This is a genomic window from Niallia sp. Sow4_A1 (assembly GCF_052116745.1).
Classification (GTDB): Bacteria; Bacillota; Bacilli; order Bacillales; family Cytobacillaceae; genus Niallia; species Niallia hominis.
On record NZ_JBQKKM010000008.1, the window covers coordinates 57,672 to 115,342 of the forward strand.

Annotated in this window: 54 protein-coding genes (2 of these 54 cut by a window edge); 6 read left to right on the forward strand and 48 right to left on the reverse strand. The window is 35.6% G+C overall.

Translation table 11 applies throughout. The annotated features are described in order from the left end of the window. From ACTQ5K_RS06545 to ACTQ5K_RS06615, 15 genes are all read right to left on the reverse strand, one after another. Nucleotides 1-72 carry the start of a response regulator transcription factor gene (locus ACTQ5K_RS06545; protein ID WP_048716883.1) on the reverse strand. 615 nt of this gene lie to the left of the window's left edge, so 72 of the gene's 687 nt are visible here — the first part of the coding sequence; its start codon is at nt 70-72; the stop codon falls past the left edge of the window. 199 nt (nt 73-271) lie between these two features. Next, complete coding sequence (locus ACTQ5K_RS06550; RefSeq protein WP_109767901.1) at nt 272-1,168, reverse strand: ROK family protein; 897 nt, start codon at nt 1,166-1,168, stop codon at nt 272-274. Between the two features lie 41 nt (nt 1,169-1,209). Continuing rightward, the gene (locus ACTQ5K_RS06555; RefSeq protein ID WP_109767900.1) at nt 1,210-2,199 is read right to left on the reverse strand and encodes a Gfo/Idh/MocA family protein; all 990 of its coding nucleotides are present in this window, start codon (nt 2,197-2,199) and stop codon (nt 1,210-1,212) included. 187 nt (nt 2,200-2,386) lie between these two features. Then, nucleotides 2,387-3,343 (reverse strand): siderophore ABC transporter substrate-binding protein, encoded by a 957-nt coding sequence (locus ACTQ5K_RS06560; RefSeq protein WP_031536252.1) that lies wholly within the window; start codon nt 3,341-3,343, stop codon nt 2,387-2,389. 282 nt (nt 3,344-3,625) lie between these two features. Further along, nucleotides 3,626-4,384 (reverse strand): iron ABC transporter ATP-binding protein, encoded by a 759-nt coding sequence (locus ACTQ5K_RS06565; RefSeq protein ID WP_109767899.1) that lies wholly within the window; start codon nt 4,382-4,384, stop codon nt 3,626-3,628. Further along, nucleotides 4,378-5,334 (reverse strand): iron chelate uptake ABC transporter family permease subunit, encoded by a 957-nt coding sequence (locus tag ACTQ5K_RS06570; protein WP_031536250.1) that lies wholly within the window; start codon nt 5,332-5,334, stop codon nt 4,378-4,380. The genes ACTQ5K_RS06565 and ACTQ5K_RS06570 overlap by 7 nt, the downstream gene beginning before the upstream one ends. Next, nucleotides 5,321-6,277: an ABC transporter permease gene (locus ACTQ5K_RS06575; RefSeq protein ID WP_109767905.1), complete on the reverse strand. Its 957-nt coding sequence runs from the start codon at nt 6,275-6,277 to the stop codon at nt 5,321-5,323. The genes ACTQ5K_RS06570 and ACTQ5K_RS06575 overlap by 14 nt, the downstream gene beginning before the upstream one ends. Before the next feature lie 295 nt (nt 6,278-6,572). After that, nucleotides 6,573-6,878 (reverse strand): cytochrome aa3 quinol oxidase subunit IV, encoded by a 306-nt coding sequence (gene qoxD, locus ACTQ5K_RS06580; RefSeq protein WP_031536248.1) that lies wholly within the window; start codon nt 6,876-6,878, stop codon nt 6,573-6,575. A gap of 6 nt (nt 6,879-6,884) precedes the next feature. Next, the gene (qoxC, locus tag ACTQ5K_RS06585; RefSeq protein WP_035416157.1) at nt 6,885-7,487 is read right to left on the reverse strand and encodes a cytochrome aa3 quinol oxidase subunit III; all 603 of its coding nucleotides are present in this window, start codon (nt 7,485-7,487) and stop codon (nt 6,885-6,887) included. After that, complete coding sequence (gene qoxB / locus ACTQ5K_RS06590) at nt 7,487-9,439, reverse strand: cytochrome aa3 quinol oxidase subunit I (protein WP_109767898.1); 1,953 nt, start codon at nt 9,437-9,439, stop codon at nt 7,487-7,489. The genes qoxC and qoxB overlap by 1 nt, the downstream gene beginning before the upstream one ends. Continuing rightward, nucleotides 9,429-10,358, reverse strand: a complete 930-nt coding sequence (gene qoxA, locus ACTQ5K_RS06595) for a cytochrome aa3 quinol oxidase subunit II (RefSeq protein ID WP_031536245.1) — start codon at nt 10,356-10,358, stop codon at nt 9,429-9,431. Before qoxA ends, qoxB begins: the two co-directional genes overlap by 11 nt. 600 nt (nt 10,359-10,958) lie before the next feature. Then, nucleotides 10,959-13,058, reverse strand: a complete 2,100-nt coding sequence (locus ACTQ5K_RS06600; RefSeq protein ID WP_031536244.1) for a PBP1A family penicillin-binding protein — start codon at nt 13,056-13,058, stop codon at nt 10,959-10,961. A 433-nt stretch (nt 13,059-13,491) separates the two neighbouring features. Then, the gene (locus ACTQ5K_RS06605; protein WP_031536243.1) at nt 13,492-13,878 is read right to left on the reverse strand and encodes a hypothetical protein; all 387 of its coding nucleotides are present in this window, start codon (nt 13,876-13,878) and stop codon (nt 13,492-13,494) included. 93 nt (nt 13,879-13,971) lie between these two features. Then, entirely contained in the window at nt 13,972-15,276 is a 1,305-nt protein-coding gene (locus ACTQ5K_RS06610; protein ID WP_048716901.1) for a hemolysin family protein, read from the reverse strand. Nucleotides 15,277-15,416: 140 nt separating this feature from the next. Beyond that, nucleotides 15,417-15,809: a MerR family transcriptional regulator gene (locus ACTQ5K_RS06615; protein ID WP_231512521.1), complete on the reverse strand. Its 393-nt coding sequence runs from the start codon at nt 15,807-15,809 to the stop codon at nt 15,417-15,419. Nucleotides 15,810-16,036: 227 nt separating this feature from the next. Here ACTQ5K_RS06615 and ACTQ5K_RS06620 point away from each other — a divergent pair, with 227 nt between their 5' ends. Beyond that, entirely contained in the window at nt 16,037-17,068 is a 1,032-nt protein-coding gene (locus ACTQ5K_RS06620; protein ID WP_031536240.1) for an AI-2E family transporter, read from the forward strand. A gap of 98 nt (nt 17,069-17,166) precedes the next feature. On the opposite strand, the gene ilvD is transcribed toward ACTQ5K_RS06620, so the two are convergent. Both ilvD and ACTQ5K_RS06630 read right to left on the reverse strand, forming a co-directional pair. After that, nucleotides 17,167-18,843 carry a dihydroxy-acid dehydratase gene (gene ilvD, locus ACTQ5K_RS06625; protein WP_031536239.1) on the reverse strand — a complete coding sequence of 559 codons (1,677 nt, stop codon included), beginning with the start codon at nt 18,841-18,843 and terminating at the stop codon, nt 17,167-17,169. A 502-nt stretch (nt 18,844-19,345) separates the two neighbouring features. After that, nucleotides 19,346-20,278 (reverse strand): aldo/keto reductase, encoded by a 933-nt coding sequence (locus tag ACTQ5K_RS06630; RefSeq protein WP_396953869.1) that lies wholly within the window; start codon nt 20,276-20,278, stop codon nt 19,346-19,348. A 159-nt stretch (nt 20,279-20,437) separates the two neighbouring features. On the opposite strand from ACTQ5K_RS06630, the gene ACTQ5K_RS06635 reads away from it, so the two are divergent. Next, nucleotides 20,438-21,049 (forward strand): VanZ family protein, encoded by a 612-nt coding sequence (locus tag ACTQ5K_RS06635; RefSeq protein ID WP_051640926.1) that lies wholly within the window; start codon nt 20,438-20,440, stop codon nt 21,047-21,049. Nucleotides 21,050-21,477: 428 nt separating this feature from the next. On the opposite strand, the gene murB is transcribed toward ACTQ5K_RS06635, so the two are convergent. The 15 genes from murB to ACTQ5K_RS06710 all read right to left on the reverse strand — a co-directional run bounded on the left by murB (nt 21,478) and on the right by ACTQ5K_RS06710 (nt 38,052). Continuing rightward, nucleotides 21,478-22,389, reverse strand: coding sequence for a UDP-N-acetylmuramate dehydrogenase (murB, locus tag ACTQ5K_RS06640; protein ID WP_031536235.1), 912 nt, complete (start codon nt 22,387-22,389; stop codon nt 21,478-21,480). Nucleotides 22,390-22,632: 243 nt separating this feature from the next. Next, nucleotides 22,633-23,451: an ABC transporter ATP-binding protein gene (locus tag ACTQ5K_RS06645; RefSeq protein WP_109767897.1), complete on the reverse strand. Its 819-nt coding sequence runs from the start codon at nt 23,449-23,451 to the stop codon at nt 22,633-22,635. A gap of 283 nt (nt 23,452-23,734) precedes the next feature. Then, nucleotides 23,735-24,517, reverse strand: coding sequence for a serine hydrolase (locus tag ACTQ5K_RS06650; RefSeq protein WP_235248441.1), 783 nt, complete (start codon nt 24,515-24,517; stop codon nt 23,735-23,737). A gap of 11 nt (nt 24,518-24,528) precedes the next feature. Further along, nucleotides 24,529-25,488: an ABC transporter ATP-binding protein gene (locus tag ACTQ5K_RS06655; protein WP_031534985.1), complete on the reverse strand. Its 960-nt coding sequence runs from the start codon at nt 25,486-25,488 to the stop codon at nt 24,529-24,531. Between the two features lie 12 nt (nt 25,489-25,500). Beyond that, entirely contained in the window at nt 25,501-26,418 is a 918-nt protein-coding gene (locus ACTQ5K_RS06660; protein WP_109767895.1) for a C40 family peptidase, read from the reverse strand. Continuing rightward, nucleotides 26,415-27,515, reverse strand: coding sequence for a mandelate racemase/muconate lactonizing enzyme family protein (locus tag ACTQ5K_RS06665; protein ID WP_109767894.1), 1,101 nt, complete (start codon nt 27,513-27,515; stop codon nt 26,415-26,417). The genes ACTQ5K_RS06660 and ACTQ5K_RS06665 overlap by 4 nt, the downstream gene beginning before the upstream one ends. Before the next feature lie 87 nt (nt 27,516-27,602). After that, nucleotides 27,603-28,532, reverse strand: coding sequence for an LD-carboxypeptidase (locus ACTQ5K_RS06670; RefSeq protein WP_396953870.1), 930 nt, complete (start codon nt 28,530-28,532; stop codon nt 27,603-27,605). 74 nt (nt 28,533-28,606) lie between these two features. Beyond that, a complete protein-coding gene (locus tag ACTQ5K_RS06675; RefSeq protein ID WP_251627861.1) occupies nt 28,607-30,220 on the reverse strand; it encodes a peptide ABC transporter substrate-binding protein in 1,614 nt (537 codons plus the stop codon). A gap of 109 nt (nt 30,221-30,329) precedes the next feature. Then, complete coding sequence (locus tag ACTQ5K_RS06680; RefSeq protein ID WP_109767892.1) at nt 30,330-31,322, reverse strand: ABC transporter ATP-binding protein; 993 nt, start codon at nt 31,320-31,322, stop codon at nt 30,330-30,332. Then, a complete protein-coding gene (locus tag ACTQ5K_RS06685; RefSeq protein WP_031534996.1) occupies nt 31,322-32,284 on the reverse strand; it encodes an ABC transporter permease in 963 nt (320 codons plus the stop codon). The genes ACTQ5K_RS06680 and ACTQ5K_RS06685 overlap by 1 nt, the downstream gene beginning before the upstream one ends. Nucleotides 32,285-32,286: 2 nt before the next feature. Then, nucleotides 32,287-33,216, reverse strand: a complete 930-nt coding sequence (locus ACTQ5K_RS06690) for an ABC transporter permease (protein WP_031534998.1) — start codon at nt 33,214-33,216, stop codon at nt 32,287-32,289. A gap of 13 nt (nt 33,217-33,229) precedes the next feature. Then, nucleotides 33,230-34,042, reverse strand: coding sequence for a M55 family metallopeptidase (locus tag ACTQ5K_RS06695; protein ID WP_031535000.1), 813 nt, complete (start codon nt 34,040-34,042; stop codon nt 33,230-33,232). Between the two features lie 138 nt (nt 34,043-34,180). Further along, the gene (locus ACTQ5K_RS06700) at nt 34,181-34,504 is read right to left on the reverse strand and encodes a DUF3870 domain-containing protein (protein WP_031535002.1); all 324 of its coding nucleotides are present in this window, start codon (nt 34,502-34,504) and stop codon (nt 34,181-34,183) included. 350 nt (nt 34,505-34,854) lie between these two features. After that, nucleotides 34,855-36,513 carry a histidine kinase N-terminal 7TM domain-containing diguanylate cyclase gene (locus ACTQ5K_RS06705; protein WP_251627863.1) on the reverse strand — a complete coding sequence of 553 codons (1,659 nt, stop codon included), beginning with the start codon at nt 36,511-36,513 and terminating at the stop codon, nt 34,855-34,857. Nucleotides 36,514-36,663: 150 nt separating this feature from the next. After that, complete coding sequence (locus ACTQ5K_RS06710) at nt 36,664-38,052, reverse strand: protoporphyrinogen oxidase (protein WP_251627864.1); 1,389 nt, start codon at nt 38,050-38,052, stop codon at nt 36,664-36,666. Nucleotides 38,053-38,356: 304 nt separating this feature from the next. Here ACTQ5K_RS06710 and ACTQ5K_RS06715 point away from each other — a divergent pair, with 304 nt between their 5' ends. Next, complete coding sequence (locus ACTQ5K_RS06715) at nt 38,357-38,779, forward strand: Rrf2 family transcriptional regulator (protein WP_235248452.1); 423 nt, start codon at nt 38,357-38,359, stop codon at nt 38,777-38,779. A 356-nt stretch (nt 38,780-39,135) separates the two neighbouring features. Here the strand turns inward: ACTQ5K_RS06715 and tuaH are convergent, their stop codons facing one another. From tuaH to ACTQ5K_RS06780, 13 genes are all read right to left on the reverse strand, one after another. Then, on the reverse strand, nt 39,136-40,329 hold the full coding sequence (gene tuaH / locus ACTQ5K_RS06720; RefSeq protein ID WP_235248454.1) for a teichuronic acid biosynthesis protein TuaH: 1,194 nt from the start codon (nt 40,327-40,329) through the stop codon (nt 39,136-39,138). Nucleotides 40,330-40,348: 19 nt separating this feature from the next. Further along, nucleotides 40,349-41,098: a teichuronic acid biosynthesis protein TuaG gene (tuaG, locus tag ACTQ5K_RS06725; protein ID WP_441993791.1), complete on the reverse strand. Its 750-nt coding sequence runs from the start codon at nt 41,096-41,098 to the stop codon at nt 40,349-40,351. Nucleotides 41,099-41,105: 7 nt separating this feature from the next. Next, nucleotides 41,106-41,780, reverse strand: a complete 675-nt coding sequence (locus tag ACTQ5K_RS06730; RefSeq protein WP_441993792.1) for a hypothetical protein — start codon at nt 41,778-41,780, stop codon at nt 41,106-41,108. Between the two features lie 29 nt (nt 41,781-41,809). Beyond that, entirely contained in the window at nt 41,810-43,249 is a 1,440-nt protein-coding gene (locus tag ACTQ5K_RS06735) for an O-antigen ligase family protein (protein ID WP_441993793.1), read from the reverse strand. 30 nt (nt 43,250-43,279) lie between these two features. Continuing rightward, nucleotides 43,280-44,209: an NAD-dependent epimerase/dehydratase family protein gene (locus ACTQ5K_RS06740; protein ID WP_441993794.1), complete on the reverse strand. Its 930-nt coding sequence runs from the start codon at nt 44,207-44,209 to the stop codon at nt 43,280-43,282. Further along, nucleotides 44,206-45,435 carry a teichuronic acid biosynthesis protein TuaC gene (gene tuaC / locus ACTQ5K_RS06745; protein ID WP_109767889.1) on the reverse strand — a complete coding sequence of 410 codons (1,230 nt, stop codon included), beginning with the start codon at nt 45,433-45,435 and terminating at the stop codon, nt 44,206-44,208. The genes ACTQ5K_RS06740 and tuaC overlap by 4 nt, the downstream gene beginning before the upstream one ends. Nucleotides 45,436-45,470: 35 nt before the next feature. Beyond that, entirely contained in the window at nt 45,471-46,913 is a 1,443-nt protein-coding gene (gene tuaB / locus ACTQ5K_RS06750; RefSeq protein ID WP_441993795.1) for a teichuronic acid biosynthesis protein TuaB, read from the reverse strand. After that, nucleotides 46,914-47,573: a sugar transferase gene (locus ACTQ5K_RS06755; protein ID WP_031535024.1), complete on the reverse strand. Its 660-nt coding sequence runs from the start codon at nt 47,571-47,573 to the stop codon at nt 46,914-46,916. Between the two features lie 617 nt (nt 47,574-48,190). Then, a complete protein-coding gene (locus ACTQ5K_RS06760; protein WP_109767888.1) occupies nt 48,191-48,982 on the reverse strand; it encodes an energy-coupling factor transporter transmembrane component T family protein in 792 nt (263 codons plus the stop codon). Beyond that, the gene (locus ACTQ5K_RS06765) at nt 48,979-49,836 is read right to left on the reverse strand and encodes an energy-coupling factor transporter ATPase (protein WP_031535028.1); all 858 of its coding nucleotides are present in this window, start codon (nt 49,834-49,836) and stop codon (nt 48,979-48,981) included. The genes ACTQ5K_RS06760 and ACTQ5K_RS06765 overlap by 4 nt, the downstream gene beginning before the upstream one ends. Further along, complete coding sequence (locus ACTQ5K_RS06770; RefSeq protein WP_035415984.1) at nt 49,821-50,624, reverse strand: energy-coupling factor transporter ATPase; 804 nt, start codon at nt 50,622-50,624, stop codon at nt 49,821-49,823. The genes ACTQ5K_RS06765 and ACTQ5K_RS06770 overlap by 16 nt, the downstream gene beginning before the upstream one ends. Before the next feature lie 59 nt (nt 50,625-50,683). Then, nucleotides 50,684-51,625, reverse strand: coding sequence for a 1,4-dihydroxy-2-naphthoate polyprenyltransferase (menA, locus tag ACTQ5K_RS06775; protein ID WP_109767887.1), 942 nt, complete (start codon nt 51,623-51,625; stop codon nt 50,684-50,686). 23 nt (nt 51,626-51,648) lie between these two features. After that, nucleotides 51,649-52,695 carry an FAD:protein FMN transferase gene (locus tag ACTQ5K_RS06780; protein ID WP_031535034.1) on the reverse strand — a complete coding sequence of 349 codons (1,047 nt, stop codon included), beginning with the start codon at nt 52,693-52,695 and terminating at the stop codon, nt 51,649-51,651. A gap of 413 nt (nt 52,696-53,108) precedes the next feature. Here ACTQ5K_RS06780 and ACTQ5K_RS06785 point away from each other — a divergent pair, with 413 nt between their 5' ends. The 3 genes from ACTQ5K_RS06785 (at nt 53,109) to ACTQ5K_RS06795 (ending at nt 56,838) form a co-directional block, all read left to right on the forward strand. Next, a complete protein-coding gene (locus ACTQ5K_RS06785; RefSeq protein WP_031535036.1) occupies nt 53,109-54,980 on the forward strand; it encodes an FAD-dependent oxidoreductase in 1,872 nt (623 codons plus the stop codon). A gap of 322 nt (nt 54,981-55,302) precedes the next feature. After that, complete coding sequence (locus tag ACTQ5K_RS06790; RefSeq protein ID WP_031535038.1) at nt 55,303-55,854, forward strand: Gx transporter family protein; 552 nt, start codon at nt 55,303-55,305, stop codon at nt 55,852-55,854. Nucleotides 55,855-55,857: 3 nt separating this feature from the next. Then, nucleotides 55,858-56,838, forward strand: a complete 981-nt coding sequence (locus ACTQ5K_RS06795) for a polyprenyl synthetase family protein (protein WP_031535040.1) — start codon at nt 55,858-55,860, stop codon at nt 56,836-56,838. A gap of 78 nt (nt 56,839-56,916) precedes the next feature. On the opposite strand, the gene ACTQ5K_RS06800 is transcribed toward ACTQ5K_RS06795, so the two are convergent. The 3 genes in view from ACTQ5K_RS06800 to ACTQ5K_RS06810 are tightly spaced (each overlapping or abutting the next) and all read right to left on the reverse strand, a layout consistent with a single transcriptional unit that may run on beyond the window. Next, nucleotides 56,917-57,147, reverse strand: coding sequence for a hypothetical protein (locus ACTQ5K_RS06800; protein WP_031535042.1), 231 nt, complete (start codon nt 57,145-57,147; stop codon nt 56,917-56,919). After that, nucleotides 57,144-57,308, reverse strand: a complete 165-nt coding sequence (locus tag ACTQ5K_RS06805; RefSeq protein ID WP_081836540.1) for a YvrJ family protein — start codon at nt 57,306-57,308, stop codon at nt 57,144-57,146. Before ACTQ5K_RS06805 ends, ACTQ5K_RS06800 begins: the two co-directional genes overlap by 4 nt. Further along, nucleotides 57,265-57,671, reverse strand: partial view of a sigma factor-like helix-turn-helix DNA-binding protein gene (locus tag ACTQ5K_RS06810; protein WP_031535044.1) — the 3' portion only. Its footprint extends 241 nt past the window's final position; 407 of the gene's 648 nt are visible here — the last part of the coding sequence; the start codon falls outside the window, past its right edge; the stop codon is at nt 57,265-57,267. Before ACTQ5K_RS06810 ends, ACTQ5K_RS06805 begins: the two co-directional genes overlap by 44 nt.

Consider the following 57,671-nt stretch of genomic DNA (forward strand, 5'->3'; position numbering starts at 1 on the left):
GCCCTCCTTCATAAAAAACATTTCCAGCATGGAACAAACACTTTTATTATCTTCTATTACTAAAATATCCATAAGTACTCTCCTATTTTATCTGCTTTTTACTAATTAAAGCCGCTTTTACTAATAGAAGCAATAGCTTACCTTCCTATTTAATGGATTGTTAAAGGTTAGGAAATAGTTCGTTCATATTTTAAAAAAGACATTTGTACATAGACACAAAAAAGACCATCTAAAAGATTCCTCCTTTAAATGGTCTACTAAATTAACTTATTTAGTTAACTTCTGCCTTACTTTCTTCCAATACTTTTTCTGCGAGAAGTAGCCCTCCTGTGATGCCGGCATTATCTCCTAATCCTGGTCTAACAATATATTCATTCATCTTGTCTTGGACTTCTGGATAGGAAACATACCCATTTAAAAGTTCGCTCAAATGGCGATATACATGTGTTAACACATGCTCCTGATTCATAACACCTCCGCCAAGGATGATTTTTTTAGGGGATAGAATAAGGATATATTGCATGAGTGCCTGTGCAATATAATAGCCCTCCATTTCCCATACACTTTCCTTGTCACTTAAATGAATAGCCTTCTCGCCCCATCTTTCTTCAATTGCTGGTCCTGCAGCTAACCCTTCTAAACAATCTGCATGGTATGGGCATCTCCCTTTGTACATATCTTCTGGATGTCTTCTGACTAAAATATGTCCCATTTCTGGATGTGTCAAACCTTGCAATAATTCGCCATTAACATACGCACCAGCACCAATGCCTGTACCAATGGTAATATATAAACAATTATCTACTCCTTTAGCAGCACCTAACTTTGCCTCTCCTAGCGCAGCAACATTTACATCTGTATTAAAACCAGTTGGAACAGAAAATTCATCCTCTATTGCTTTTAATAATGAATAGTCCTTCCAAGCTAGTTTAGGCGTAGTTGTGATATTTCCATAAGTAGGACTATTTTTATCCACATCAATTGGACCAAATGACCCGATTCCAATTGCTTCAATAGGAAACCTTTTAAAAAAGGCAATTACCTCTGGCATTGTTTCTTCAGGGGTCGTCGTTGGAATGGAAATTCGTTCTTTAATTTCCCCTTTTGCATCTCCTACTGCACAGACAAATTTTGTTCCGCCTGCTTCAATCGCACCATATAATGTCATGAATCTTCTCTCCTTATGAATGACTAGATTTATTTGCTTATTTACTGTTTATCTGCTGGAAAAACAACTCCTGTTTGCTTTCTTACCTCGTCCATAATTTCCATGACCGTTAAAGAAACATCATAAGTGTTCACAGAAGATTCTATTTTCCCCGCTTTAATCAATTCAATAAATTCCTTCGCCTCATAATACATCGAAGCTGGCTTTTGTGAAACCGTCAGATCCTCTTTTTCCCCTTTACGCGGGATAAATTCTACCTTTGTAGGTGTGCTGAATTGTTGAATTAATATGTTTCCTTCTTCCCCTTGAATTTCGGATGGAATATAGGAATTGGTGATTTTTGAATACATCAATAGTACATCCATATCAGAATAGCTTAAAATGATGCTTCCTTCTCCATCTACCCCTGAATCTAGTAAGAAACTATTTGCTTTAATTTCCTCTGGCCTTCCAAACAGAGCTACCATTGGATAAAGACAATAAACACCAATGTCCATTAGTGATCCATTTGATAATTCTGGCTTAAATGCATTTAATACCGTTCCTTCTTTATAAGCATCATATCGTGAAGAATACTGACAATAGCTTACAAATGCACGACGGATTTTTCCGACTTTATGTAAATTCTTTTGAATAACTTGAAAGTTAGGAAGGAAAGTTGTTTTTAATGCTTCCATTAATAAGACATTATTTTCCTTGGCAACCTCCATCATCTGTCTCACTTCACGTGCATTAGAAGCCATCGCTTTCTCTGTTAAAACATGCTTTTTATTTTTCAAAAAAACGATAGCCTGTTCTGCATGATAGGCATTAGGACTAGCAATATATACAGCATCGATTGTATCGCTTTTTGCCATTTCTTCTAAATCTGTGTATGTATAATCTGCCCGATACTTATCAGCAAACGTTTTTGCTTTATCTTCCGTTCTAGAATATACCGCTGTTAATTGAAAGTCTGCTATTTCACTAGCCGCCTCAATAAAAGATTCTGTAATCCAATTCGTGCCGATGATTCCAAATCTAATCGTCATAAAATGTAGATCCTCCTATTCGATGAAATCTTCCCATCTTTCTTTTATTTTGGATGGAAGTCGCTAAAAAAGCAACTATCAGCTAGCATTTTTATCTTTTGAAAATGGTTCTATATCCTTGCAAAATTGTTTTATCCTTACACAAAAAAGAATCCAGCAAGTAGCATACTTACTGGATTCTCCTTCTTTATTCTGAAATCGCTTCTGAAATTTCTTTTACCATTTCACTTGTTGATAGCAGTCCTCCGCCTGATAGGTACCAGTAATTTGGATCTAGATAGATAATATGATCATTTTTAGCTGCATCAATGCCATTTACTAACTTATTATCAAGCGTCTTCTCACCTGAAGATTCTCCACCAACAACTGCTCCTCTATCAATGACAAATAAGTAAGCTGGATTTTTTTCTGCTAGATATTCAAATGTAACCTTTTGTCCATGTGTAGATGCCTCAATATTTTCATCTGCTGGAGCTAAGCCTAATACATCATGAATAATCCCGAACCGAGAGTTTTTCCCATAAGCACTTAAGCTTCCGTCATTTACTAATACGATTAATGATTTACCATCTATCGTTTTTGCTTTTTCATTAATGGCAGCAATATCCTCCTCAATTTTTGCTAGTTCATCTGCCACTTCTTGTTTCTTATCAAAAATATCGCCAATAAGATTCATATTATGCTTAAATGAATTCATATAGTCTGTTGTATCAACACCGACATATACAGTTGGAGCAATTTTTTTCAATTCTTCATAAGCAGCTGACTGTCTTCCAGAGATAAAAATAACATCTGGTGATAATTCACTAATTGCTTCAAAATCTGGTTCCTTTAAACTTCCTACATTTGCATACTTTGAATCTTCATATTTAGAAAGATATGGGGGAATGTTTGCTTGTGGAACACCCGCTACTTCTATTCCTAATTTTTCTAATGTATCTAAAACTCCAAAATCAAAAGCTACAACTTTCTTAGGATTGACCGGAACTGTGTCTTCCCCTAATTCATGGGTTACTTTAATTTCTGCCGGCTCTTCGCTATTCTTACTTGAATCTGCTTCTGCATTTGATTTTTCTGTATTGCCACATGCAGCTAATACTGCAAGAACGAATGTTAATAATAATAGGGAAAGCTTTTTCTTCATTCGATAAACACCTCTATAAATTTAATATATAAATTAAATTGAATACATTGCATTTAAAGACAGAATAACCTATGATAAGGTATTATTAGCATCTTTCCTTCCTCATTTTCCTAGAATGATTAGGGATTTTGCTAATTCTAATGGTAGTGTTATTATGGTTTCTTCTGGCGAAGGGACTTAGTTAAGTCAGCCATAATTACACTGCCCCCTTTCTATTTTTCTTCCACCATTAGCTTCTTTTCTACAATGAACCAATCATTTATCAATAGTCAAAATCTTTTTCTATGCAAAATAAACGCATATTCGTTGATTATTAATTTCTTCAATTTGCATATCCATTTCATAAATGTTTTTTAATACTTTTCGATTGATTATCTTTTTAGCTGGTCCATCATTGACGATTTTGCCATTCTTTAATGCAACGATATTATCTGAATAAACAGATGCAAAATTAATATCATGGATAACAATTACTACCGTTTTTCCCAGCTCTTCTACTAATCTTCTTAGCACTTTCATAATTTGCACAGAGTGCTTCATATCTAAATTATTTAGCGGTTCATCCAAAAGGATATATTCTGTATCTTGGGCAACTACCATTGCGATATAAGCTCTTTGCTTTTGTCCACCGCTTAGCTGATCTAAGTATTTATGCTGCATATCCTCTAATTCCATATACTTAATGGCTTCATCTACCATTTTTTCATCTAAATCTGTCAGTTTTCCTTGTGAATAAGGAAATCTCCCAAAGCTTACAAGCTCTCTTATTGTTAAGCGAAGATTGATATTGTTTGCTTGTTTTAATATAGAAATTTTCTTTGCAAGGTCATTGCTTTTTGCTTTATCAATATGCTGGCCATCTATTATGACATCTCCACTGTCTGCTTTAATTAAGCGACTAATAATAGAAAGCAATGTACTTTTCCCAGCGCCATTCGGTCCAATAAAAGAAGTGATTTTTCCTTTTTCTACAGAAAGAGATACATTATCAAGCACTTTTTTCCCACTATATTGTTTCGTAATGTTCTTTACCTCTACCATGCTCTTCTCTCCTTTAGTAATAAATAGATAAAATACACTCCACCTACAAAGTTAATGATCACACTGATAGTTGTTGAAAATGTAAATACTCGTTCTACAATCAGTAACCCACCAACTAAAGAAATAATGCTCAATAGAATAGATCCAGTAATCAAGGTACTGTGCTTATATGTTTTCAAAAACTCACGAGCTAAGTTGACAACCAGTAACCCGAGAAAGGTAATTGGACCAACTAATGCCGTCGCAACAGATACAAGGATAGATACTACAATTAACATATTGCGCACTACCTTCTCATAGTCAATCCCTAAGTTAATAGCCTGGTCTCTTCCTAAAGACATGACGTCAAAGAAGCGACTATATCTTGTAACATAGATAGACACTACTGCGACGATAATAAGACTGATCGTTAAAATATTGGTATTTATATTATTAAAACTTGCAAACATTTTATCTTGAATAATCAGAAACTCATTTGGATCAATTAATACTTGCATAAAGGATGAAACACTAGAGAAAAAGCTCCCCATTACAATTCCAATTAACAGTAATAATAAAATGTTTTGGTCTTCTCTATTAAAGAAAAGCTTATAAAGGATACTTGAAAAAAGAACCATTAATACAACAGACACTAAGAAGTTTATGTTGCTATTCATCATCGTCATCGTGCTTGAGCCAAAAAGGAAAACAACAGCGGTTTGAATAAATAGATAAAGGGAATCTAATCCTAAAATACTTGGCGTTAATATTCGGTTATTTGTAATGGTTTGGAATATCATTGAAGTAAAGGCAATGCAGCCACCAGTTAAAAGAATGGCAACAATTTTTATAGCTCGGCGGGGAATGACGTATTCCCAATTATTGCTACTGACTTTGATTAACATAAATATAGCAATTAGTAGAATCGCTAGAACGGCCAGTACAATAAGTTTTATCTTAGGCTGCTTCATAAGTCTTTCTCCTTAAAAGTAAATACAGGAAGATACCACTTCCGATGACTCCAACCATCACACCAATCGAAATTTCATATGGATAAATAATCACTCTTCCCAGAATATCACAGAATAATACAAATACTGCGCCAAGTAATGCTGTATGCGTTAAGCTGTTTTTTAAATTATCTCCTCGGTATAAAGAAACAATATTTGGAATAATTAGGCCAAGAAATGGAATCATTCCTACTGTCAGTAATACAACAGAAGATACTAGTGCAACGATGATTAATCCTATATTCACCACTCTTTTGTGATTTAGTCCAAGATTAATGGAAAAGTCTTCACCCATTCCAGCAATCGTAAATTTATTTGCATATAGATAGGCAATAATTACTACCGGAATACTTATGTAAAGAAGCTCGTATCTCCCGGCCATGATTAAGGAAAAATCTCCTTGCAACCATGAAGACATATTTTGTATTAAATCATATTTCATCGCAAAAAAAGTGGTAATGGAACTTACAATATTTCCAAGCATTAGACCAATTAATGGAATAAAGATAGCATCTTTGAATTTAATCATATTCAGTATTCGCATAAACAAAAATGTGCCACAAAGTGCAAATACGAATGCTATTATCATTTTTACAATCGGGCTCTCTCCTGTAAAAAGCATTAGAGCGACCAATATCCCCAACCTTGCCCAATCCATCGTACCAGCTGTCGTAGGAGAAACAAATTTATTTCTCGATATTTGCTGCATAATGAGGCCACAAATGCTTAGGCTAACGCCGGCAATGATAATGCTGATTAGGCGTGGAAATCTGCTAATCAAAAGAATTTCTTTTTGATCTGCTGTTAAATGAAAAATATTTTTTGGGTGAATATCAATGACTCCAACAAATAGGGAGATGATAGATAAGACTATTAACAATATAAATAAATACTTTATTTTCATCATGCTATTGAGTAATACTACTCTCTTTCCTCACTCCCCTACTTAGTCGTAAATGATTTTCATTATCATTTAGATTCTTTCTTTATTTTATCATCTTTTTCCAGCTCGTCAATGCTTTTTCAAAGACCTGATAGATTTATCACAAAATTTAAAAAAGAATGATGCTGATTACCTAGTTACTTTGTCATGGTTTAGCATCACCATAAAAATACTTAATTAAGCATGCTGTCGTTCCGTTCCGCTCGAATGCAAAAAAAGAGACCTCCAATGGAGACCTCTTTCACATAACGCTTTATTAGTAATGCACATGTCCTGATGTCATTACCCAAATAGTTCCTCCTGCTACTACGATTGCGCAGAAGAAAGCATAAACGATATTTATAGTTTGTACTTGTCCTTCTCCTTCTGTAAGATGCATAAACATAAACAGTTGAAGAATGGCTTGAATGACAGCCAATGCACCGATAATCCACATAACAGTTATCATTGGAAGATCTGTATATAACTTAGCTCCTACAGCTGCGAAGGTAAGTAATAAAGAAACAATAAAACCTGCAATATGACCAATTGGAAATTTTTCATTTTCATGATTTTTTGCCATCTTTAATTACCCTCCCATTCTAGCAAGATAAACGAATGTGAAGATGAAAATCCACACAACGTCTAAGAAGTGCCAGTATAAACTTATAATAAATGTCTTACGAGCTGTTGTTGGTGTTAAACCATGCTTCATTAATTGAATAATAATTAATATTGCCCAGCCAATACCTATGGATACGTGCAATCCATGCGTTCCAAGCAATACAAAGAACGAAGAAAGGAATGCACTTGTCTGCATTGTTGCACCTTCATGTACATAATGAATAAACTCATTTACTTCCACAAAAACGAACCCTGCACCTAATGCCAAAGTGATAATTAACCAAGTTAATAATCCTTTTAAATTTTGGCGACGCATATACCATATGGCAATCCCACAAGTGAAACTACTTGTTAATAGTAAAAGTGTTTCAATCATGACATCTTTTAATTTAAATAATTCAGCTGGAGTAGGCCCGCCTGCAAAGTTATCCTTTAAAGATCCATAGGCTGCAAACAAGGTAGCGAATAATACAACCTCCGCACCAAGGAAGATCCAGAAGCCTAGAATATTTAAACGGCTTTGCTCTGTCTGATATTCTAGTGGTAAAGACTTATCGACTTTTGCCATTATTTCTCACCTCTCCATGCACGTTCCGTTTTCTTAATAACATCCAGTTTAATATGGTAACCTTCGTCATAATCAAAAGAACGAATTATTAAGCCAACAAAAATACCTAAACTACAGATTGCAGCTGGAATAAACAATTCAAATACTAGTAAGAAACCAACTACACCAAATATTGCACACATATAGAATGGCAACCAAGAGTTGCTCGGCATGTGTATTTCTTCTAACTCTTCTTCTTTTAAAACTAAGCCTTCTTTATTTTTCTTCATATACCAGAATGCATCTAATGCTTTTACTTCTGGAGTGATAGCGAAGTTATATGGCTGAACTGGAGAAGCTGTATGCCATTCTAATGTTCTTGCATCCCATGGATCTGTTGAAATCTTTCTATCTGCATAACGAGTGCTATAGTAAATGTTATAAACAAGTACTGCAAATCCCGCAGCAAGAATAAGAGATCCGATTGCGGAAAGCATGAACAATGGTGCAAATCCAGATTCTGCAGAGAAAGTATAAGAACGTCTTACTGCTCCTTGTAAACCTAAGAAGAACATTGGCATAAATGTTACGTTAAAACCAATATTAAATAACCAGAAATGCCATTTTCCTAAACGCTCATTTAAAGCATAACCGAACATTTTTGGCCACCAGTAATAGAAACCAGCAAATACTGCATACACTACACCTGGTATTAATACATAGTGGAAGTGAGCTACTAAGAATAATGTATTATGATATTGATAGTCTGCTGCAGCCATTGCAAGCATAACTCCAGTTACCCCACCAATTGTAAAGGTTGGAATAAATGCAAGCGACCATAGCATAGCTGTTGTAAATTGAATTCGCCCTTTTCTCATTGTAAATAACCAGTTGAAAATCTTAACCCCAGTCGGAACTGCAATTAACATTGTCGTAATCGAGAATACAGAGTTTACAACAGGTCCAGACCCCATCGTGTAGAAATGGTGAACCCATACAACCATACTTAAGATAGCAATACCTACAATAGATATAATCATTGAATTATAACCATATAGACGTTTTCTTGAGAAAGTCGCAATTACTTCTGAGAACATACCGAAAGCAGGCAAGATTACGATATAAACCTCAGGATGTCCCCATAACCAGAATAAGTTATTCCATAACATCGCATTTCCTCCACCGGAAATCGTGAAGAAATGTGTTCCGAATAAACGGTCAAATGTCATTAATGCTAGTGCAACAGTTAAGATTGGGAATGCAAATACAATAATAACGTTTGTAATTAATGAAGTCCAAGTGAACATTGGCATTTTCATTAATGTCATCCCTTTTGCACGCATTTTTAGGATCGTAACAACAAAGTTGATACCTGTCATTAACGTACCTATACCTGCAATCTGCAAGGCAATGGCATAGAAGTTATTTCCAACCCCTGGCGTAAATTCTTTCCCAGCAAGAGGGAAATAGGATGTCCATCCTGCATCAGGTGATCCACCAATTACGAAAGAAATATTGAATAACATTGCACCACTAAATGTTAGCCAGAAGCTTAATGCATTTAATTGTGGGAATGCAACATCACGTGCACCAATTTGTAAAGGAATTACTACGTTCATTAGTCCAATCAACGCAGGCATCGCCATAAAAAGAATCATGATAACACCGTGTGTTGTAAATACTTCATTGTAATGCTGTGCATCTAAAAAATCCATTTCAGGTGCTGAGGTTTGATATTTCATCATCAAACCATCTACTCCACCACGGAAGAACATTAATACGGCTACGATAATATACATAATACCGATTTTTTTGTGATCAACCGTTGTTATCCATTCATCCCATAGATATTGCCATTTCTTAAAATAGGTGACACCAACTACAATGGCAAGCATTGTTAGCGTAATACCTATTTGAGCAGATAATATGAGGGGATCACCAGTAATAACGATATGTTCCCACTTAATGTGCATCCTCTTCACCCCCGTTTGACTCTTCGTTCTTTTCAAAAGTTTTACCTGGATATCCATGAACTCGATATAGCTCAGGATTTAAATAATAGTTTGAGTCTCCACCTTTCCCGTGATCAATCCACTCTAAATGAGTATTAGAGAAAGTCATACGGCCTAAATGTGTCGGCTTAATAATTTCTTTATATTTTTCCTCAGTTAATTCAGGGGCAGTTTCTTTTACTTCATCTACCCATTCATCATAGTCCGCTAAAGTTTTTGCTTCAACTTCAAATTTCATCTCCGCATAGCCTTTACCGTTAAAGCTTGTATTTTGCCCTTCATAACTACCTGGGTTATCAGCCACAACATAAAGATCTGTTTCAGCCCCATACATTGTGTACTTCTGGCCAGCTAATGCAGGAATCCAGAATGATTGCATTGTTCCAGCAGAAGTTAATTTAAACTCCACTGGTACACCAGCAGGGATATTTACATAGTTGACTGTTTCAATTCCTTCTTCTGGATAGCTAAAAATCCACTTCCAGTCAGCAGAAGTTACATTAATTACAATAGGATCTTGATCTTTATAATCCTCTGGAATATCCTCTAATGCATAAATTGTTTTTACAGTCGGAATCGTTAATGCAATAATAATTAGAAATGGGATTACAGTCCAAACAATCTCAAGCTTTGTACTTCCATGTTCTTCTGGTTCATAATCCGCATTGTCTTTCGTTGCGCGATATTTCCAAACTATGTAGCCAAATAGTCCAAAAACTACTAGACAAACAAAAGCCATTAATACAATAGACCAGTTAATCAAGTCTGTAATACTTCTAGCAACAGGACCTTGTGGATCAAATACAACCATCGATTCACAACCGCTTAAAATGAATAGTGGTACAATTGCTAAAAGTGAAACTAAAATTCCCTTTTTCATTTGTACAGCTCCTTCCGTTTAAGTTCAAATGTTAAACTATTCACAGAATGTTCGATATTTAGACATAGAACATTCATATTACATAGGTAAAATAATGATTATTACTACCTGTATGATGATATCATATCTCGAACCTATTATTTGTGACAAAAAACGTAAGTATAATTTTACCAATTTTCACATTTTCTATTCTTATGTTTTCCGTGTATTCAAGATTTTATCAACCTTTTTATTATATCAGATGCTATTATTAAAATCCATGTCCACACTCTTGTCACAAATACTTTTTCAACCTATAGCATTTCTATGTTCCCCTCTCTCACAAGACATTTAAACGCTTACAAATATTATAGAATATTCTGGTTGGTTTTTCCAATATTTATTCCTCTTCATTCCCTTTTATTCATTTAGTTTATTCTGTTATATTTATCACAGACTATACTTCATTAAACTAGATTATCTTTCCTATTTTATAGATTATCCATATTTAGTTATGCTTTTCAAAAAAACCCTTTAGATAGATAAAAAAAGGCAGAAATATATACCGCCACCAGTAGCAACTGCTCTAGTATCCGTATAAATTTCTGCCTTGTTCAAATACTAATTTTCTAGTATTTCTTGTAATTTCCCTTTTACCTTGTCATTTATTTTTTTCACATCTTTTTTAATTTCATCTACAACTTGGCTCCATTTTGAAGAATTCTCTTTTATGGTTGTTTCTAATTCCTCTGCTTTTTCTTTAATTACTTTTTTTGTTTCTTCTACTTTTTCATTTACATTTCCATTATCCTTATTTGCTAGTTTATCACTAACAGATAATACTTTAAAATTTTCCGGTTCTACGTATTGTACAGCCTGATCCATAATTGTCTTAAAAATTGGTACTACATCCCCCGAGCTTTTGCTTGGAAGATAATGTTGATCATCTGTTTTATCATAACCGAGCCACATGGCACCAACTAGATTTGGGGTATAACCCACAAACCATTGATCCTTTGTACCAGAAATATTACCATTATCTAATTGAGTAGATCCTGTTTTTCCCGCAATTTGGAATCCAGTCACTTTTGCACCTTGACCTGTTCCTGATTTTATAACATCCAGTAGCATCGAAGTCATATCATCTGTGACTGATTTAGATGTTACTCTTGTTGATTCAGGTTCATATTCCGCAATAACGTTACCTGTTGGTCCAATAATTTTTGTAATCAAATGATTCTCCATTCGAACACCATCATTTGGGAACGTAGAATAAGCACTGGCCATTTGTAAAGGGGAAACACCTGTAGTCATTCCACCTAAAGCAATCCCTAAATACTCATCATCCTTTTCATACGGAATTCCAAATCGATCAAGCGATTTAAGTCCCGTTTCTAATCCAATTTGGTCTAATAGCCAGACAGCTGGAACATTTAAGGATTCTTCTAAAGCCTCATACATTGGGACTTCTCCCTTAAATGTTTTTGTAAAGTTTTGTGGTTCATATTTCCCTTTCTTAAAAGGTTTATCCTCTAGCATCGAATCTATTTTATACCCTTTTTCTAAAGCTGGTGTATAAACCGCAAGTGGCTTCATTGTAGATCCTGGTTGTACTTTAATTTGAGTAGCTCGATTAAATCCTCTGAAAACTTGCTCTCCTCTTCCTCCGACTAACCCTCTTACTCCACCTGTTTCTGGGTCAAGCAGCACTGCTCCACCTTGCACTAATGTCCCATCAGCGCTTTTTGGGAAAAGAGAATCGCGAGCAAAGGTCTTTTCTAATGTTGATTGAAGATTTTGGTCCATCTCTGTATAAATTTTATAGCCTCTTTTCAAGATTTCTTCCTGGGTAAGACCATATTTATTGATTGCTTCATCGATAACCGCATCTACAAAGTAAGGATATTCTCTTTCAATAAAAGAGCCTCCCCCATTTTCTAAAACAATTTTTTCTTTTACTGCCTTTTGATATTCTTTCTCTGTTATTTCGTTTAAATCTAGCATTTTCTTTAGAACCACATTACGGCGGGAAACTGCCCCATCATAATTATTATAGGGATCTAATGCAGAGGGAGCCTGTAATATCCCTGCAAGTAAAGCAGCTTCACTTATTGATACTTCTTTAATATCTTTATTAAAGTACTTTAAAGAAGCTTGGCTAATCCCCCATGCTCCACTACCAAAATAAACATGGTTTAAATACATTTGTAGTATTTCTTCTTTTTTATAATGCTTCTCTATTTCTACTGCTAAAAATAATTCCTCTGCTTTCCGTTTATACGTCTGTTCGGAAGTTAACAAGGCATTTTTTGTTAATTGTTGCGTAATGGTACTGCCTCCACCTGTAATTCTTCCTGCAAAAATATTTTTAAAAAAGGCCCGAGTAATTCCTTTTATATCAAACCCATTATGTTCATAAAAACGTTCATCTTCAATAGAAACAACAGCTGCCGGAACATATTCAGGTACATCCTCCAATTCTATTCCTTCCGTTCTTTCTGTTCTTATTTGGGTTGCTTCGTCCCCATCTTTATCGTAAATAATCGTTGCCTGGCTTAAACCAGCCTTCAAGGTACTAACATTTGCCTGTGTCGCTAAATACGTAAAATATAATATTGCCAACAAAACAAACAGTAACCCACCCAAAAGTATAATTTGGGTAAGATGTCTCTTCTTCCAAAAGCGTCGAAACCCTTCCCAATACGGTTTTAGTCTTTCCATTCTATAACCTATCCTTTACTTTTACTAAATAGAATAAATACTATATATTTTCTTTTCTCTCTTTCCTATCAAACATTAGACGTTAATTTCCATTCTTTTGTTGCAAGTTATCTATCAAAACTATATTCTCTTTTTTTGTAAATTACAAGAAGGTATTCCCCTCTCTATTATTACCAAATTTATCAAGGAGCGAGCTCTGTTGTTTATTCTATCGCAGTTTCGGGAAAAGACCTATTATAGAAGAAAAAGGATGTGAGAGATAATGAAAAAAATGTTCAGACGATTGATTACGTGGGGACCTATCATTTATCCCTTCGCCAAAAAAATGTGGGACAAGCGGAAACAGTCCAAGGTAAACTCTAGTACTGCTACACGCTAAAAGAAAAAATCCAATGCAGCCAGGGCTATTCGCCTTAGGCTACATTGGATTTTTTTATGCATTAATATTGTTATAAGCAAGCACTACTTCTTTCACTAAAGCATGGTCTTCATTTAAACCTGATACTTTACTGAAAGCTGTTTGAACTCCATTTTCATCTATTAAGTTCTTTAACTCAATAGACTCTTGATCTTCCGGTGTATAAAAGCGAAGTGCTGATGCCATCACTTCAACTAAGTAAGAAGGAATTTCGTTAAACTCCCTATAATATGCTAAAGCAGGAGCGACTAATCGATCATTGCCACCTAATTTTCTTAATGGTGATCGACCAACTCGTTTTACGTCGTCAACGATATAAACATTTGCAAAACGGCCTAAATATACTTTTGGCAGACATAATGCTGACACAATTAAATTAATAAAATCCAATAAAATCAGCATTCCGCGTTAACTCTCTTAAAAGATTCTATTTAACCAACAATTTATACACCAAAAAAAGAAGGGTTTCCCCTTCTATAAAATCCGTTTTTTTAATCAAACTTCCACTGCACTAGTATCTTTCATCACTTCAATAAAATGGATGTGATGTTCTTCAATATTTTTTATTTTAAAGATATATCCTTCTTCTTCCAAAATATCCCCTTCAACCGCTTCAAAATTTTTAGTCAAAAACCATCCGCCAATCGTATCCACTTCCTCCTCAGATAAATGAGTTCCTAAAAGATCGTTTACTTCGCTGATTAATACTTTGCCATTAAGTATATAATGATCGTCTTTAATTCTGCGAATATCAGAAATTTCATCCTCATCAAACTCATCTCTGATGTCTCCTACAATTTCCTCTAGTATATCTTCTGCAGTAACAATACCTGAAGTACCACCATATTCATCAAGCAGAATCGCCATATGTGTACGTTCTTTCTGCATTTTAATTAATAATTCTCTTATAGGAACGGTTTCAATGACACGAATAATCGGTTTCATATAGTCCTCTAATCGAATCTCTTGTTTGTTTTGAACAGTTGCCGTTAGAAATTCTCGAATATTAATTAATCCGATTACATTATCCTTATCTCCATTTACTAATGGATAACGAGTGTAATTCTCCTCTTCCAATATATTCATTATTTCATCAAAGGTATTATCTACACTAATCGTAACCATTTCGGTTCTCGGCACCATGATTTCTTTGGCAATTCGTTCATCAAATTCAAAAATATTATTTACATATGCTAGTTCATTTTTATTGATTTCACCGCTTTTATAGCTTTCTGACATTAAAATTCTTAACTCTTCTTCTGAGTGTGCAAGTTCATGTTCTGATGCTGGTTTTAATCCAAAGATACTTGTCAAAAGTCGTGCAGACCCATTCAACAACCAAATAAAAGGATATAATATTCGATAGAACCAAATAATTGGATTTGCAAAGGTTAATGTTATAAGTTCTGCCTTTTGAATAGCAACCGTCTTTGGAGCAAGTTCTCCAACAACAACATGCAAGAAGGTTACAAGTAAAAAGGATATAACAAAGGCAATCACGTGAGATAATGCATTCCCAATGGATAACTTAATAAATAGTGGCTCAAGAATTTCCGCGAAAGTGGATTCTCCAATCCAACCTAGTCCTAAAGCTGTAACAGTTATCCCTAATTGGCAAGCTGAAAGATATTCATCTAAATGTGTCGTTACCTTTTTTGCCGCTAATGCACCTTTTTTTCCTTCAGCAACTAACTGATCGATTCTTGAACTCCTGACCTTTACTATTGCAAACTCGGTTGCAACGAAAAAAGCAGTTAAAGCAATTAATATCACAAATAAAATCAAATTAAAAATTTCCAATAAGTAGCCCGTAAAGGGGCTTACACCTCCTGATAATAAAAGCGCATCCGCATTTCTCCAATAAAAGGAGAGACGCTGTTGCTTATAATAATTCCCATTCCTTTTAGTTAAATTTTTTATGCAAACCTTAAAAAAACAGTTTAATTTAGCAAAAGCAACAATGCTTGTATTAAAGATATACTTTCATGAGATATAGTATTTCTTACTTCTTTCTTTTTATGATGGTCCTGAATATCTACTGATAGAAGCATTTGATGAATCTTTTCATTCAAATCCCTCATATTTTCTTTCAGTTCCTCTACATCCAAAGTATTCATTTTGTGATTATTTAATTTCCCCTTAATTTCCTCTAGCGTTAGCTTTCTCTTTTTAAATTCTTCAATAACTTTAATTTGTTCTATTTGTTCTTCTCTATAATAACGATAATTTGTTTGAGAACGTTCTGCTTGAAGAAGGCCAAGGTTTGTATAATAATCTATGGTTCTTTTCGTTACACCAGTAACTTTTGCCAAATCACCAATTCTTAATTTCACATCCCCATCGCTTCTCCTCCTAACCATAACGTTTTAGTTTTACTTTTTTATTATATAAGGGGAATGAGAAAAGATTCAAGCAAAAAACTTCCTATATATAATAGCTTTTCCTTACGCTGACTAAATTTTCACAAAATGTAGGCTTTTTATATTATTAAAATACAATTTAGGTTAAAATATAAGAAGATAAATAGAAAAGAAAAATATATTTAAGAAGGGGAAATGGAGTGGAAACAATTATCAATTTTCTTATGAATAAAGGGGTAAAAAGGTTTTTTATTTTTGCATTAATCATTCTGGGCATCTATGCGCTTAGAAGCATGATTAATTTAATGCTATTTACTTTTATCCTTTCTTTTTTAATGGATCGCATGGAAAAAATTATCTCCAAGCGAATTCACGTTAAACGAAACGTTATAGTTAGCCTCCTCTATCTGGTAACCATCGGAATTCTTTCCTATAGCTTTATTAAATATTTGCCAATGCTTGTAGAAGAAATAACGGCATTAGTTAGACAAGTAATGGATTTTTATTCCCGTCCACATGATAATGAGGTCTTAAATTATATTGTTTCCATCATTCAAGAAAGACAAATCAACAGCTATTTGGAACAAGGACTTGGCATTGTTGTCAAATATTTCTCAAGTATCAGTTCCATAAGCATACAATTCATACTCGCTATGATTCTAAGCTTCTTCTTCCTTTTAGAGAAGCCGCGATTAATAAAATATAAAGAAAACTTTCGTAAAAGTAAAATTGCACCTTTTTATAATGAAATTGAATTCTTTGGCAAAAAATTTGTGTTAACATTTGGAAAAGTATTAGAAGCTCAAGTTATCATAGCTTTAGTAAATTGTATCTTAACGACTATCGGATTATGGATCCTTGGTTTTCCTCAATTACTAGGCTTATCTCTGATGATATTTGTCTTTGGGCTTATCCCAGTTGCAGGGGTTATTATTTCCCTCATACCGTTGCTGACAATTGGGTACACAATTGGTGGATACACCTATATTATTATATTGATTATCTTTATTTGTGTTATCCATGCTATTGAAGCTTATATTCTTAATCCGAAGCTAATGTCATCGAAAACAAATTTACCTGTATTTTTTACTTTTATTGTGCTTATCTTCTCTGAACATTTCTTTGGAGTATGGGGCTTAATCATTGGAATACCTGTGTTTGTTTTCCTTTTAGATATCTTACAGGTACAAAGTATGGATCCCAATAGAGAAAAAGACATGATAAAGGAATAAACCCGTCTACCTTTTTATACACATAAATAGAAAAGCAGGTTGAATACACTTTGTACCGTGTATCTAACCTGCTTTTTCATTAAATAAACATTACCGAATTAATACTTCAATACTGCTCCTGTATTCGCAGATGTCACAAGCTTAGAATATCGTGCTAAATAGCCACTTTTTACTTTTGATTCAAACCCTTTCCATTCTGCTTTCCTTTGTTGCCATTCTTCCTCAGGTACTACAACATCCATTGTACGATTTTCAATGTCAATCACAATATGATCGCCATCTTTAACAAATGCCAACGGTCCTCCTTCTGCCGCCTCTGGTGAAGCATGGCCGATAGATATACCGCGAGAAGCACCTGAAAAACGCCCATCTGTTACAAGCGCAACTTTGGGACCAAGACCCATTCCAACAATTTGTGAAGTAGGTGCTAGCATTTCCGGCATACCCGGTCCTCCTTTTGGTCCTTCATAGCGAATGATAACAACATGCCCTTCCTTCACTTTGCCTTTCACTAATCCCTCTAATACATCATCCTGTGAGTCAAACACAATAGCTGGCCCTTCATGACGTTGAATTCCGTTTTGAACACCACCTGTTTTAATGATAGCACCTTGAGGAGCAAGATTACCAAACAAGACTGCTAATCCTCCTGTTGAGGTATGAGGATCATCGATTGGACGAATCACTTGATAATCCTTCACTTTACATCCAGCAATATTCTCTCCAAGTGTTTTCCCAGTAACAGTTAATGTATCCAGATGAAGAGCCCCTTCCTTTTTGGATAGTTCATAAAGAGCCGCTGAAACTCCTCCAGCTTCATGTAAATCTTCAATATGTACATCAGAAGAAGGAGCAAGCTTCGATAAATGAGGTACTCTTGATGCAACTTGATTGATTCTTTCAAGTGGATATTCTACGCCCGCTTCATGTGCTAAAGCCAATGTATGAAGAACAGTATTCGTTGATCCTCCTAATGCCATGTCCAATGCAAAGGCATTATCAATTGCCTTTTCTGTCACAATATCTCTTGGTTTAATATCCTCATCTATTAAATGCATCAGCTGTTTAGCAGATTTCTTTACAAATTCTTTTCTCTCAGGTGCGACAGCAAGAATTGTCCCATTTCCAGGCAAAGCAAGACCTAATGCTTCAGCAAGACAGTTCATTGAATTTGCTGTGAACATTCCGGAACAAGAACCACAGGTCGGACAACCAAATTGCTCTAATTCTCTTAGACCACCTTCATCAATTTTGCCTGACTGGAAAGCCCCTACTCCCTCAAACACAGATGATAAAGAAATCTTCCTCCCATCACTAGTAACACCAGCCTTCATTGGTCCACCACTTACAAAGATAGTAGGAATATTTAATCGTAGGGAGGCCATCATCATTCCTGGTGTAATTTTGTCACAGTTTGGGATACAAACCATTCCATCAAACCAATGTGCAGCAACTACCGTTTCAATGGAATCTGCAATAATTTCACGGCTTGGCAAAGAATAGCGCATTCCAATATGCCCCATCGCAATTCCATCATCCACACCAATTGTATTCATTTCAAATGGAACGCCGCCTGCTTCTCTTATTGCATCCTTTACAATCTTTCCAAATTCCTGTAAATGAACATGTCCTGGAACAATATCAATATATGAATTGACTACAGCAATAAATGGTTTATCAAAATCCTCCTCTTTTACCCCAGCAGCTCGCAGTAAGCTTCGATGTGGCGCACGATCGAATCCCTTCTTTATCATATTACTTCTCAATTGTGTCACTTCTACCCCTCCAATTATCCGATTAAAGCGAAAAATCTGTATATTTAAACTTTTACTTATTGTAACACTATAAAAGCAAAATTGGTATAATTTCTTCTTGAGATTATAAATAGAAATCGATATCGACAATCCTTTTTACCAAAAAACAAAAACATTGTTAAATTAGGTTTTTTCTAACGGACAATGTTAGAAGTTCTCACATAATAACCTTATGTATTCTAATTCTCCTGTCCTTCTTAATCCATTCTCAGCCAACTTAATATTATATAAAAATAATTTTTCTGTTAGTAATTTCATTAAATACGGCTGTAAATAAAGCTCTATAGATAAACAAAAGCAATGAAGTTCCTATTATCCCTTCATTGCTTTTTATTGATTTCATTATTCTCTATTTAATAAAGTGAATCATCACTTTAGTGTGTTTCCTTGCTCCCACTGAGAATTAGTAGAACCATTTCGGATATTAATGGACAGTTAATCTCCGTCTATCCTATCCGTTCTCCTAAGCAAATATTTCACTAATTTGTTTCACTTCTTCTTCTGTTAACGCCACTTCTAAGGTTCTCAGATTATTCTTAAGCTGACTAGTTGATTTCGCTCCTGGAATAATCACATCAACTGCAGGCTGTTCTAATAGCCATGCTAATGCAAAATGTGTTGCATCAAAGCCTTTTTCTTCAGCCATTTGCTTTAATTTGTCGACTTTTTCAACATTTTGAATAAATGCCTCTCCTTGAAATAGAGGATTATTTTGTCTGCCATCACTAATTGTGGAATCCTTTGAATACTTTCCAGTCAATAGACCAGAAGCTAAAGGAAAATATGGAACAAAGCTAATGTTATGTTCAACACAATACGGTAAGTACATTTCCTCTGCTTGTCTTTTAAATAATGAATATTCTGCTTGGAATACTTCTAAATAGCCATCCTGATTAAATGCCTTTAGTTGTTCAGCATCCAAATTAGAAGCTCCAACTGCAAGGATCTTCCCTTCATCCTTTAACTCTTGTAACGTCCCTGCAACTTCAGCCATTGGAGTGACATCATCTGGAAAATGAACATAGAATAAATCAATATAATCTGTTTGCAGTCGCTTTAGACTGTCTTCTACAGATTTCCGTAAAAACTCTCTACTATTATCAAGTTGTATTTTGCCATCCACTAATTTATGAGCAGCCTTGCTTGCAATGACGATATCTTGGCGGTTACCTCTTTCCTTTAGCACCTCTCCAATTAATTCCTCTGATCTTCCTAATCCGTATACATAAGCAGTATCAAGAAAATCAATTCCAGCATCTAATGCATTTCTTACTACATTTTTTCCTGTTTTATCATTTAAATTCGGAAATAAATTATGACCACCGACAGAGTTCGCACCATATCCCAGCTTCGTAACATGCATAGCCGTTTGACCTATTTGAACTTTACTACTCAAAAAGATTCATCTCCTTCATTAGTATATAGACAACTATCTATTCACTCCTAGTATGCGTATTTCTGTAATAAGAGTAAAGTAATTCGCTTTATATTCTATTTTTGAACAAGTATCATATACTTTTTAGAAGAACAAATAAAGAAAGGACTTCGATTATCTGTGCATGTATTAAAAAACGGAATCTTTTTTCTCCTTATTCTCCTTCTATTCCTTACACTTTGGTCGATGAGGGGAGTTTCACTGCTATTAAATTTTCCTTTTCTACTTATTCTTATCGTTCCCTTATGGATATATTTTCGAATCCAACAAAACAATCAGCGAAAAGCGGTACTACTTTCAAAAGAATTTCCAATTAATCTATTTTTCGTATATATGCTGACAGTTATCTATGTAACATTGGAGCCTTTTCACTTTACTCCACCTAGTCTAAATGACGGAAAAATGAATCTAATTCCTTATGTTCAAATTCTATATCAATACAAATATAAACCGCCTTTTTTTTGGATGCTATATACGCTCGGAAACATCCTTTTATTTATCCCATTTGGTCTTCTACTTCCTTTTTTGTATAAAAAGCGATTTAGAGCATTCGTTATACTAGGACTTGCTATTCTCTGCTCCCTTTCTATTGAGACTATTCAATTTTTCTTTACTGTAGATAGAGCTGCAGATATAGATGATTTCATTCTAAATATCTTTGGAGCAATGGTTGGCTATTTTCTCTTTTTATTTATGGGGCTATTCGCGCGACGATTATTACATAAGTGCTAAACATTAATCTTTTTAAGATGCTAGCTTTATATAGAAAGAGGCTGGACAAAACTAAATAACCAATCTTTAAAGACGAACAATATCTAATTTAGCTCTTAAATAAAGCTACTTTCTCATGATGGTTATCTATGTTTTTAAATATAGTTAAGTGTAAAAACTAAGTAGTTCCATTGCGCTACAGACGCACGATGCGCCGGGGGAGGAAGCTGAGCCTTCTCGCATGCGCTGCGGGGCCTTAAGCGTCTCTATTTCCCGCAGGAGTCAAGCGTCCTCCGCTCCATTCCACTTCGTTTTTAAACTTTTTTTCAAATTGAAAAACACGAACTTTTATGTATACTAACTATACAAAAGTTCGTGTTTATTATTAGTTGAAATACTTTTGTCCCAGCCTCATCCTATAACAATAACCTTTTTTACGGGTAGATTTTCTATTCTTCCCCGATGATTCTTACTTCTGTTTCAAGGTCTACGTTAAAATTTTCTTTTACCGTCTTTTGCACATGCTTTATTAAAGATAGATAGTCATTTGCTGTTGCATCTTCTACGTTTACAATAAAACCAGCATGTTTTGTAGATACTTGCGCACCGCCAATTTTCGTTCCTTGAAGTCCGCTGTCTTGAATAAGCTTTCCCGCAAAGTGGTTAGGCGGTCTTTTAAACACACTTCCACATGAAGGATATTCTAATGGTTGTTTTGACTCTCTTAAGAAAGTAAGTTCATCCATTTTTGCTTTGATATCTGCATATGTTCCTTTTCCAAGGGAAAAAGTTCCCTCTAATGCTACCCAGCCATTTTTTCCAATACTACTTGTACGGTAGCCAAGCTCTAATTCTGCTTTTGTTACTGTGCGAATATCCCCAGTTCTAGTTAAAACTTTTGCGGCTTCCAATACGTCAGAAACTTCCCCCCCATAAGCACCAGCGTTCATATACAACGCTCCTCCTACAGAACCTGGAATGCCACAAGCAAACTCGAGTCCTGTTAAAGAATGCTCTAGGGCAAATCTAGATGTCTCAATAATTGGAGCACCACTTTGAGCAATCACTTTATTACCATCAAGGGAAATAGCATCAAGCTTTGTTAAATTAAATACAACTCCACGAATTCCGCCATCTCTAATTAGCACATTTGAACCATTTCCTAAAATAGTGATTGGCATATTTTCGCTTAATGCCAATTTATACCCAGACTGTAATTGCTCGTACGTAAGAGGAAAAAGCAAGAAATCAGCCTTCCCACCAATTTTCGTATACGTATATTTATTTAACGCCTCATCAATCATTACACTTTCATTAGGCAATATTTCTAGAAATTTTTTAATTAATATGTTTTTATCCATTAATCTCAACCTTCTGTACGTATTTCTGACTACACTATTCTAATAGTATACCAAAATTATAAAATGGTACGACGCTATTAAGCAAATTTATGTGAAATCATACTCAATCCCATTATATGAAACTCCCCTTCTCTTCATGCTAATAAAAGGGGGAAGACCAGTTTGCTTATTCATGCTGGATGGTAAAACAGCATTTAACAGGTTGAAAAATACAAAAAAAGCTAAGCAATCTCTTTTTATTGATTACTTAGCCGCCATTACTAATTCTTTTTCCTTTTGATGCAATAAATCATAGGAAAGGCATGCTGGTTTATTGGTTCTCGGATCTTTTACTACGACAGCATCTATTTGAAAAACTTCTCTTAATACCTCTTCTGTCATTACTTCTTCTGCCGTTCCTTCTTTCATTAATTGACCATTTCTCATTGCAACCATATGATCCGAAAATCTTGCTGCGTGATTAAGGTCATGAATAACCATCACAATCGTTCGATTTTCTTCTTCATTTAATTTCTTTAATAATTTCAAAACTTCCAATTGATGAGCCATATCCAAATAGGTTGTTGGTTCATCTAGGAGAAGAAGATTTGTTTCCTGTGCAATCGCCATGGCAATCCATGCTCTTTGTCGCTGTCCACCTGATAACGTATCGACTTCCTGGTTTTTCAATTCCGTTAACCCAGTGACATCCAACGCCCAATTTATTACTTCTTTGTCTTTCTCCCCTAAGCGTCCAAAGCCTCTTTGATGAGGTGATCGCCCATAGGATACTAAATCAAATATCGTTAATCCATTAGGAGCTTCTGGAGATTGAGGAAGAACTGCCATTCTTTGCGCAATTTTTTTTGTTGGTATTTTGTGAATCATTTCTCCATCAAGATAAACATATCCTGCTTTTGCCTTATGGATCCGCGCAAGTGTTTTTAATATCGTTGATTTTCCGCAACCATTTGGTCCAATAATAGTAGTGATTTTTCCCTCTTGGACACGTAAATTTAAATCATGGACGATAATTTTGTCTTCGTATCCAATTTTAAGTTTGTCTGTTGATAGTATATCCACTTATTCTCCCCTCCTTTATTTCTCTCATAAATTTATCTATTATATTTTTTCTGTAGAATTAAACAGCTGTTAAAATAATCCTCTATTTACACTTTTCTTATTTTCTCATTTATTCATTTCTTTATTCCCTACATATAAATGAAATACTAAATGATAATGATTTTCATTATTTATTATAATTTGAACAAAGCTTTCATTCAAGACTATTTAAACAAATTTAACAAGATTTATTTCTTGTAGCTTTAGATGATTTCATTCATACAAAAAAGCCTGCTTAACAAGTTCAGACTTTTTTGTCGGATATACATTCAAAAATACTGGCCCCAATTAATTGGATGATCTCTTTTCCTTTTTGATTAGTTGGTAATTGATCTGTTAAAACCGCAACATAGATAATTTCATCCTCGTACTCGATAATAGCACAATCGTGTTCGACCTTATCTAACTCTCCTGTTTTATTGGCAATCCTAATAGAGCGATTCTCTCCAAGATAATAGGGCAGTTTATCAAGAAGTTGCTGATTGCTTAGGATTCTCTTAGCACTTTGATTCTTATCGTTCTGAATAGCCTTTAAACACCGAATAATGTCTAGAGGGGAAGTATAGTTATCCAATTTTCTTTCTCTTGCTTGTTGATCCATCATTTTTCGTTGAAGAACTGTATTGGACATTCCAAGCTGTTGGCATCTGCTATTAATACTTTCCAGTCCAAGTCGTTCAATCAAATAGTTGGTTGCCATATTATCTGAAACAATAATCATCGAAGTAAGTAAATCACCGATTGATAAATAGCTTTGTGGGGAGATGTATTGAACGATACCCGCTCCTCCTGCTTTCCGAATATTATCAACTCTTATTAACTCGTCCAACTCTAAGGTTCCACTTAGGCTTTGCATAAATCCTTCTATCATAATTGGTAATTTAATTAGACTAGCACTTGGAAAGACATCCCTTTCGTTTAGAAAAAAAAATTGTCCCTTCCACTCAATAGCTATCCCTAAATGACCTTGTCCCCTATGCTCCTGTGCAATTTTGTTTATACTTTTGCTTAATCTCTCTATATCCATTCTGCTATCTCCTAATAAAGATGACATGCTACAAAATGACCATTTTCTCGTTGCTGCCAAGTTGGCTTATCATTGGCACAAATATCCATTGCATGAGGACAGCGCGTTCGAAAAACACAACCACTTGGTGGGTTTACCGGACTTGGTATCTCCCCTTTTAAGATGATTCGTTCCCTTTTGTCTTCTATATCAGGATCTGGAATCGGAATAGCAGAAAGGAGCGCCTGTGTATATGGATGAAGTGGATTCGAATACAACTCTTTACTATCTGTTAATTCTACTAAATTCCCTAAATACATGACGCCAATTCGATCACTAATTTGCTTTACCATCGATAAATCATGGGCTATAAATAGATAGGTTAATTGTTTTTCTCTTTGTAATCGTTTTAATAGATTTACTACTTGAGCTTGAACAGAAACATCTAATGCAGAAATCGGCTCGTCAGCAATAATAAATTCAGGCTCTAACGCCAAAGCTCTTGCTATGCCAATTCTTTGTCTTTGCCCCCCACTAAATTCATGTGGAAATCGATTACCATGTTCTCTATTTAGACCAACACTTTCCAATAACTCATCTATCCTTGCATTTTTTTCTTCCTTTGTATGATACACTCCATGAATTTCCAAAGGTTCTGCCAAAATCTCTCGCACAGTAGAACGAGGATTTAACGAAGCATAAGGGTCCTGAAAAATCATTTGCATTTTGCGACGAAACGAAAAAGTATCCTTTTCAGAAATGTTCTCCATATTGGTATCATTATACAGAATCTGTCCATTTGAAGCTTTATACAGTCCAATAATCGTCCTACCCAATGTCGATTTTCCACAGCCTGATTCACCAACAATGCCAAATGTTTCTCCTTTTTTAATTTGAAAGGAGACATTTGATACAGCTTGTAATGTCGTATTTTTTTCTAATTCAAAATATTTTGATAGATTATCTACCTTCAATAGAACTTGCTGTGCCATATCATTCTCTCCTTATTCCCAATATCTTCTTGCTATACATAATTCTTTTTCATAGTTTGTATTTTTTAAAGGAATAATTTCGATTGTTTTTCCTGTCTTAGGAGAATGAAGCAATTTATTTTCTCCATAATAGATACCTACATGGTGAATCTTTCCTTTCCCTTCCTCGTAAGCAAAAAATAATAAATCTCCTGGCTCTATTTCATCTAAAGGAACATTTTTCCCTGCCTCTGCCTGCTCACTTGCATCTCTTGGTATCACATAACCATTTGCTAAACACATGGAGTAACTGAAACCTGAGCAATCATAACCATAAGAACTCATGCCACCCCATAAATAATCAAGACCCAAAAATCGTTCTCCTTGCTTTACTATATCCTTCCCCGTTCCTTTACGGACATCTTGAGAGGAGGAATAACTGGATACATCCTCCGCTTTAATCCACCCTTCTCCAGTAGGTGTAGTCACTTGTACCCATTCCCCTTCTTGATTTTTTAGTGGAAGCCTCGTTTGGAAGGCTAATTGCAATACAGCATCTTTATTGACATCACATAAATCTGTTGTAGATGCTTCAATAACTGCAATCGGTCCACTTTGTAAAGAGTAAATCCCTTTTTCTACTAATTGTTTTTTCGGTATCCACCCCGGATAACCTAGCTGATTTTTTTTAGTCGCTTGATTGGGCAATGCAACAAACATCCAGTCCTCTTTTTCTGCCAAGACATATACCTCTTGGCCATACAATACTTGTGATTGTACTAAGTTCCCGGTACAAAGCTCCAGTCCTTTTTCATAATCAAGGCTATCTATCCAGTTCTTCATATCACATGGATTATCAATTGCCATACAATCAATTTCCCTTGCCGAGTCTTCACTTGTCCAAAGGGTAGCAACAGGAACATCCACTATTTTCACATCATATTTACTCATCCCACATTCTCCTTTTCTTGTCCAAGAATATGATTTATTCCTAAGCCAAATTGATCAGATAGAGTGATGCTTCTTCCGTTATATTGAATACCTCCACCCACTATATCCTCAGCCAACATCAGTGGTGCATCAAAATCATAACGAGTTATATTCTTTTTACTTGCTGCAAAATGTGCAGCTGCCGTAATTCCTAATTTCGTTTCAATCATACTTCCGACCATACATTCTACTCCAGAGACTTCAGCCAGATGGTTAATAATCTGAGCTCGGTAGATCCCTCCCGATTTCATTAATTTAATATTAATCAAATCAGCACTACGTGTTTTTAGCACCTCAAAGGCTTGATTCGGAGTAAATACAGCTTCATCAGCCATAATTAAAGTATCTACTGAATCGGTTACTTTCTTCAGTCCTTGTATATCCGCTGCTTTAACCGGCTGCTCAACTAATTCGATGTTTAGTCCTAAATCCTCCATTTTTCGTATTGCTGTTACTGCTTCTTTCGGGCTCCAGCCTTGATTAGCATCCAATCTTAATTTAATTTCCTTCCCTACTCTTCGTCTAATTTCTATCATTCTATTAATATCCGTTTGAATTTCATCTTTTCCAACTTTAATCTTTAATACAGTAAACCCTTGCTTAACATAGCTTGCTGCGTCTTCTCCCATTTCAATCGGATCATTAACACTTACTGTATAATCTGTTTCCAATGTATTATTATATCCACCTAATAATTGATAAAGCGGCAGTTTACAATATTGAGAAAAACAATCATAAAGCGCCATATCAATTGCTGCTTTTGCACTTACATTTCCTACAAGTATTTGATGGATTCCTTGAAGTAATAATTCGAGTTGCAAAACACTTTTACTCAATAAATATGGTTTGAACACTTCATGAATAGACGCTTCAATGCTTTTCAGGCTGTCTCCAGTTATCACTAAAGTCGGTGGTGCTTCTCCCCAACCAACAATTCCGTTTTCACATGTAATTTTTACATATACAGAATCTGCAATAGTTACGGTTCGTAATGCAGTCTTAAAAGGCTTGATTAACGGAACTGCGACACGGAATGTTTCAATTCTTGTTATCTTCACTATGTACCATCCTTATTAAAAAAATTCTAGTTTTATGGTGTTAATTAATTATTGACTCGTTCTAAAACTTTCAATCTCCTTCTATCGTTATTCCACCCCACTATCAATCATTAATACTTTCTCATTCGTGTTTATTTCCGCATTCACACCTAGCGGGATTGACACTTGAGGAGAGCAATGTCCTATTTTAAATCCCTTCATCGCTGGTTTCCCAGCTTTTTGAATGTAGTGATCCATCACTTCTTCTAATGCAAGTGATTTATCTCTTTTAGAATGACATTGATGGAAGTCACCGATAACGATTCCGGCAGCATCGGTTAGCTTCCCAGCTTGCAGTAATTGATTAAGCATCCGATCTACAGAGCGCGGTTCTTCATTTATATCTTCTATCAATAAGATATTCGATTTTGTATTTATTTCAAAAGGAGTACCAATTGAACTTGTGATAAGGGAAAGATTTCCTCCTGTTATCCTTCCAGATGCCTTCCCTTCCACTAAAACCTCTAGCGGTGAGTATTCTTCGGTATATAGCATTTCCTTTGGTTCAAATAATTGTTGGAATAGGTCTTTCGATAAAGGATGACAGTCTTCCTTCCCAATATCAGAAGAAAGCATTGGACCATGAAAAGTAACCAATCCAGTGCTATTAGAGATAGCTGTATGCAAAAAAGTTATATCACTATAACCCCAAAATATTTTTGGATTTTGAGAAATTATTGAATAGTTAATCTTACTTGCCAACCTTGCTGTTCCATATCCTCCACATGCACAGAAAATTCCTTTTACTTCTTTATCTAAAAATGCATTTTCTAAATCTATTAATCTAAATTCATCTTCTCCTGCTAAATAACCGTAATGGTCGTAAACATGTTGTCCAACTTTAACTTTTAAACCTAATTCCTCTTCCAGATAGCTAATACCTTCCCTTAAAAAGTTGGGCGATGGCGGACTTGCTGGGGCGATTACTGCAACAGTATCTCCTTTTTTTAAACGTTCCGGCTTTATCACTTTTTTAATCCCTTTCTCGTTTCGTTTTTTGAATGCTTTAAGGAAAAAAGGGATGCCTTCCGTTCATCCCTTCTCCCCTCCATTTATTTTTTATCTGCCCATTTTAACTCAAGATATCCAACTGGATGACGAACAATTCCCGTCACACTATCATTTTGTAAATACACATAGTTATAGAAATGAATTGGGAAAATTGGTGCCTCATCAAGCAATAACTTTTCTGCTTTATACATTAATTCATAACGTGTTGCTTCATCAGATTCACTCTTAGCATCTTTAATTAATTGATCATATTCAGCATTTGACCAACCCGTTCTATTCATTGCTAAACCTGTTTGGAAGTTTTCCAAAAAGTTAATTGGATCACCATAGTCTGCTAGGAAGGAACTTCTGGATAATTGCAGCTTCAATGCTGTTTGTTCTTGAGTAAAGACACTTGATTCCATATTTGCAAGCTTTACATCTACCCCAAGATTATCCTTAAACATTGCTTGTAGAGCTTCCGCTATTGCCTTATGTGTATCATTTGTGCTATAGGTGAGCGTCACTTCTGGTAATGTTTTATAGCCTTCTTCCTTCATTCCTTGTTCAAGTAATTTCTTTGCTTCTTCTACATCTGTTTTTATTAAATCTCCACTCGTTTCACGAAAATCATTTCCGTTATTGTCCAAGTATCCATAAGAAACAAAACCATATGCAGGTTTCTCCTGATTTTTTGTTACATAATCGACAATTTGCTGTTGATCAACTGCTAAAGCAAAGGCTTTACGGATATTTTTATTTGTGAAAGGTTCTTTTGTTACATTAAATCGATAGAAGTATGTTCCTGCCTGGTCTTCTACTTTTACTTTTCCTTCATTAAATAATTGCTCACTTAATTCTGCTGGAACATCAGAAGTATCCAATTCTCCATTTTGGAACATTTGATATTCAGTATTAGAATCATCTACCATTGCCCAATGTATTTTATTAAGTTTAACCGTATCAGCATCCCAATACGTTTCGTTTTTCTCCATTTCAAAATAGCTGTCATGCTCCCATCTTGTTAATTTAAACGGACCATTTCCTACAAATGAATCTGCCTCTGAAAACCATTCTGGATTCTCCGTTGCTACCTTTTCATTAATCGGGAAAAAGGCAGGATTGGTGATGACATTTAAGAAATAGGCCTGTGGGCTTGTTAACATAACCTCAAACGTCTTTTCATCAATCGCTTTAACTTTTACATCATCCGCTGAGCCCTCTCCGTTTGCATATGCTTCTCCTCCCTCAATGAAATAACCAAGAAAGGCAGCTGGCGATTTCGTATCTGGATTTAACAATCGCTTCCATGCAAATTCAAAATCCCCAGCAGTAACCGGATCTCCATTAGACCAATTTGCATTCTCCCTTAAGTGGAAAGTATATACTTTCCCATCTTCTGATACATCCCAATTTTCAGCAATGGCAGCTTGAGGCTCATGGTTGTTATCCAATCGGGTTAAGCCCTCCATTAAATTATTTAAAGCTGTCCAGGAAACACTATCAAAACCAATCGGCGGATCGAAAGAACTAGGCTCTTGTCCATTATTTAAATATAATATCTTTTCTTTCGTCTCCCCAGATGACTCTTCCTTCCCTGCATCACTATTTGCTGTACATGCAGCAAGAGAAAAAATTACAACCATAGCCAAAAAACTTATCCATATCTTTTTCATCGTATTCCCCCCACATCGTTTTCATCTAGCAATCTATAAAATGACTTTTCCTTAAAGTCAAAAAATAGCATAAACTTACACTGCTAAAAAACAGTTTCTTTTTACATCATTAGATTGTGTGCAATATGCGTTTTGCTCGCTCATCCTGGAGCCAGCAGTTGATTTGATGGTGATTGTTCAAATTACTTTCTAATGGATACACCCGCTTGCAAACTTCCATAGCATAGGGGCATCTAGCAGTAAAAGAACATCCTTCTGGCGGTGAAAATAAGTCTGGTGGTGTTCCGTCTATCGGTACTAGTTCTCCTTCTTGGTCCAATCTAGGTACAGAGTTTAATAGACCTCTTGTATAAGGATGCTGGGGAGAATAGAAAATGTCTCGTCTATTACCCATCTCCACTATTTTTCCAGCATACATAACTGCCACACGGTCAGCTACTTGTGCAACTACGCCTAAATCATGTGTAATTAAAATGATCGATACATCTCTTTTTTGCTGAATCTCTCTAAATAGGTCCAAAATCTGCGCTTGAATGGTTACATCTAAAGCAGTTGTCGGCTCATCTGCAATCAAAATCTCTGGCTCGCAAATCAATGCCATCGCGATAACAATTCTCTGTCTCATCCCTCCACTAAATTGATGGGGATATTGTTTTAATCGCATTTCTGGATTAGGGATTCCAACTAATTCAAGCATTTCAATAGCTTTACTCTTTGCTTCCACTTTTGAGATTTGCTTATGCTGCTTAATCCCTTCCATAATCTGATCACCAATTGTTAACGTAGGATTTAAGGCAGTCATTGGATCTTGAAAGATCATGGAGATAGAAGAACCTCGAATTCCTCTCATTTCTTCCTCTCTCAACTTTGTTAAATCTTTCCCTTTATATAAAATAGAACCATCCTTGATTTTTCCCGGCGGACTGGGGATTAATCGCATAATCGTTTGGGAAGTTACACTTTTTCCACAACCAGATTCGCCGACAATTGCTAATGTTTCCCCTTTTTTTAATGAAAAATTCACTCCTCTGACAGCTTGTACCTCTCCTCCATATGAAGCGAAAGAAACATGTAAATTATTAACTTCTAACAGACTCCCCATTATTTCCCACCCCTTAACTTTGGATCTAATGCATCCTGGAGTCCATCACCCAACACATTAAAAGCAAACATCGTAAGTGAAATAAATAATGTTGGGAAAAATAGTCTCCACCAATGACCTGTTAAAATAGCAGATAGTCCTTCATCTGCCATTACCCCCCAACTTGTTAAAGGAGCTTGAATACCAAGCCCTAAAAAGCTTAAGAATGCTTCCGCAAATATCGCGGAAGGAACGGTTAAAGTCATCTGAACAATAATTGGCCCCATAGTATTGGGAAGTAAGTTTTTTCTAATTATTCTGTAAGTTTTTGCTCCAAACGTTTTCGATGCTAAGATAAACTCATAGTTTTTTATTTGCAGAACTTGCCCTCTTACGATACGCGCCATCCCAACCCATCCTGTAATAGATAGTGCGATAATAATGGAACCTAATCCTGGCCCCATCACTACAGACATTAAAATAACAATTAATAGATAAGGTAGTCCATATAATACTTCTACTATTCTCATCAAGATATGATCTACCCTGCCACCCTTGTACCCCGATAGACCTCCATAAGCTACCCCTATCAAAAAATCAATGACAGCAGCAGCAATCCCAACAAATATCGATATTCTTGCTCCATACCAAGTTCTAGAAAACACATCTCTGCCTAAACTATCTGTCCCAAACCAATATTCAGAAGATGGTGGCTGATTTTGATTAATTAGTTTTTGCTCTGAGATCGAATGGGGAGAAAGAATCGGTCCTATAATAGCCATGATAATTAGTAGAATTAAGAAAATTAATGCTCCCAACGCTAATTTATTCTTCCCAAGATTTCGCCATGCTTCCTGCCAATAGGATAGACTTGGTCGAACAACCGCTTCTGCTTCTCCTTTCTTTTTCTCTATTGGCACAAACCATTCGTCAAGAGCAATATCTTCCTTCTCTTCGTACAATGTTTCCTGAGGTAAACCCATTGCTATCCCTCCTTCTTCTGAAGTTTTATTCGAGGATCCAATATGCCATATGCTAAATCAACGAGGAATAGCATGATAATCAAAATGGTACTGTAAAAAATAGTAGTTCCCATAATGACAGGGTAATCACGGTTATTGATACTATCTACAAAGTATTTTCCCATACCAGGTATCGCAAATATTTTTTCAATCACGAATGTTCCTGTTAAAATACTAGCTGCTAAAGCACCTAATAATGTCACAACTGGCAAAAGAGCATTGCGCAGTGCGTGTTTTACAATGATTTTGAATGGAGATAGCCCCTTCGCCTTTGCCGTTTTTATATAATCCTGTGTTAACACCTCTAGCATGCTTGTTCTTGTTAATCGCGCAATAATGGCAGTTGGACTTGTCGCAAGTGCAATCGTCGGTAAAATCATATGCTTCCAGCTTGACCAAGTTGCTGTCGGGAGTATCTTCCAATTTACAGCAAACTGTTGAATAAGCATGGTTGCTAAAACAAAGTTAGGAATGGATATGCCTATTACTGCTATTGTCATCGCTATATAGTCAATGACCCCGTTATGTTTAAGGGAAGCAATTACCCCAAGTGTTATCCCCGAAATGACAGCAACTACTAAGGCAACCATACCGAGCTCAAAGGAAACAGGAAATCCTCTTCCAATCATTTCATTCACTGTTTGAGATGATTTTTTTATCGAAATGCCAAAATCAAAGGTAGCGATTTGTTTTAAATACATTCCATATTGGACAATTAGAGGTTTATCTAGATGATATTGCTCCTCTAAGTTTTTCTGAATAGCCTCATTTGTCGTTCTTTCATCATTAAATGGAGAACCTGGTGTGAAATGCATTAAGAAGAAAGTAATCGTAATAATAACCCATAGAGTTACGAGCATCGAGACAAACCGCTTTATATAATAAGATTTCATCACTCCTCACCACCTAACAAAATGTTGTTCTCATCGCAAGTTCAGTCATAACTAGCATGGCTTGATAAGCTTCTAAAATGCTTTTTGCTTGAAACCGAACTATTGTAGTACCTGGTTCTATTTCGGTTCCTGGCATTAGATGGGCCCATTCTGCTTGTCCATAATTAGCAAACTCAATTCGGAGTAAAGGACTTGTTGGTGGTACTAGCGGCTTTATTAAATGTTTTCTTTCTAGTGCTTCCTTTGTCTTTTCCTTCAATAATTCTCCTGCCTGAGCCGGTGTTAAGCTCAAAGCTGCTGATCTTGAAATACTATTTTTCACAATTGCTGTTGTTACATTGGGAATAAGCTTCTCTGCTTCTTTTGCAGCTTGATCATCCCCTGCAACAAGAAGAATGGGGACTCCATAATACCCTGCGACATAGGCATTAAACCCTAATTCGCCAACTACCACATCATCTATGTACATATTACGAACTCCAAAGATCATGCTATGTGTCATAACACCAGGAACGGAAGCTCGTGCATGATAGCCAACAAAGATTGCCCCATCATATGTAGCATCAAGGCCCTGTACCATTGAGTACGGCTTGACATCTCCTGTTATTATCTTTGTTTTCGGATGAAATCTTTCTACCAATAAATTATTCATTTTACTATGACTATCATTCACAACTACTTCTTCTACGCCCTGGTCAAACAAGCTTGTTACAACATAGTTCGCCTCATCCGTCATTAGAATCCGGCTTCTTTCGTAATTTAACTTAGTTGAATCAACCTGTGTGTGATCAATTAATCCTGTTATTCCTTCCATATCAACAGACATATAAATTTTCCCCAATAGAAAAACCTCCCCTATTTTCTTATTAGCCCTCTTTATTCGTACAAAATAAAAAATCCAGCCAATAGAGAAATAAAGTCTCTATCAACTGGATTTCCTCTGCGTATAACAGAAAAAGCAGTTTTATACCAATTCTTTTAATAGTTGTTTATATTTAATATGGGCATTCTTAAAAGCAACCATAACTGCCTTTTGAGAAGATCCAAAATAACGACTTTCTACTTCCTTTAAGACAGTGTCTGTATCTAACATCGATTTTCCAACAACGATAGACTTAATAAAGGAAGAGGTAATATTAATAGTTGAAGAACATTCAGCATCCACAATTGTATGCGAAACTCTATCCACAACCAATGCGATAAAAAAACCATTGTATTGCTGCATAATTGCATTATTAGAGGATGTTTTACTTTCTCCAATAATATAAACGGTATTAGCATGATACATGTGATACTCCTCCTACAAACATCTGGATATTGCATGAGATATCTATGAGAAAATCATAAACATTCGAAGCAATGCATATGTCTTAAGAAAAGCGCGGTTGCCTTGATTGGCAAAAGACTACTAACATACTTTTCTTCCTATCATTTCACAAAATAGTTAGAATCTTTTCTGACTATAAAAGATAGATTTAGATTATATAAAAAATTGTAATACACCACCCTTTTTTACGCAATATATTTTTAAGTATTTTCTAAATATTTTAACAAATAACGTAAGAAAAGATGACATAAGTAGTAATTTTATATTAAACACACGTCCTACAAGTAGAAATATGTGCCCTAAACCTTCTATTATCCGTATTTTCCTGCAATTATCTCAGAAGATAATTTAATATATTCTCCATCCATTGCGACACAAACAGTATTTCTCCCTTCTTTTTTGGAAGCATATAGTGCTTCATCTGCTTCCTTAATCAAAAGGGGAAGTGCTGTACAATTTTCCTTTAACGCAACACCAAAGCTTGCAGTAATATTAATCACTATATCATCATAATGGAAGGGAGTTTCTGCAATTAATCTTCTCAACTTACTAGAAATGGTACTGGCTGCTTCTGCTTCTTTCCCAAATAAAAAGAGAATAAACTCTTCTCCACCGTATCTGCCGAATACGCCACTTTCTGGTATAACATTTCTACTTAAAGATGCAACATGCTTCAGCCCTTCATCTCCTCCAAAATGACCATATGTATCATTTATTTTCTTAAAATGGTCAATATCAAACAAAACAACAGCCATCTTTTCATGTGAGGCAAACATCTTTTCAGCTATAGATAGAACATACGCCCGATTATATATTTGCGTTAATCCATCCGTGTATGCCAGTTTCGTTAAATTCATCTGTTCCATTTTTTGCTCGGTAATATTAGTAAAAATAATAGTAGTGCCAACAATCGTCGACTCCCCTCTTTTTATTGGGGATATCTTTGCTTGATAATATTCTTTTATAGAATTATTACTCATCTCTACTTCCAGTATTATTGATTCTGTATGGACATTTTTCAATAAGGGAAGGATTTGATTATCCACTCCTAATACAGCTGCTATATGCTCCCCTATTTTTACATGTGAAAATATAGGAAAGGCTGCCTTATTAAAATCTTTAATGTGATAGGTTTGATCTAATACAAGAACAGCATCTCCCATGCTTTCAAATATATAATCCTTTTCGATGGGCGGAACCAATAAAAACTTTGTGGATATGATGGAGTATAAATAAAGAGAACTAGAAAATAGCATGGCAACTGGAACAGGATCAAGACCACCAGGAGTAATTCCTATTAAATACGAAAAAGCAGCAGCAATCGGAACAAAGACTCCTATTAACAGAATGATCACTTGTTTCGTTTGTCTAGATTTCTTTCTAAACCAATAGATTGCTAGTAATACAAAAGCAATCGCAAGCGTACCGAATGTGTATGCTCCATGTATTAAATACCATTGCCCTATTGTGATTTGCATAATAGGAGTTGCATTGCGATATTCTAAATAGACAGATTGGTAGAATAAATGGTGAAAATCATTTGTCGCAAGTAGTAAAAAGGATATCGCCGGTATTAAATAATAGAAAAAATACGTCTTTTTATTCAAATGTCGATCATAGCCAATATACTGCAAAACAAGAATTAAGGTAGCAGGTGCTGAAAACGGCATCCCTAAATACTGAATGGCTGTCCAAAACTTCATTCCTTCTATCGTTGTACTCGCAAGACTTAATGCATATCCAAATGCATAAATAGCTATAAAACATGAAAACCATAAAAAGGTCCTCATTCCCTCAAACGCATGTCTATTCATATAGGCAATAATTCCTAATATGACATGCAATGCACCAGACATTGTTATGAAAACAATATATATCATTACTGTATGATCCATTAAATTTACTCCTGTAGTACCGTGATCATCTGTCTCATTTTCATTTTGGGCCCTCAATTCTTTATATTCTTTCATTCTATTATAATTCTTGTTAAAAGTTGATACTAGATAAGAACAAAAAAAACTCTATTTTGCTATTAATGAAAGTATAATAACCACCAGATTTATAGGTTACACAGAAAAAAACAGAACCTTTCCATCGTGAAACAGCTCTGCTTTTTTTGGCTATTCTATTGAATTTAATAATTTCACCGCTATTTCTTCCCCATTTGCCATACATGCAGCAATCCCTACCCCGAAGTATGAACATCCTGCAAGATACACATTTGGATATAAGTCAGCTAAGTTTTGAGTAAGTGCTTCTACCGCTTGCTTATGATCTAAAGAGTAAACCGGCATCGCATTATCCCACTTTGTCACTTCATAGCTTTTTGGATTCGAGGTAATTCCTAAACTCTTCTCAATATCCTTTTTTGCCTCTTTTATCAGCTCTTCTTCTGTCAGACTATTCAATCGTGCAAAGGCCGGATTCGTTTTTTTATAAAAAAGCCGCAATAATAGCTGATTATTCTTTGATGTATGTTTCCACTTTCTGCTTGTCCACGTACATGCATTACAAACAATATCACTATCTTCTGCAACAATAAATCCCGTTCCGTCTTTAGGCAGCTCTTCATCTGGTATATCATAGGATAAATACAAGGTAATATTCGATGAATTCTTTAATTTGCCGAATATCGTGTTTAACTCTTCCTTGTTCAAAATTCTTTGCGTTATATCTTGAGGTGTCGATAACACTACAGTATCCACTATTTGCTGTTCCCCATTTGATAACTTAATTTCATATTGATCATCTATTTTTTTCATGCCAGTAACTGCAATTCCCTTTAAAATCGTTACATCTGTTAGTACTTCTTCCAATCGATTAATAATAGTAGATAACCCTTTTTTAAAAGAGATAAATTTCTTATCCGCAGCAGACTGAAATGTTTCTTTATTCCTTCCAAGGCCACGGATAATGCTCCCATACTTTTCTTTATAATCCAATAGATAAGGTAAGGTAGATCCCATTGTTAACGAATAAATATTACCTGAATATACACCTGCAAGAACTGGTGCAATCTGTTTTTCCACAATTTCTTTTCCGAGATAATACTCTAAAAACTCACCAATAGACGATTCTTTCGTAAAGCATATATTTGTTCGAAAAAGATCCTTTAAAGCCTCTATCTTCCCTCGCGTAGATAGAAGCTCACTTGTAAAAAGTGCTTCTAGCGTCATCGGAATGCCGAATATAGAATCCTTAGGAATTTCTAACAACTTATTTTGAGTATGAATATAGGATGTTCCTGTTGCATTAAAAACAAGTTCCTCTTCTAAGTTCAGTTCCTTTACATAGGGGAGAACATTTTTATTCCGCGCGACAATAGAATCCGCTCCAGTTTCCATAATAAAATCATCTTTTTTTACGGTATGAATTTTCCCACCAAGATATTCATTTGATTCTACTAGCACTAAACGGAGCCCTAAGTTTCTTTTCCTGTTTTGTTTTTGTAAATAATACATGGCAGTTAACCCCGTTATTCCACCACCAACGACTAAAACTGTTTTCACAATTCCTACACCTCATTTACTAATGACAATATCTAAAAACTTGTTTTCTCTACGATTTCTTAGCTGTTTTTATTATAAAACAGGTTTACCATTTTCTTTCTATTTATCAACATATTTTTTGTGTCTATTTGTTCACAATTTAGCAGAAATTTAACTGCATATGGTAGTAAAATCCATTGTATAATAATGTTAACCACGAAATGTAAGCGCTTATTGAAAGAATCACTATTCTTTTTTTACAACGCAACAATTATAACGTATTCCTGATGAATGACAAAAAATTTGATCGGTGGTGTCTATCTATATGGCTAACAGTCGACTATCTGTTGCTATCCATATCCTATCTTTAATTGCCTCGAAACCTTATGAACAAATAACCTCTGATTCTATTGCAGAAAGTGTTAATACAAACCCTGTAGTGATAAGAAGAATGTGTGGTCTTTTGAAAAAAGGTGGAATATTAACGAGTAGAGCAGGAATTTCAGGGGCTATTCTATTAAAATCTCCTGCTGACATCTCTCTTTTGGACATTTATTTAGCTGTTCAATCAAAAAGTGAATGGTTTGCCCTACACGATCACCCAAATCACGATTGTCCAATCGGCTGTAAAATTTATCCTACACTAGAGAAGACTTTTTCTACTATCCAGAAATCAATGGAAAAGGAATTAACACAAATTACCTTACTGGATGTAATGGAAGAAATGGATTTATACAGTAAGATATAACATCAATTGAATATTTTAAAATAGAACACAAAGAAGAGGCTGGGACATAAGTATTTCAACTAAAAATAAACACGAACTTTTATATACTTAATATACATAAAAATTCGTGTTTATCAGTTGGAAAAAAGTTTAAAAACGAAGTGAAATGGAGCGGAGGACGCTCGACTCCTGCGGGAAATAGAGACGCTTTAGACCCCACACAGCGCATGCGAGGAGGCTCAGCTTCCTCCCCAGCGCATCGTGCGTCTGTAACGCAATGGAACGACTTAGTTTTTACGCATAATTTTATTTGAAAACATAGATAACCATCATGAGAAAGTAGCTTTATTTAAGACTACATTAGAAATTGTTCGTCTTTAAAGATTAGTTATTTTGTTTTGTCCCAGACTCTCTCTATCTTTATTTATATGAATGATTTCTTGGAAAATCGTCTCCCAATCTTTTGTCTTAGCAAGTTGCTTTCTTCTTTTTTCCCACTCTTGATTTCTAGCTATGTTCATCATCTTGTCACATGCTTGAATAAATGTATCCACTTCCAGCCCACTCTGCAGAAGTTCATAAACACCTTCTTCTACATATTCCTTTGTTGAGGGGAGGTTCATCCCTATCACTGGCTTTCCAGCAGCAAGAAACTCAAACAGCTTTAATGGAAAAATAGCTTTATTGTATTGGGTATCCTTATATGGCATTATCCCTATGTCTAGTGTATGCATATATTCCGAAACCTGCTCTCTCGGTACACTTCCAGCCCAATGAACATTTGACTCCTCCAATAATTGCATAAATTCTTGGCTAGAATTAGTGCCATCAGGCCCCACCAATAATATCCGCCAATCCTTCCTTCTTTGTGCTATTTGCTGAATAAGATTAAAATCAAGCTTTGGCTTGATTCCTCCAATATACCCAATCGTTAGTTGCTCTTTCTCTATTAGAGGAACATTTTTCGCCTGTTTTTGAAAAAGCCCATATTCCACACCATTTTCAAACGTGTAAATTTTGTTGTGATAGACAGGCATTCGGTTGATTATTTCCTCTTTTAAAAAACTAGAAGTACAAGTAATATAACTCGCTTTCTCTACAATTCTTTGTTCACTTTTCAAAATGACTCTTTGTTTTAAATAGGCAAGAATAGAAAATTTTCCACTTAACTGTTCTGCCCATAGATCACTACAATCATAAACGATCTGATCCCAATCATATATCTTATAGAGGGTCGGCAATGCTGGGTAAGTATACCATAATTTCACCAAGTACCGCCCTTTCTTCTCTGCTAAATAGTTGCTCAAGCTGCGAAGTTTCTTTTGATAAAAACAGGGAATAAATCGAGCGAATCGTTGTATTTTATGATTTCCCAAATCACCAATTATCCATTGATAAATGCCATTTTCTAATTTCGTTACTTCCGGCATTTGCTTTTGCCCTGGACAAAGCCAAATTACTTCCTCTGTATCCTGCTGTTTTTGTAGGAACTCTGCAAATCGATGTCTACGGTATGTTAAATGATCTAGATTCCAAATACCAGTCGCCACAATAACATGGATTGTTCTCATTTTAATATCTCCTTACCTTTTACAGTCTTTTCCGGATAGCATTATAGGCATAATGAGAAAAATACCAAGACGACTGCAAGAAATTCAACTGCTCTATTTGGCGATACACATGCCAATTATTTTTTGCTGCCTTCCATTTGTTTTTGGAGATAGATTCATTTCCCACCCTGTATTCTGCTAGTATTTCATTTAAGCCAAACGCACGGAATCCTCTTTTTAAAATCATTAGCCAGGTTGCCAAGTCTTGCCGAGTGCGGATATTAGGCATACGGAAATCTCCCACTTGGTCACGATCAATTAGTACAGTAAGGCAACCGACAATTGTATTTTTTAGCATCGTTTGATAGTCAACTCGCTTAGGAGCACGAATATATTTATTTAAATACTCTCCTTTTTGATCAATCCACTCATAGGCAGTAAAGGTAAAAGCATATTTGTTATCCATCATATAAGCTAACTGTGCTTCAAGCTTGTCTTTTTTCCATCTATCATCACTGTCTAAAAAAGCGATGTATCTTCCACGGGCATGAGCTAGTGCTATGTTTCTGGCAACAGCAGCTCCTTCATTCACCGTCTGGTAAAAAATACGAATGCGTCCATCTGCCTTTTCCCATTCCTTTAATAAATCGACCGTTCCGTCCGTTGAATGATCATCAACAATTAATAGTTCCCAATCCGTGTAAGTTTGTTCTCTGACTGATTCGATGCTATAAGATATATATTCTTTACAATTATATGAAGGCATAATAATGGATACAGATGGAGCCATTCTACATTCACCTCTTTAAATCCGTTTCAGATTTTATAAACACCGGATAGATTATCCATAAACAACTGAGCATGATTCCAATCATAGCTCCTACAAGCGCCCGATCTTGTTGAGAAACTACTCTGTTATCTGCCTTAATTGCCATAACATCCTTCACTAGCATCGCTGGCTGAAGTGTTAACTGTTTCGTTTTTAGCTCGTATAAAAATCGCTCTTGATCTACTACCAAGTCTTCTGAAACGGTCTTTTCCTGAAGCTGATTAATGCTTTCTGAGATAATTTCATCCTTTTCTTTGTAATATCGCTGATCCATTTCTAAAAAAGCTGTTACTAATTCTGATAATGAATCCAATGCTTCTCGTTCATTTATTGCAGTCAAAGCAAAGCTTATTTTTTTCGGTGCATCGGTAGAAATACGGAGTTGCTCTCTATCAATCTCAACATCTGGTAAATATTCTTTAAAAGTCGTTTCATTTCTTAATAAGGACGCGATTACTTCACTATTGTTCAAATACTCATTTTCATAATTTCCAAGTAAAATCGTTGCCTCTGCTTTTACATCTGTAATTTCTTTCCCTGCTGGTGCAAACCATCCAATTGCTCCGAGAAGGAGGCTTAATAATAATAAGGGCAAAATGTATCTTTTCACTCTGGCTGTAAAAAGTGATAAACCGAACTTCACGAACGAACTCTCCCTTTCCGCTATGAAAGTTAAGATTCTAGCTTTTTATTTTTATAAACAGATAATGTAGATAAAATAAACCCTAGAAACACCCAATGGAAATATAAATTCATCACTGAACTTGGACTAATACTAGAAATGAGGAAAGAGACCATTCCAATCATGGATGCTTCTAACAGCATTTTATCTGTACTGCTGTTAGTTCTTTGATAGATTCGATAGAACCCTATAAATGCATAGATCCACATAAATAAATAACCAAGTAGAATAACTAAACCAAAATTCCCTGCAATTTCTGCAAACCAATTATGCACTTGATAGACGTTTCCAGTTGGAAAGTAGCTTTCATGCTCCAAATAATAAGGGATATTCCCCGCCCCGATACCAAATCCATATGAATCTAGTAAATAATAGAAGGTGTTCCTTAAAAGATTGATTCTTGCCAGGTTTGATGGCAGCACTTCATCGAATCCATATTCTCCTGCTGAGTCCATAAGTAAATGAACTTTGGCAATCCCTCTGTTTGCAAACAAGAGACTCCCTAATACAAATAATCCAAAAAGAGTTAGCAGCATTAACTTTTTCCACCTTTTCGGTATCAATAAGAATAGATAGACTAACCCTCCTCCTACTACCGCAAGCATGGCAGCACGTGATTCCGTTAAATATAGAAGCATAAGGACCATTACACTTAGAAGAAATGTTGATCCTTTCAGCATGGTTCTTTTAGCATTTTTTGCTACAGCTAAGAAAAAGAAAAAGGAAATTCCCAGATAAACAGCAAAATCATTCTGGTTAAAAAAAACAGCTGTAGGGTAGGTTAGTTTATGAACAGAAGCTCCATACAGCCCTGAACTTGGCAATTGAATTGCGAAAAAATAATTCACAAAGCCTATTCCAACTAATACAACAGTCATTCCAAGCCAGCCCGCCAAAAAGAACTTCAATTGCAGTCTTGTTTTAAATGTCATACTTGCTAAATAAACGAATGCTATCCCCATCATCAATAAGGACAGATATTTAATGGATGCCATAATCGAGAGGGACCAAAGAACAGATAAAATTCCATAAAGTAACCACCCACCAAAAAATAACCATATATAGGACAGACCACTACGATTAAAGTCCACCGTCAGCCTTTTATTGTATAAAGCAGTGCACACGTACATAATAATTGCCAATAATAGCAATATTCTGTACAAAAAAAGAGAAAAGGCACCAACATTTACACTAATGACGGACTGGTTAAGAAAGGTAGAGAGCAGCAAGGCATACATAACCTTTCGGAATAATTGGTCAAGTGTCATGACTGATTTTAAATAAACGCCTAATTGTATAGAAATCCATATGCTTACAATAGGAAGTATCCAGGTTAATTTATACATCGTTGTCACATATAAAACGGTAAGACAACCGATAAATAAGACTGTAAATCCTATTGTTTTGCTTCCTGTACGATTATTTCCCAACTTCTACAATCCTTCCTCCCTATTCTACGCTTACTTTTGTAAAACTTTTTTTGATGAGAAAAGGGTTTCTCTCAATCCATTTTCTAAATTGGTTCGAGGCATCCATTCCAATTGTGCCATTGTCTCCTCATTACAAAGAACGCTATGTAAAATATCTCCAGCTCTTTCTGCTTTATATATTGGATTAAAGGAAAAACCGCTAATTTTCCCCATCTTTTCCCAAAGCTGATTGATAGAAATTCGATTATTTGAGGAAATATTTAAACAAACATTTTCTTGTTGCTTTAATGCCAGTACATTTGCATATGCTACATCTTTTACAAAGATAAAGTCTCGAGTCTGTTCTCCAGAACCGTAAATGATCGGGGTCTCATTTTCAAGAATACGATCAGCAAAAATAGAAATAACTCCGCCTTCTCCTTTGCCATCCTGCCTTGGTCCAAAAACATTGCTATATCTTAGAATCCCATAGGATAAGCCATAAAATTTATGTGCTAGCTTTAGATATTTTTCGACAGTTAATTTAGTCAATCCGTAAGGTGATTCTGGTAAGGTTGGATGATCTATCGTAACAGGAAGCGCCATAGGGTTTCCGTATACAGCTGCAGAGGAAGCAAATAATATTTTCTCCACAGAGGCACGAATAGCTGCTTGAATCACATGCAAAGATCCTTTTACATTTACATTTTCATCATGCAATATATCATGAACCGATTCTGCCACACTTACTTGGGCAGCCTGGTGAATAATAAAGGAAGGATGTAAGTCGACAATAACATCGATTACTCTTGGATCGGTTATATCAAAGGGACAAATTTTAACAGGCAAATCTTTAATATGATCAAACTTCCCTGATGAAAAATTATCGATAACGACTACTTCATATCCTTCTTCTAATAGAGCTTCTACAATATGTGATCCAATAAAACCTGCTCCACCTGTAACTAGAACCTTGGTCATTTTGCTTCCTCCCAAATGTGATTTATTTCATAAGTAGAATTTGTCGACTTATTTGTTAATCCTTCATATTTCTCTATTAGTTTTTTAGCATTATCAACTACAGAGTAATTTGCATGGACGTGCCTGGATAATTCTTCTATTACCTCTTCATAGAAAATTGGATTAGCCATTAACTCTTTTACTCTTGTTACGATATCTTGTACCGATTTAGGTTGGATTAATAGATTAGAATATTTACCAAATAAATCTGGTATCCCACCTACATTCGTACAAATAATTGGGATTTTTAAAGCCATCGCCTCTATTACAACGGTTGGCACCCCCTCCGAATAGGACGGTAAAATAAAAATATCGCTTGCAAGTATATATTCTCGCACTTTATCATTAGGAATTTGCCCCACTAAAAACAATCGTTCATTGTACATTTCCTGCCTTTGTAGCCTTTTCTTTTCCGGTCCATCGCCCACATAAACAACTACATATTCTGCTGGAAGAAAAGGCAATGCGTTTGCTAATTCAAAAATCCCCTTTTCTTTCACCAGGCGTCCAATATACAGAATGATTTTTTTACTCTTCGGTAATGTTAACTCCCCTTTACGCTTTGCTTTCCATATCGAGGCGTCCGTTATCTTGAATGTCGTTAAATCAATCCCTATTGGCAACGGGGTACATTCCCTACCTGTTTTTCGCTCTGCTGCTATCGCAAGGTGCTTCCCTACGGCGATTACTTCATCTGCAGATTTAACCGTTTTTTGAAAAATCCGTTCTGCGCTTCGACTGAAAGAAGGATAAATATGAACATCACTTCCATGCAGTGTTAAAAGCCATGGCTTCTGACATTCAGCAGCAATTATTCTGGCAGCACCTCCAGAGGGCATTGCAAAATGAGCATGGATAAAATCGAAATGGAGATTTTCTTTCTTCAAGGTGTTAAGAATACTTCTTGCAATCCGTTTGTCCGGCTGAAACCAGCGAAGTTGACCCGGAGTTGCTCTATACACTGGTCTGTATACCTTCACGCCATTCCGCTTTTCTAAATAGGGGAGATTCTTTTTTCGATACTTTTTCTTCCATACTCTAATAATGGATGTATTTAAGGGAATAGGATTAATAACCGTTACTTCTACTCCTAAAGAAGTTAGTGCTCTTACCTGTGTTTCATGAAACACTCCAATTCCAGGGTTCTCCTCACTTGGGTAAACACTGGTTATCCACAATACCTTCATGATACGTAACCCTCTTTCTATAGGTTTATCTGCGATTATTGATACTCTCCTCTAAGCTCTAGCTTTTTTGTTACAAGGAATAACAAGAAGTAGCTGATCCCACTTATCAACACAGACCATATTAGCGTCCAAACCAAATTATTGTGGAGCGAAATCATTTGATTTTTCAATACAAATGCGATCACACTACTTACTCCTGCAAGAATAAGTGGCAACAGCAACACTTTGATATATCTTTTTAGTTGAAGGCCAATCATTCTAGTTAATAAAATTCTTCCACCTATAAAATTCAGTATGCTTACAGCTACATATGTCCATGCCACCATTTCCAGCTGCTCACTTTGAACTGCTGCTAGCAATGCTAAACTGTAGCAAACTAATACTCCTGAATCCCAATAAAATGAAATATTCGCCTTTCCCTTGGCTAAAATGATGCTGCCATTTGGGTTCATAAGGACTCTTAGGATCCCGACAATAATCATAATTTGCAAAATTGGAATGGCTTCTCCCCATTGCTTACCAAAAAATAGAGGAATAACTATATCTGCAACAGAATAAAGCCCGAGTAGCAGCGGAAAAGAAACAAGCGCCAATAATTTGGTCATGTACAGATAACCAGTTTCTAATGCCTGATTATTATTTTTATCTTTTGAAAACACTGGAAATGCAACTCTTGTTATAATTGGATTTAATTTAAGAACAGGAATGGTCACTATTTGATAGACTAAGCTATATATTCCTAATGCCTCCATTCCAATATATCTCCCAATTAAAATCATATCTACATTGCTACCTAGACGATTTACGAGACGAGATAAAAGCTGATATATCCCAAAAGAAAAGAATTCTTTACAGTCTTTCATATCTAAAACAAAGCTTGGTTTCCACTTTGGAAGATAACAAATAAAAAAAAGAACTCCTTTCAAGGAATAGAGACAAATCTGCGATATTACATACGCATTTATTGGGTCTTCTTTCGTGAAAACAATCAAACCAATTAAGAGCCCAAAGCTTAAAATAGTTGCTATCGTCTCTATTTTTCCTAATAGCTGAAAGGATAAGTCGCGCTGCATTAGATACTGGGATTGCTGGCCGATTGGAGCAATCAAGAAAACAATAGATAACAGGCGTATTTTTCCCTCTAGCTCGTTTGTTTGAAAGTAATCTGCAATAATAGGACTAGCAGCCTGCATAACAATACAGATTAAAATCCCCAAAAGAATATTGATCCAAAATAAAGTGGACAACTGTCTATTTGTTGCATGATGCTTTTGAATAACAGCTGCCCCTAGTCCCAGTTCGACAAAAATCTGTGCAAAAATAATGATGGTTGTCAACATGCCTATCATGCCAAATTCCCTTGCACTCATTGCATTACCTAGTATTACAAACTGCCCCATCTGTAATAGAGTAATGACTAACGTCGCTATACTAGTCCATTTTGCTCCACTGTTAATTTTGCTTTTAATGGAGTCCAATTACCTAGCACCTTCTCCTGTTAAGACAACCTTTATTGTTTTTAACAAAATGATCATCTCTAAAGTAAACGTCACATTATTAATATATTGAAGATCGTACTTGAGCTTTTCCTCTGGCGAAATATCATATCCGCCATTCACTTGTGCAAGACCTGTCAACCCAGGTTTCACAAGAAGCCTATTGGAAAACCCATCAATCTCTTCACTAAATTTCGCTGTAAAAGACGGTCTTTCTGGTCTTGGTCCAATTATGGACATATCGCCTTTTAATACAGAAAATAGTTGGGGTAATTCATCAATTCGCGTTTTTCTTATAAATGTCCCGACTTTTGTAATTCTTGGATCATTTACTTCCGCCCATTTTTCGCCATCTTTTTCTGCATCATTTCTCATCGAGCGCAATTTAATTAAACGAAAGCATTTCCCATTCTTTCCGACCCTTTTTTGAATATAGAAGGGTGAACCAGGGGAATCTACTCGAATAAGAATAGCAAACAATAGAATGAATGGGAGTGAAATCACAATACCTATACTTGCTATAAAGAGATCCATCATTCTTTTAAAAAATGGATAAGAGGAAACTTTTTTTGATGACGTAAGTTTATTTGCTTGTACAATTGATATCTCTTTTAAAATATGGATACTCCTGTTAGCCTGCATTTTTTTCACCTCAAAGTTTTATCTATCTGGGCTATTTACAAATTTAGTATATGGTTCTTTTGTTAATAAATCGTTGAATCTATTTTAAAGAATGGTAAATGATTGTAAATTTCCAGTTATTTTTCGATATACATGGATGATTTTTATGGAATGAGGTGGTGATCCATTAATGGAATTTGACTGTATATTTTGTGTGGTAGTCTTTTGCAGAGGAAGCTAATTCTGTCTGTTACGGTCCCTTGCTGTTTTTCTTGTTTACGGGCTCAGAGAACGCTTCTCTGTTACCTTCTCTTCCTGTTTTTCTTGCTTATGGGCTCAGAGAACGCTTCTCTGTTACCTTCTCTTCCTGTTTTTCTTGTTAATGGGCTCAGAGAACGGCTCTCTGTTACCTTTTCTTCCTGTTTTTCTTGTTACCAGACTCAGAGAGCGCTTCTCTGTTACCTTCTTCTCCTGTTTTTCTGGCTCCCGGGCTTAGATAAAGCTTCTCTATTACCGTCTCCTCCTATTTTTCTCACTCCCCGGGCTCAGAAGTCCCACTCTGTCCCTTTCCAAAAATAAAATAGGACTGCCCATCAACCGACATCGGTTGACAGACAATCCTTACTCAAAATCAAAAATCAATTTAATAATAATGTGATTATTCCAATGAACAGTACACTGCATAAACACCATGAATCTTGTTTTTTCCAGTTGATTCTCCGAAAAGTAGATCTTTTTATTCCAGATCGATATCCTTTTACATCCATCATATTAGCCATATCCTCTGCTCTATTTATCGAACTAACAAATAAAGGAAGAAAAATTGGCACTAGTGTTTTCATTTGCTGAAATAATGAACCTTCGCCAAACACTGTACCTCTTGCTCTTTGGGCATCCATTACCTTTTGGGTTTCATCTAGTAAATTAGGAATGAAACGTAAGGAGATAGATAGCATGATGCTTATATCATCAATCGGAACTTTTACAAAGCGTAATGGTGATAATAATTTATTTATCCCATCTGTCAAATCGATTGGTTTCGTTGTTAATGTTAAGACCGTTGATAAAAATACCATCATGACAAAACGGCTAAAGATAAAAATTCCATTTATTAAGCCGTACTCTGAAATCGTAATTGGTCCCATAGTTACATATACGTTGCTTCCAGAAGTAAATAGCACTTGTAATACCACTGTGAATAAGATAAGCCAAATCATTGGTCTTACTCCCCGTACATAAGTACGAAATGGAACTTGTGATAAATGCATGATAGAAAATGTGATGAGCCATAAAAATAAATAGGCTTGCCAACTATCTGCTATAAATAGCATCACTATAAGTAAAATGACTGAAATCATTTTTGCCCGAGCATCTAACCGATGAAGCCATGATCCTCCAGGAAAATATCTCCCTAAAATTAATTTATTCATACCAATCCCACCATAACCAAAGCATCTGCTAGCTCATCTAACGTTAGGCATATCTTTGGTAATTTCATTCCTGTTTCCTGTTCAATTTTTATTTGATAGCGCCGAGCCTGTGGCAATTCAAGTCCCCAACTCTCTAGTAAATCTGAATCTGTAAAAATCGTTTTTGTTTTTTCGTATTTTATTATTTTTCCTTGATCCATTAAAATAACACGATCAGCGTATAAAGCTACATCCTCCATGTCATGCGTAACCAAAATGGTAGTTAAGCCTTCTTGTTGATGCCAACTAGAAATGAGAGACATAATTTCTTTTTTTCCCTGTGGATCTAATCCAGCACCAGGTTCGTCTAGAACAAGCACAGCAGGTTCCATTGCTAAAATCCCTGCAATTGCAACTCGTCTTTTCTGCCCCCCCGATAAGGAAAACGGGGATTTTGATAAAATGGATGGCTCTAGCCCCACTAACTCAATCATCTTTTTAGCAGTTTTTTTCGCTTCTTCTAAAGGCACGCCAAAATTCATGGGCCCGAAGCAAATATCTTTTTCCACTGTTTCAGCAAATAATTGGGACTCTGGAAATTGAAAGACCATTCCCACTTGTTTACGAATGTTCCGGATATCCTTTTTAGGATACGGTTGCTTAATGACTGTTTCTCCAATACGTACACTGCCTTTTGTCGGTAGAAGCAAGCCATTTAATATCTTTAACAAGCTAGATTTCCCAGCACCAGTTCTTCCAATGAGCGCTGTAAAAGTCCCTGATTCAATTGTAAGATTTACGGTATTTAATACGTTGGATTTACGGATTGGTCCGAGCTGATAATTTGCTGACACATCCTTTAATTCGATTTGCATATCCATAACACCATTTCTGCTTCTGTCATATATTTTTCTGGAACATTACACTTTCTATTTTTCAATGCATTTCTTAGTTTTTCTGCAAAGGGCTTTTCAAGTGATGAATCGGTGAAAAATAGCTGGGAAGGACTTTCTATTTTCGCTACTTTCCCTTGCTTTATGACCATAACTTTATCTGCATGGGCTGCTTCCTCCATATCATGAGTAATCGATAGGATTGTCATTCCTTTGTTTGTTAACTTACGTATTGTGTCCATTAATTCCTTTCTGCTTCTCGGATCCAACATAACAAAAGCTTCATCCAAAATGAGCACCTTTGGCTGCAATGCAAGCATTCCTGCGATTGCAACTCTTTGTTTTTGACCACCTGATAATTGAGAAGGATCTGCCATCCGATACTCGGTCATTCCAACATCTTCTAATGCCTTATCCACTCTTTCTCTCATTTGTTTATATGGCATATTTATATTTTCCAGTCCGAAAGCAACATCATCCTCTACCGTTGTTCCAATGAACTGATTTTCAGGATTTTGAAAAACGATGCCGATATCCCAAGATACTGATTCTTTCCTTAAAACTGTTCCGTTTATTTTCAGTTGTCCTGCATCAGGTTGAAGCAATCCAACAAGCAAATGAGCTAACGTGGATTTACCACTTCCATTATGACCAATAAGTGCGGTCCATTCCCCTTCTCTTAATTGAAAGGAAACATCTGATATATTGCTCCTGTCCTGTTTTTTATCATATCGAAAGCTTAATCCTTCCACTTCCAAAACAACACCCAAACTAATCCCCCCTATCCCTAAATAGAAAAGTGCAAGTCTCTTAGTGATCAGTAAATTTCTTATCTAATAATGAAAGACATTGCTAAAGACACTACTAGAAATCCATTAACAATAATCAAGTTTTTCACAGCTAAACTAAATGTTTTTGATTTAACTTGGAGTTCATTAAAAATCCGCATATGCTTATATACTGGTAAAATAGCAACTAAGCTTAATAACGCTATTATTGGTAGTAAATGTAGAAAGACTGAAATCAAAATAGCAACAAAAGATCCTACATAAAGCCCGTTATACAGCCATAAGGAATATTTTTTGCCTAGATAAAACGGCAAGGTAAAGCGATGATTCTTAATATCTTCTTCTACGTCACAAATATTATTTGCAAGCATAAGGTTTGCTATCGTAAACATACATGGTAAAGATACAATAATGATTTCTATTATTTTTATCAGGTTAACTTGGAGAAAAATCATTTCCTTTTGCCAAGTCAAAGCGGCAATTCCAACATCAAAGGCATTTACATATACCGTTAGAAAAACGATACCAAATCCCATCGTAACTCCAGAAAACACTTCTCCTAAAGGCATTCTTGATAAAGGAATTGGCCCAAAGGTATACAAAATTCCAATGCAAAAGCATATAAATCCAATTAAAAGTACAAGTAAGTCTGTCTCGATACTAAGCCAGATACCCAACCCTGTTGCCATTAAAAAGAGCGTGAGTATCGTTGCGATAACCGTGCTTTCTTTTATCCCTTCTTGCCCAATCACGTTTTTTTCTTTCCTATATTCATCACTTTTCGCTTTTCGATAATCCATATAGTTATTTATTGCTGTTGTTGTTAAATCAAAGATGAGCATAGAGCTAAAGAATATAAGCGTATTTTTCAAATGAAATGCATCGTATCGGTATAATACAAATAATATCCCGATGAAAAACGGAAAAACACTAGCTATTTTTGTTTGGATTTCTACTAACTTTAAAAATGAACGAATCGACATGCCTTACGCCTCCCTCTTCCTTATTAGTTCGCTATTTCAAATTTATCATTCGTTAAAGTAAATTTATCTTTTAGTCCCGATGTTAAGTAAACCTTCTTATCTTTTGTTACAAAAATAGCTTCCATTCCATCCATTTGTTCTACTGCTTTTAATCCTTCATCTACTCCTTTTATAAATATCGTTGTCGAATATCCATCCCCATCAAACGACTTATCAGAAACAATGGTTATTCCCGCAACATCATTATTTACAGAATAACCTGTTTTAGGGCTAAGAATATGATGATATTTGACACCATCAACTTCCAAATAACGTTCATATATTCCTGATGTTACAATGGATGTATCCGTTTCTTCCATTTTCCCTACCATTTCTCCTCTGTCTGAAAATGGATCCTGAACACCAACTTCCCAAGGCTTTCCTGATGCATTCTTTCCTTTTACATAAATGTTTCCGCCTAAATCGATAATGGCAGATTTCACCCCATTATCCTCTAATACCTTCACAACTTCGTCTGTAATAAACCCTTTTGCAATTCCTCCTAAGTCCAACATCATTCCTTGTTCTGGCAAATAGACGGTTTGCTTCTCTTCATTTAATTCTATCTTTCTATAATTAATAAAAGGGAGGATTTCATCTATCTCTGCTTGAGTCGGCTTTTTTTCATCTGGAAATCCGATATGCCACAAATTAGTAAGGGGACCAATTGTGATATCAAAATCGCCTCCTGAGTATCCACTATAATCTTTTCCTGCTTTCACCAAACGATAGATATCATCTGGTACCTGTACTGGTTTTAAACCAGCATTTTCATTGATTTCGTCAATAATCGATCCTTCTTCATTGACTGTAATTTGACTTGCAAGCAGCTCTATTCGATCGAATACTTGGTTCAATACTTCTTCTTTATCTTTATCAAAGATTTTAATGGTTACTACTGTTCCCATTAAGAATTCCGTTTTTTTATAGGGGGTACTCGTTACCCCTGTGTCTGTATCCTTTTGCTTGCCACAGCCTACTAATAAAAAGAGGGAAAGTAACAAAATCGCCGCCTTTTTTAATTTTTTCATTAAACCCATTCCCTTCTATGAATATCACATTATAGTTATTTACTATTTTATGTTGATTACCTAAAAGCCGCCATTTATTTCAAAATGTGAACTTTTTCACATTTATAACATCGTCATTTTATCATTGCATTCTCTTACTGTCTATCGACTTTTTAGTGTACAAAACCCTGTAAAACAGCTCATTTCCGGATTAATCATTGTCGTAATAGTGTTTATCAGTGACCTTTTAAAATATGGAGAATTTATGACAAAAATCATTCGTTCGTAATTGTTGCAAAAATGTGAACAACCGTAATTTTTAAATGTATACATTCTATGAAGTCCATAGACAGATAAAAACCACATTGTTATATTAGTATTGTTCAAAACTTCACAAGAAAGAAATTAACCAATTAAGGGAGTGAATAGGAAGAATGGACAAAAAAAATATTGTCATAATCGGAGCAGGTTATGCAGGCGTTCATGCCGCAAAAAAGCTTGCTAAAAAGTATAAAAAAGATGATTCGGTTTCCATTACACTTATAGATAGACATTCCTATCATACAATGATGACTGAATTACATGAGGTTGCTGCACACAGAGTAGAACCAGATGCTATTCAATTTGATTTACGTCGTTTATTTAATCGCACAAAGGTGAAATTAGTTACAGACAATGTTAAACATGTTGATTATCAAAGTAAATTAGTAACGACAGAACACGGACAATTTTCCTTCGATTATTTAATCTTGGGAATGGGTGGCGAACCAAATGATTTTGGCACACCTGGAGTACAAGAAAACGGATTTACCCTTTGGTCTTGGGAAGATGCTGTTAGATTAAGAGAGCATATTGAGAAAATCGTTCGTAAAGCAGCTAACGTTCATGACGAAGCTACTAGAAAAGCAATGCTAACCTTTACTGTCTGTGGTTCTGGGTTCACAGGAATTGAAATGGTTGGGGAACTTATTGAATGGAAAGAGAGATTGGCGAAAGACTATAAATTAGACGCAGAAGATATTACTTTATATGTGGTCGAAGCTGCTCCTACTATATTAAATATGCTTGAGCGCAGAGATGCTGATAAAGCAGAAAGCTATATGGTGAAACAAGGCGTTAAGATCCTAAAAAGCTCTCCAATCGTTGAAGTAAAAGAAGATGCTATTGTTTTAAAATCCGGCGAAGAGCTTCCAACCTATACGCTTATTTGGACTGCAGGGGTTCGCGCAAATTCTGATACAAAAGATTATGGTATGTCTGCAGGAAGAGCAGGACGTTTAAAAGTAAATGCTCATATGGAATCAGAAGATTATAAAGATGTATATGTAGTTGGTGACTTAGCATATTTTGAAGAAGAGCCTGGAAAGCCTACTCCTCAAATTGTTGAAGCTGCTGAACAAACTGCTCTAACAGCTGCAAAGAATATCATTGCAGAGATTAGCGGCGGCGAAAAAGAAGCATATAAAGGGAAATACCACGGGGTAATGGTATCAATCGGAGCTAGATACGGTGTTGCGAATTTAAGTGGTATGCATTTAAGTGGTTGGTTTGCAAACTTCATGAAACATATGGTTAATCTATATTATTTCTTTGGCATCGGAAGCGGCTATTATATGTACCAATATGTGATGCATGAGTTTTTCCATACAAAAGATAAACGTAATATATTCCGTGACTTCTTAACACGCTATGGAAATGTTCTTTGGAGTTTACCTTTACGTGTCTTTGTTGCAGGTTTCTGGATAATAGAAGCTTGTGCAAAACTTTGGGGTGAATCTACATGGAAAGATTCTATCTCTAGCTGGTCTAAGGTTCCAAACCTATTCAATGGTCTAGGAGAAGATTCTTGGCTAACAGCTACTAGTGTAAAAATGCCGTTTGAATGGCTACAAACTGCAACAAGCGGTGCGAGTGAAGCCGCTACTTCTACTGACTTTGCGACACCGATTTTAAGCAAAATGCCATTCTGGTTTGAATGGATTATGAAAATCATGCTGCCAACACCAGAAGTTGCACTATTTATGCAAAAAATGATGATCTTTATTGAATTAGCAATTGGATTAGCAATTCTAGCTGGTTTATTCACATGGTTAGCAAATGCTGCGAGTGCTGCTTTCTTAGTAATGTTTACACTAACTGCAATGCTTGGATGGGATAAAGTTTGGGCATTGCCAGCATCAATCGCCTTGATGAACGGATCTGGTCGTACATTTGGATTAGATTATTGGGTTATTCCGTTCCTTCAAAGAAAATTAGGTGACTGGTGGTATGGAAAAGAACGAGCGATTTATAAGGATTATAAGTAATGAAATAATATGCTAGAAACATAGAGAATGCATTATTTTCCATGTTTCTAGCAATCCTCCTGAATCAGTAAAGGAGAAAAAAGAAGCTAATTGAATTTATTCCTTGATCATGTCTAAAAGCTAAGCTTTGAAATTAGTTGATTGCTTTTTGCTCCAAGCTCTTTATTTGACTATAGGGTTTATTCCTTTGAATGAAGAGGAAGATCAAAATTCACTCTATTCTTTTTTGTCCTATACTGATTAATAGGTATCAGTATTTATTTAACCTACAATCAACTTATTTATAGGAAAAATAACATCCGCAAGAATGGAAGTTGAGAATATGACGAAAAATCAACGCCTTGTATATATAGCACTGCTTGCGTCACAAGCTGTAATAATAAGCTTACTAGAACGGGCTATTCCATTTCCATTTGCCTTTGCACCTGGAGCAAAGCTTGGATTAGCAAATATTATTACATGCTTAGCTCTTTACACACTTCCTACAAGAGATGCATTTAAAGTAATTGCGATTCGCCTTTGCTTAGCGACACTATTAGGAGGAACGCTTTCTACCTTTATGTATAGTGCAAGCGGGGCTCTGTTAAGCTTTATTGGCATGTGGAGTGTAAAGCAGCTTGGCACCAAACGAATTAGCTTAATAGGAGTAAGTACCACCGGGGCTATTCTCCATAATATTGGTCAATTAGCTGTTGCAAGCTTTGTTGCACAAACATGGACTGTATTTTTATATTTGCCTATTTTATCCTTTATCGGCATCTTATCAGGAATAGCCATAGGAATACTTGCCAACTATCTAATCACACATGTAGAAAAACTACAATATTATAGAGATTTATCGGAAATAAACGAATCTAGTAATGAAAGAGGTTAGAGTATGCGTGTACATCAAATGTGGGATACGTATCCGGAATTAAAGAATGACTTGTCAAAAGTACTTCAATTAATTGAAAGCAATATTCGTGTTCGTGACAAAGTAGTAGAAAAAACGATTAAAGATTTAATCTATTCAGGTGGCAAATTACTTAGACCTGCTTACTCCCTGCTTTGTTCACAAGTAGGTCCTTCTAAAGACAAAAACCGCGCGATAGCAGTTGCAGCTGCATTGGAAACATTGCATATGGCTACATTAATCCATGATGACGTTATTGATGAATCACCTACACGGCATAATATTCCCACAATCCATGCTCATAATGGAAATAAGTTTGCCATCTATGCAGGTGATTATCTATTCTGCGTTTGTTTTACGATTTTATCTAAACACGCAACGTCTCTATCTCATTTAGAATTTAATGCTCGCAGCATGGAAAAAATTTTAAGCGGAGAATTAGATCAATTAAATGCCCGATATCAATCTAAAGTGACGGTTAAAAATTACTTAACAAGAATCTCTGGAAAAACTGCCCAGCTTTTTGCTGTAAGCTGCTATTCCGGTGCTATAGAAAGTGAAGCTAGCCGACCACTCGCTATGAACGCTTGGAATATGGGACATTATATCGGCATGGCCTTTCAAATTATGGATGATATTCTAGATTATAAAGGAGATAGCTTAACATTAGGCAAGCCTGTGTTGGCAGATATTAAACAAGGTCATTATAATTTGCCGCTCATTTATGCAATTCAAGCGAATCCTAAAGAACTGATTCCTATTTTAGATAAAAAAGACGCGTTGACTGATGAGGATATGCAACAGATTTCTGAACTTATTTCTAAATATAAAGGGGTAGAAAAAGCAGAGCTCCTTGCTAAAAAATATACTGAAAAAGCAATCAAACAACTTAATAAATTACCTGATGGAGATTATAAACAGCATCTTTATGCCATTACAAATAGTTTATTGAAACGGAAAGTGTAATCTTTCTAAAAAATCCGAGCCTTTCTATCCAAGTTGATTATAGATTGGACTCGGATTTTTTCTGTTAAAGGGCAACTATTAGCTTGTATACTTATCTTTAAATTCCCAAAATCCCGGAATACTTTCTAAATCATATTGATAAGCAGACTCTATTAGCATGATTTTCAGTTCTTGTGAAAGATCCGTCCTGTCATTCGGATTTGTCCTATTCATTAGTTTATTGACCTTTGGCTCAAACAGCTTAATTAATTCCATTAACATTTCAGGATCTACTTTTGCTCTTTTTACGATTGTATACATATCTGTCATTTGCCATTTTCCTTTCGTTGATTTGGTTTCATTTCGTTCCATTCCTTCAGAAGCTGATCTATTTTTTTGTCTAATCGAAGCAGAACAAATAATGATAATGTTAAGGGAAAACCAAAGTTACTGATCATTGTCATCCATTGAGTCATATCTATCAATTCCATCCACCTTCCTCCTTCCGTTCATAAATGAAAGAATTCGTTGTAAAGCTACTTTTCGTGTTTTTGAAACATATTGTTGCGATGTACCAATTGTTCGAGCAATTTCTGTATCCGTTAATTTATATAGATATGCATAGGTTAGAATGTCTCGTTGTGAAGTGGTCAAACTAAGAATGGCTGAATAAATCATCTTATCTGCAATATACTCCTCCACACTTGCTCGCAAGACCTCCTTCTCCACCATCCTTTCTATTTCAGCCTCTTTATCATATAGAGTAATGTCCTTCTCTCCCCCAGCTTCCCTTTCAGCAAGTATTAACGGAAATCTTTTCTGATACATTGTTAAGTTTTTATTAAAATTAATGG

Bases quoted from the DNA above. Each gene is read 5' to 3' on its own strand.
- ACTQ5K_RS06680 (WP_109767892.1), bottom strand. From the start codon at position 31,322: ATGGGGAGTCTGTTAGAAGTTAATAATTTACATGTTTCTTTCGCTTCA.
- ACTQ5K_RS06765 (WP_031535028.1), bottom strand. From the start codon at position 49,836: ATGCAAATCGAATTAAAGGATGTGTCAGCAAATTATCAGCTCGGACCA.
- qoxD (WP_031536248.1), bottom strand. From the start codon at position 6,878: ATGGCAAAAAATCATGAAAATGAAAAATTTCCAATTGGTCATATTGCA.
- tuaH (WP_235248454.1), bottom strand. From the start codon at position 40,329: ATGAGAACAATCCATGTTATTGTGGCGACTGGTATTTGGAATCTAGAT.
- ACTQ5K_RS06650 (WP_235248441.1), bottom strand. From the start codon at position 24,517: ATGGATATAGAGAGATTAAGCAAAAGTATAAACAAAATTGCACAGGAG.
- ACTQ5K_RS06655 (WP_031534985.1), bottom strand. From the start codon at position 25,488: ATGGCACAGCAAGTTCTATTGAAGGTAGATAATCTATCAAAATATTTT.
- ACTQ5K_RS06555 (WP_109767900.1), bottom strand. From the start codon at position 2,199: ATGACGATTAGATTTGGAATCATCGGCACGAATTGGATTACAGAATCT.
- tuaC (WP_109767889.1), bottom strand. From the start codon at position 45,435: ATGAAGGTATTGTGGATAACCAGTGTTTACCCAAGTGAGGAGAACCCT.
- ACTQ5K_RS06605 (WP_031536243.1), bottom strand. From the start codon at position 13,878: ATGCTGATTTTATTGGATTTTATTAATTTAATTGTGTCAGCATTATGT.
- ACTQ5K_RS06685 (WP_031534996.1), bottom strand. From the start codon at position 32,284: ATGGGTTTACCTCAGGAAACATTGTACGAAGAGAAGGAAGATATTGCT.
- tuaG (WP_441993791.1), bottom strand. From the start codon at position 41,098: ATGGCTCCATCTGTATCCATTATTATGCCTTCATATAATTGTAAAGAA.
- ACTQ5K_RS06800 (WP_031535042.1), bottom strand. From the start codon at position 57,147: ATGACAGATATGTATACAATCGTAAAAAGAGCAAAAGTAGATCCTGAA.
- ACTQ5K_RS06695 (WP_031535000.1), bottom strand. From the start codon at position 34,042: ATGTCTGTTGATATGGAAGGAATAACAGGATTAATTGATCACACACAG.
- ACTQ5K_RS06565 (WP_109767899.1), bottom strand. From the start codon at position 4,384: ATGGTAGAGGTAAAGAACATTACGAAACAATATAGTGGGAAAAAAGTG.
- ACTQ5K_RS06780 (WP_031535034.1), bottom strand. From the start codon at position 52,695: ATGAAAAAATTAAAAAAGGCGGCGATTTTGTTACTTTCCCTCTTTTTA.
- ACTQ5K_RS06675 (WP_251627861.1), bottom strand. From the start codon at position 30,220: ATGAAAAAGATATGGATAAGTTTTTTGGCTATGGTTGTAATTTTTTCT.
- ACTQ5K_RS06560 (WP_031536252.1), bottom strand. From the start codon at position 3,343: ATGAAGAAAAAGCTTTCCCTATTATTATTAACATTCGTTCTTGCAGTA.
- ACTQ5K_RS06690 (WP_031534998.1), bottom strand. From the start codon at position 33,216: ATGAAATCTTATTATATAAAGCGGTTTGTCTCGATGCTCGTAACTCTA.
- ACTQ5K_RS06700 (WP_031535002.1), bottom strand. From the start codon at position 34,504: ATGTATCATGCTAATACCGTTTATATTATTGGAGAAAGTAAAACATCC.
- qoxC (WP_035416157.1), bottom strand. From the start codon at position 7,487: ATGGCAAAAGTCGATAAGTCTTTACCACTAGAATATCAGACAGAGCAA.
- qoxA (WP_031536245.1), bottom strand. From the start codon at position 10,358: ATGAAAAAGGGAATTTTAGTTTCACTTTTAGCAATTGTACCACTATTC.
- ACTQ5K_RS06790 (WP_031535038.1), top strand. From the start codon at position 55,303: ATGACGAAAAATCAACGCCTTGTATATATAGCACTGCTTGCGTCACAA.
- ACTQ5K_RS06805 (WP_081836540.1), bottom strand. From the start codon at position 57,308: ATGGAATTGATAGATATGACTCAATGGATGACAATGATCAGTAACTTT.
- ACTQ5K_RS06550 (WP_109767901.1), bottom strand. From the start codon at position 1,168: ATGACATTATATGGTGCGATTGAAGCAGGCGGAACAAAATTTGTCTGT.
- ACTQ5K_RS06755 (WP_031535024.1), bottom strand. From the start codon at position 47,573: ATGCAGGCTAACAGGAGTATCCATATTTTAAAAGAGATATCAATTGTA.
- ACTQ5K_RS06740 (WP_441993794.1), bottom strand. From the start codon at position 44,209: ATGACCAAGGTTCTAGTTACAGGTGGAGCAGGTTTTATTGGATCACAT.
- ACTQ5K_RS06570 (WP_031536250.1), bottom strand. From the start codon at position 5,334: ATGAAGCAGCCTAAGATAAAACTTATTGTACTGGCCGTTCTAGCGATT.
- murB (WP_031536235.1), bottom strand. From the start codon at position 22,389: ATGGATAAAAACATATTAATTAAAAAATTTCTAGAAATATTGCCTAAT.
- qoxB (WP_109767898.1), bottom strand. From the start codon at position 9,439: ATGCACATTAAGTGGGAACATATCGTTATTACTGGTGATCCCCTCATA.
- ACTQ5K_RS06660 (WP_109767895.1), bottom strand. From the start codon at position 26,418: ATGAGTAAATATGATGTGAAAATAGTGGATGTTCCTGTTGCTACCCTT.
- menA (WP_109767887.1), bottom strand. From the start codon at position 51,625: ATGTCGATTCGTTCATTTTTAAAGTTAGTAGAAATCCAAACAAAAATA.
- ACTQ5K_RS06575 (WP_109767905.1), bottom strand. From the start codon at position 6,277: ATGAAAATAAAGTATTTATTTATATTGTTAATAGTCTTATCTATCATC.
- ACTQ5K_RS06705 (WP_251627863.1), bottom strand. From the start codon at position 36,513: ATGAAAGAATATAAAGAATTGAGGGCCCAAAATGAAAATGAGACAGAT.
- ACTQ5K_RS06715 (WP_235248452.1), top strand. From the start codon at position 38,357: ATGGCTAACAGTCGACTATCTGTTGCTATCCATATCCTATCTTTAATT.
- ACTQ5K_RS06795 (WP_031535040.1), top strand. From the start codon at position 55,858: ATGCGTGTACATCAAATGTGGGATACGTATCCGGAATTAAAGAATGAC.
- ACTQ5K_RS06785 (WP_031535036.1), top strand. From the start codon at position 53,109: ATGGACAAAAAAAATATTGTCATAATCGGAGCAGGTTATGCAGGCGTT.
- ACTQ5K_RS06600 (WP_031536244.1), bottom strand. From the start codon at position 13,058: ATGGAAAGACTAAAACCGTATTGGGAAGGGTTTCGACGCTTTTGGAAG.
- ACTQ5K_RS06760 (WP_109767888.1), bottom strand. From the start codon at position 48,982: ATGAATAAATTAATTTTAGGGAGATATTTTCCTGGAGGATCATGGCTT.